This window comes from Streptomyces fulvorobeus, from assembly GCF_013167895.1.
In the GTDB taxonomy this organism is placed as follows: domain Bacteria; phylum Actinomycetota; class Actinomycetes; order Streptomycetales; family Streptomycetaceae; genus Streptomyces; species Streptomyces fulvorobeus.
This window is the reverse complement of sequence record NZ_BLWC01000001.1, coordinates 5710868-5766664: the sequence shown is the minus strand read 5'-3', so window position 1 is coordinate 5766664 and position 55797 is coordinate 5710868. Positions and strand designations below refer to the sequence as shown.

Annotated in this window: 54 protein-coding genes and 4 pseudogenes (2 of these 58 only partly in view); 23 read left to right on the top strand and 35 right to left on the bottom strand. The window is 72.2% G+C overall.

What is annotated here, in order from left to right:
• On the top strand, positions 1–1368 hold the 3' portion of the coding sequence (locus tag Sfulv_RS25925) for a type III PLP-dependent enzyme domain-containing protein (RefSeq protein ID WP_173316890.1). 12 nt of this gene lie to the left of the window's left edge; only the last 1368 of its 1380 coding nucleotides appear in the window; the start codon falls outside the window, past its left edge; it ends in the stop codon at positions 1366–1368.
• Between the two features lie 559 nt (positions 1369–1927).
• Here the strand turns inward: Sfulv_RS25925 and panD are convergent.
• The 8 genes and pseudogenes from panD to Sfulv_RS25890 all read right to left on the bottom strand — a co-directional run bounded on the left by panD (position 1928) and on the right by Sfulv_RS25890 (position 9785).
• Positions 1928–2356 carry an aspartate 1-decarboxylase gene (gene panD / locus Sfulv_RS25920; RefSeq protein WP_173316889.1) on the bottom strand — a complete coding sequence of 143 codons (429 nt, stop codon included), beginning with the start codon at positions 2354–2356 and terminating at the stop codon, positions 1928–1930.
• Between the two features lie 209 nt (positions 2357–2565).
• Positions 2566–2784, bottom strand: coding sequence for a hypothetical protein (locus Sfulv_RS29840; RefSeq protein WP_218578063.1), 219 nt, complete (start codon positions 2782–2784; stop codon positions 2566–2568).
• 77 nt (positions 2785–2861) lie between these two features.
• Positions 2862–4304, bottom strand: a complete 1443-nt coding sequence (locus Sfulv_RS25915; RefSeq protein WP_173316888.1) for an MFS transporter — start codon at positions 4302–4304, stop codon at positions 2862–2864.
• Between the two features lie 51 nt (positions 4305–4355).
• A complete protein-coding gene (locus Sfulv_RS25910) occupies positions 4356–5198 on the bottom strand; it encodes an SAM-dependent methyltransferase (RefSeq protein ID WP_173316887.1) in 843 nt (280 codons plus the stop codon).
• 61 nt (positions 5199–5259) lie between these two features.
• Entirely contained in the window at positions 5260–6882 is a 1623-nt protein-coding gene (locus tag Sfulv_RS25905) for a serine hydrolase domain-containing protein (RefSeq protein WP_173316886.1), read from the bottom strand.
• Between the two features lie 2 nt (positions 6883–6884).
• On the bottom strand, positions 6885–7910 hold the full coding sequence (locus Sfulv_RS25900) for an LLM class flavin-dependent oxidoreductase (protein ID WP_173316885.1): 1026 nt from the start codon (positions 7908–7910) through the stop codon (positions 6885–6887).
• A 94-nt stretch (positions 7911–8004) separates the two neighbouring features.
• A pseudogene (locus Sfulv_RS25895) lies at positions 8005–8490 on the bottom strand (HAD-IA family hydrolase); the annotation flags it as partial.
• Positions 8491–8618: 128 nt separating this feature from the next.
• Complete coding sequence (locus Sfulv_RS25890; RefSeq protein ID WP_173316884.1) at positions 8619–9785, bottom strand: aminotransferase class I/II-fold pyridoxal phosphate-dependent enzyme; 1167 nt, start codon at positions 9783–9785, stop codon at positions 8619–8621.
• A gap of 305 nt (positions 9786–10090) precedes the next feature.
• Here Sfulv_RS25890 and Sfulv_RS31285 point away from each other — a divergent pair, with 305 nt between their 5' ends.
• The 4 genes from Sfulv_RS31285 to Sfulv_RS25870 are packed head-to-tail and all read left to right on the top strand — an operon-like array spanning position 10091 to position 13984.
• Positions 10091–10714 (top strand): acyl carrier protein, encoded by a 624-nt coding sequence (locus Sfulv_RS31285; protein ID WP_305961387.1) that lies wholly within the window; start codon positions 10091–10093, stop codon positions 10712–10714.
• An 18-nt stretch (positions 10715–10732) separates the two neighbouring features.
• Positions 10733–12115, top strand: a complete 1383-nt coding sequence (locus tag Sfulv_RS25880) for an alkaline phosphatase family protein (RefSeq protein WP_173316882.1) — start codon at positions 10733–10735, stop codon at positions 12113–12115.
• A complete protein-coding gene (locus Sfulv_RS25875; protein ID WP_173316881.1) occupies positions 12112–12561 on the top strand; it encodes a type II 3-dehydroquinate dehydratase in 450 nt (149 codons plus the stop codon). Before Sfulv_RS25880 ends, Sfulv_RS25875 begins: the two co-directional genes overlap by 4 nt.
• 49 nt (positions 12562–12610) lie before the next feature.
• Entirely contained in the window at positions 12611–13984 is a 1374-nt protein-coding gene (locus tag Sfulv_RS25870; protein WP_173316880.1) for an alkaline phosphatase family protein, read from the top strand.
• A gap of 20 nt (positions 13985–14004) precedes the next feature.
• Here the strand turns inward: Sfulv_RS25870 and Sfulv_RS25865 are convergent, their stop codons facing one another.
• The 4 genes from Sfulv_RS25865 to Sfulv_RS25850 all read right to left on the bottom strand — a co-directional run bounded on the left by Sfulv_RS25865 (position 14005) and on the right by Sfulv_RS25850 (position 16533).
• A complete protein-coding gene (locus Sfulv_RS25865; protein WP_173316879.1) occupies positions 14005–14946 on the bottom strand; it encodes an ROK family protein in 942 nt (313 codons plus the stop codon).
• Positions 14947–14964: 18 nt separating this feature from the next.
• Positions 14965–15363, bottom strand: coding sequence for a VOC family protein (locus tag Sfulv_RS25860; protein ID WP_173316878.1), 399 nt, complete (start codon positions 15361–15363; stop codon positions 14965–14967).
• A 62-nt stretch (positions 15364–15425) separates the two neighbouring features.
• Positions 15426–15794 carry an MmcQ/YjbR family DNA-binding protein gene (locus Sfulv_RS25855; protein ID WP_173316877.1) on the bottom strand — a complete coding sequence of 123 codons (369 nt, stop codon included), beginning with the start codon at positions 15792–15794 and terminating at the stop codon, positions 15426–15428.
• Between the two features lie 205 nt (positions 15795–15999).
• The gene (locus tag Sfulv_RS25850; protein ID WP_173316876.1) at positions 16000–16533 is read right to left on the bottom strand and encodes a transglutaminase-like domain-containing protein; all 534 of its coding nucleotides are present in this window, start codon (positions 16531–16533) and stop codon (positions 16000–16002) included.
• Positions 16534–16676: 143 nt separating this feature from the next.
• On the opposite strand from Sfulv_RS25850, the gene Sfulv_RS25845 reads away from it, so the two are divergent.
• Positions 16677–16958: a hypothetical protein gene (locus Sfulv_RS25845; protein ID WP_173316875.1), complete on the top strand. Its 282-nt coding sequence runs from the start codon at positions 16677–16679 to the stop codon at positions 16956–16958.
• On the opposite strand, the gene Sfulv_RS25840 is transcribed toward Sfulv_RS25845, so the two are convergent.
• The 10 genes and pseudogenes from Sfulv_RS25840 to Sfulv_RS25795 all read right to left on the bottom strand — a co-directional run bounded on the left by Sfulv_RS25840 (position 16946) and on the right by Sfulv_RS25795 (position 25618).
• Entirely contained in the window at positions 16946–17317 is a 372-nt protein-coding gene (locus tag Sfulv_RS25840; protein WP_173316874.1) for a hypothetical protein, read from the bottom strand. The two genes, Sfulv_RS25845 and Sfulv_RS25840, sit on opposite strands and share 13 nt — an antisense overlap.
• A gap of 26 nt (positions 17318–17343) precedes the next feature.
• Positions 17344–17934, bottom strand: coding sequence for an LLM class flavin-dependent oxidoreductase (locus Sfulv_RS25835; RefSeq protein WP_173310103.1), 591 nt, complete (start codon positions 17932–17934; stop codon positions 17344–17346).
• On the bottom strand, positions 17859–18446 hold the full coding sequence (locus Sfulv_RS25830; RefSeq protein ID WP_173318225.1) for an LLM class flavin-dependent oxidoreductase: 588 nt from the start codon (positions 18444–18446) through the stop codon (positions 17859–17861). The genes Sfulv_RS25835 and Sfulv_RS25830 overlap by 76 nt, the downstream gene beginning before the upstream one ends.
• A 373-nt stretch (positions 18447–18819) precedes the next feature.
• Positions 18820–19638: pseudogene (locus tag Sfulv_RS31585) on the bottom strand (Gfo/Idh/MocA family protein); the annotation flags it as partial.
• Entirely contained in the window at positions 19638–20411 is a 774-nt protein-coding gene (locus Sfulv_RS25820) for an SDR family oxidoreductase (RefSeq protein WP_173316873.1), read from the bottom strand. The gene Sfulv_RS25820 and the pseudogene Sfulv_RS31585, both read right to left, overlap by 1 nt.
• Complete coding sequence (locus Sfulv_RS25815; protein WP_256669290.1) at positions 20411–22261, bottom strand: AMP-binding protein; 1851 nt, start codon at positions 22259–22261, stop codon at positions 20411–20413. Before Sfulv_RS25815 ends, Sfulv_RS25820 begins: the two co-directional genes overlap by 1 nt.
• Positions 22144–22725, bottom strand: coding sequence for an AMP-binding protein (locus Sfulv_RS25810; RefSeq protein ID WP_173316871.1), 582 nt, complete (start codon positions 22723–22725; stop codon positions 22144–22146). Before Sfulv_RS25810 ends, Sfulv_RS25815 begins: the two co-directional genes overlap by 118 nt.
• Positions 22718–23830 carry a radical SAM protein gene (locus tag Sfulv_RS25805; RefSeq protein ID WP_173316870.1) on the bottom strand — a complete coding sequence of 371 codons (1113 nt, stop codon included), beginning with the start codon at positions 23828–23830 and terminating at the stop codon, positions 22718–22720. Before Sfulv_RS25805 ends, Sfulv_RS25810 begins: the two co-directional genes overlap by 8 nt.
• A 92-nt stretch (positions 23831–23922) precedes the next feature.
• On the bottom strand, positions 23923–24606 hold the full coding sequence (locus tag Sfulv_RS25800) for a PIG-L deacetylase family protein (protein WP_173316869.1): 684 nt from the start codon (positions 24604–24606) through the stop codon (positions 23923–23925).
• Between the two features lie 85 nt (positions 24607–24691).
• Positions 24692–25618, bottom strand: coding sequence for a glycosyltransferase family 2 protein (locus Sfulv_RS25795; RefSeq protein ID WP_173316868.1), 927 nt, complete (start codon positions 25616–25618; stop codon positions 24692–24694).
• A 516-nt stretch (positions 25619–26134) separates the two neighbouring features.
• On the opposite strand from Sfulv_RS25795, the gene Sfulv_RS25790 reads away from it, so the two are divergent.
• Genes Sfulv_RS25790 through Sfulv_RS25770 form a run of 5 tightly spaced genes read left to right on the top strand, consistent with a single transcriptional unit; the run spans position 26135 to position 30941 of the window.
• Entirely contained in the window at positions 26135–27178 is a 1044-nt protein-coding gene (locus tag Sfulv_RS25790) for an alkaline phosphatase family protein (protein ID WP_173316867.1), read from the top strand.
• Complete coding sequence (locus tag Sfulv_RS25785; RefSeq protein ID WP_173316866.1) at positions 27175–27678, top strand: hypothetical protein; 504 nt, start codon at positions 27175–27177, stop codon at positions 27676–27678. The genes Sfulv_RS25790 and Sfulv_RS25785 overlap by 4 nt, the downstream gene beginning before the upstream one ends.
• 29 nt (positions 27679–27707) lie before the next feature.
• The gene (locus Sfulv_RS25780; RefSeq protein ID WP_173316865.1) at positions 27708–27986 is read left to right on the top strand and encodes an acyl carrier protein; all 279 of its coding nucleotides are present in this window, start codon (positions 27708–27710) and stop codon (positions 27984–27986) included.
• A gap of 31 nt (positions 27987–28017) precedes the next feature.
• Positions 28018–29859, top strand: coding sequence for a B12-binding domain-containing radical SAM protein (locus tag Sfulv_RS25775; RefSeq protein ID WP_173316864.1), 1842 nt, complete (start codon positions 28018–28020; stop codon positions 29857–29859).
• Positions 29853–30941: a DUF4346 domain-containing protein gene (locus tag Sfulv_RS25770; protein ID WP_173316863.1), complete on the top strand. Its 1089-nt coding sequence runs from the start codon at positions 29853–29855 to the stop codon at positions 30939–30941. The genes Sfulv_RS25775 and Sfulv_RS25770 overlap by 7 nt, the downstream gene beginning before the upstream one ends.
• Before the next feature lie 30 nt (positions 30942–30971).
• Here the strand turns inward: Sfulv_RS25770 and Sfulv_RS25765 are convergent, their stop codons facing one another.
• From Sfulv_RS25765 to Sfulv_RS25725, 9 genes are all read right to left on the bottom strand, one after another.
• Entirely contained in the window at positions 30972–31508 is a 537-nt protein-coding gene (locus Sfulv_RS25765; protein ID WP_179764309.1) for a hypothetical protein, read from the bottom strand.
• A gap of 11 nt (positions 31509–31519) precedes the next feature.
• Positions 31520–32284 carry a phytanoyl-CoA dioxygenase family protein gene (locus tag Sfulv_RS25760; RefSeq protein ID WP_173316861.1) on the bottom strand — a complete coding sequence of 255 codons (765 nt, stop codon included), beginning with the start codon at positions 32282–32284 and terminating at the stop codon, positions 31520–31522.
• Positions 32285–32335: 51 nt separating this feature from the next.
• On the bottom strand, positions 32336–33175 hold the full coding sequence (locus tag Sfulv_RS25755) for an LLM class flavin-dependent oxidoreductase (protein WP_173316860.1): 840 nt from the start codon (positions 33173–33175) through the stop codon (positions 32336–32338).
• The gene (locus Sfulv_RS25750; RefSeq protein ID WP_173316859.1) at positions 33172–34728 is read right to left on the bottom strand and encodes an aldehyde dehydrogenase family protein; all 1557 of its coding nucleotides are present in this window, start codon (positions 34726–34728) and stop codon (positions 33172–33174) included. The genes Sfulv_RS25755 and Sfulv_RS25750 overlap by 4 nt, the downstream gene beginning before the upstream one ends.
• A 42-nt stretch (positions 34729–34770) precedes the next feature.
• On the bottom strand, positions 34771–35436 hold the full coding sequence (locus Sfulv_RS25745) for a 4'-phosphopantetheinyl transferase family protein (RefSeq protein WP_173316858.1): 666 nt from the start codon (positions 35434–35436) through the stop codon (positions 34771–34773).
• Positions 35437–35498: 62 nt separating this feature from the next.
• A complete protein-coding gene (locus Sfulv_RS25740; protein WP_173316857.1) occupies positions 35499–36713 on the bottom strand; it encodes a cytochrome P450 in 1215 nt (404 codons plus the stop codon).
• Entirely contained in the window at positions 36710–38152 is a 1443-nt protein-coding gene (locus Sfulv_RS25735) for a M78 family metallopeptidase domain-containing protein (RefSeq protein WP_173316856.1), read from the bottom strand. Before Sfulv_RS25735 ends, Sfulv_RS25740 begins: the two co-directional genes overlap by 4 nt.
• Complete coding sequence (locus tag Sfulv_RS25730; RefSeq protein ID WP_173316855.1) at positions 38149–38499, bottom strand: hypothetical protein; 351 nt, start codon at positions 38497–38499, stop codon at positions 38149–38151. The genes Sfulv_RS25735 and Sfulv_RS25730 overlap by 4 nt, the downstream gene beginning before the upstream one ends.
• 75 nt (positions 38500–38574) lie before the next feature.
• Positions 38575–39915 carry an alkaline phosphatase family protein gene (locus Sfulv_RS25725; protein ID WP_173316854.1) on the bottom strand — a complete coding sequence of 447 codons (1341 nt, stop codon included), beginning with the start codon at positions 39913–39915 and terminating at the stop codon, positions 38575–38577.
• Between the two features lie 730 nt (positions 39916–40645).
• Between Sfulv_RS25725 and Sfulv_RS25720 the strand changes: the two genes are divergently transcribed.
• From Sfulv_RS25720 to Sfulv_RS25690, 7 genes are all read left to right on the top strand, one after another.
• Positions 40646–42193 (top strand): carbamoyltransferase family protein, encoded by a 1548-nt coding sequence (locus tag Sfulv_RS25720; protein WP_173316853.1) that lies wholly within the window; start codon positions 40646–40648, stop codon positions 42191–42193.
• Positions 42194–42210: 17 nt separating this feature from the next.
• Positions 42211–43872, top strand: a complete 1662-nt coding sequence (locus Sfulv_RS25715) for an FAD-dependent oxidoreductase (RefSeq protein ID WP_173316852.1) — start codon at positions 42211–42213, stop codon at positions 43870–43872.
• Positions 43869–44432, top strand: a complete 564-nt coding sequence (gene cysC / locus Sfulv_RS25710) for an adenylyl-sulfate kinase (protein ID WP_173316851.1) — start codon at positions 43869–43871, stop codon at positions 44430–44432. Before Sfulv_RS25715 ends, cysC begins: the two co-directional genes overlap by 4 nt.
• Positions 44429–45316 carry a sulfate adenylyltransferase subunit CysD gene (gene cysD / locus Sfulv_RS25705; protein ID WP_173316850.1) on the top strand — a complete coding sequence of 296 codons (888 nt, stop codon included), beginning with the start codon at positions 44429–44431 and terminating at the stop codon, positions 45314–45316. Before cysC ends, cysD begins: the two co-directional genes overlap by 4 nt.
• A 2-nt stretch (positions 45317–45318) precedes the next feature.
• Positions 45319–45852, top strand: a complete 534-nt coding sequence (locus Sfulv_RS25700; protein ID WP_173316849.1) for an elongation factor 1-alpha C-terminal domain-related protein — start codon at positions 45319–45321, stop codon at positions 45850–45852.
• Positions 45849–47261, top strand: a complete 1413-nt coding sequence (locus Sfulv_RS25695; RefSeq protein WP_256669112.1) for an FAD-binding oxidoreductase — start codon at positions 45849–45851, stop codon at positions 47259–47261. Before Sfulv_RS25700 ends, Sfulv_RS25695 begins: the two co-directional genes overlap by 4 nt.
• A 146-nt stretch (positions 47262–47407) precedes the next feature.
• Positions 47408–48436: a methyltransferase gene (locus Sfulv_RS25690; protein ID WP_173316848.1), complete on the top strand. Its 1029-nt coding sequence runs from the start codon at positions 47408–47410 to the stop codon at positions 48434–48436.
• Between the two features lie 56 nt (positions 48437–48492).
• On the opposite strand, the gene Sfulv_RS25685 is transcribed toward Sfulv_RS25690, so the two are convergent.
• From Sfulv_RS25685 to Sfulv_RS25675, 3 genes are all read right to left on the bottom strand, one after another.
• Positions 48493–49542: an aldo/keto reductase gene (locus Sfulv_RS25685; protein ID WP_173316847.1), complete on the bottom strand. Its 1050-nt coding sequence runs from the start codon at positions 49540–49542 to the stop codon at positions 48493–48495.
• Between the two features lie 47 nt (positions 49543–49589).
• The gene (locus tag Sfulv_RS25680; RefSeq protein WP_173316846.1) at positions 49590–50636 is read right to left on the bottom strand and encodes a 3-dehydroquinate synthase family protein; all 1047 of its coding nucleotides are present in this window, start codon (positions 50634–50636) and stop codon (positions 49590–49592) included.
• A gap of 82 nt (positions 50637–50718) precedes the next feature.
• Positions 50719–51408 (bottom strand): siderophore-interacting protein, encoded by a 690-nt coding sequence (locus tag Sfulv_RS25675; RefSeq protein WP_173316845.1) that lies wholly within the window; start codon positions 51406–51408, stop codon positions 50719–50721.
• A gap of 225 nt (positions 51409–51633) precedes the next feature.
• Between Sfulv_RS25675 and Sfulv_RS25670 the strand changes: the two genes are divergently transcribed.
• Complete coding sequence (locus tag Sfulv_RS25670; protein ID WP_256669110.1) at positions 51634–52443, top strand: shikimate dehydrogenase family protein; 810 nt, start codon at positions 51634–51636, stop codon at positions 52441–52443.
• A 512-nt stretch (positions 52444–52955) separates the two neighbouring features.
• On the top strand, positions 52956–53690 hold the full coding sequence (locus tag Sfulv_RS25665) for a phosphotransferase family protein (protein WP_173316844.1): 735 nt from the start codon (positions 52956–52958) through the stop codon (positions 53688–53690).
• Here Sfulv_RS25665 and Sfulv_RS25660 read toward each other — a convergent pair.
• A pseudogene (locus tag Sfulv_RS25660) lies at positions 53676–53980 on the bottom strand (transposase); the annotation flags it as partial. The gene Sfulv_RS25665 and the pseudogene Sfulv_RS25660 sit on opposite strands and share 15 nt — an antisense overlap.
• Before the next feature lie 217 nt (positions 53981–54197).
• On the opposite strand from Sfulv_RS25660, the gene Sfulv_RS25655 reads away from it, so the two are divergent.
• The 3 genes and pseudogenes from Sfulv_RS25655 to Sfulv_RS25645 all read left to right on the top strand — a co-directional run.
• Positions 54198–54722 carry a PadR family transcriptional regulator gene (locus Sfulv_RS25655; RefSeq protein ID WP_173316843.1) on the top strand — a complete coding sequence of 175 codons (525 nt, stop codon included), beginning with the start codon at positions 54198–54200 and terminating at the stop codon, positions 54720–54722.
• Entirely contained in the window at positions 54719–55408 is a 690-nt protein-coding gene (locus Sfulv_RS25650; protein WP_173316842.1) for an ABC transporter ATP-binding protein, read from the top strand. The genes Sfulv_RS25655 and Sfulv_RS25650 overlap by 4 nt, the downstream gene beginning before the upstream one ends.
• Before the next feature lie 92 nt (positions 55409–55500).
• Positions 55501–55797 (top strand): annotated as a pseudogene (locus Sfulv_RS25645) (ABC transporter permease); it runs 2012 nt beyond the window's last position.

The window sequence follows — 55797 nt, the reverse complement described above, 5'->3', positions numbered from 1 at the left end:
AACTCTCCGATCCCCGCTTCTCCGGCCGGTTCCCCGCAGTTCGCCGACGTGGTCCGCCAGGCCGTCGCGGACGGCCTGCTGGGCGAACGGCAGCCCGTCGCCGGATTCATCGACACCGACGGGGTACGCACGTCCGTGGCCGCGCTGCGGAACGCGTTCCCCGCCATGCCCCATACGCTCCACACCTTCGCCGCCAAGGCGTCCTCACTCGTGCCCGTCCTGCGGCTGCTCGCCGCCTGCGGCATGGGATGCGAGGTCGCGAGCCCCGGTGAACTGCGGCTGGCGCTCGACGCGGGATTCCCTCCCGCCGACATCGTGCTCGACTCCCCCGCCAAGACGCGCCAGGAGATCCGGCTGGCGCTGGCCCTCGGGGTCGCCGTGAACGCCGACAGCTTCGACGAACTGCGGCGGATCGACGAACTGCGCACCCGGGACTCGGTTTCCGTCCTCGGGCTCCGGGTCAATCCGCAGGTGGGCGGCGGTTCCATCGAAGCGATGAGCACCGCGACGGCGACCTCCAAGTTCGGAGTGGCGCTCCACGACGAGGGCGCGCGCGAAGCGGTCGTACGGGCTTTCACCGAGCGGCCGTGGCTGACCAGGCTGCACGCTCATGTCGGCTCGCAGGGCTGCCCCCTGGAGCTCATCGCCCGGGGTATCGCGCAGACGTACGAACTGGCCGAGGAGATCAACGGCTCGCTGCGCACCCAGCGCGTCACCAGCATCGACATCGGCGGCGGCCTGCCGGTCAATTTCGCCGACGACACGGTCCGGCCCTCGCACGCCGACTACGTGGCCGCGCTGCGGGAAGCGGCGCCCGGCCTCTTCGACGGCCGCTATGCGCTGGTCACCGAATTCGGCCGGTCGCTGCTCGCGAAGAACGGCTTCATCGGCGCGCTCGTGGAGTACACGAAGGACGCGGGCGGGCGCCGGATCGCGCTCACCCACGCGGGCGCGCAGACCGCCACCCGTACGGTCTTCATGCCCGACGCCTGGCCGCTGCGCGTCGGTGCGTTCGACGCGCAGGGACGCCCCGCCGCCGGGCCGCTCCTGGTGCAGGACATCGCGGGACCGTGCTGCTTCACCGGAGACGTCGTGGCACACGGCCGGGAACTGCCCGAACTGCGGGAGGGCGACTTCGTCGTGCTGTACGACACCGGGGCGTACTACTTCTCCACCCCGTGGGCGTACAACAGCCTGCCCAGGCCCGCGGTGTACGGCTTCAGCCGGGGGGCGGGAGGGAAAGGGGTGCGCTTCGCCCCGGTGCGCGACGCCCAGTCCCTGGACTCGATCGCGAGGGAGAGCGGACTGGCGCACGCCGACTCCCTCACACGGCTCGGAGCGGGGGCGCGGGCGGGAGGTGAGCAGTAGCCGGCACTGCCCGGCGGACCAGCAGAGGGCTCGGACCGCTCACGTCTCGAAGCCGACCCGGACCCCGGGGCCGGCCCGGGCCCTGGAGGCTGCCGGTCTCCCGGCGCGCGCTCCGGGCCCGCCCGGCAGCCGTGCGCGGACGCCGAACCGGCCGCGACCGTCCGATCGGCGCACCGCTCCGGCTCAGCCGGCCGGCTGGGGGGCGGGCTCGGGCTCCGGCGCCGGATCGGGATTCGGCGCGGGCGGCTGCGGAATCGGGTCGGGCGCCGGACCGGGCGGCACCGGGCCCGGCGGTACGGGGTCGGGGGCCGGCGGCCCGGGAGCGGGCGGCGTCGGCTGCGGATGCGGCAGCGGACCGGGCGGCCCGGGAACGGGGTTGGGCGTCGGCGGGGGCGGCAGCGGGTCGGGATACGGGTGGGTCATCTCGGTTCTCCAAGCCTCCGGGTCGTACGGTGCACAGCAGCTCCACCGTCTCCCGGAGCGGCTGCCCGCGCCTGCCGAGTCCACACACCCGAAGCCGTCTCACCTCGCCTGGAGCACTCCGCGCCGCCGCCCTCCCTCACTTCGCCGCGGCGGGGACGGCGTGCGGGCTGCGCTCGGTACGGCTGCCCGGGACCGGCGCCGAGGCGTCCGCGCCGAGCGCGACGATGCGGTTGTCCGCGTCGACGTGGACGATGCGCGGGGTCAGCGCACGGGTCTCGGCATCGTCGACCTGCGCGTAGCTGATGAGGATGACCAGGTCACCGGGGTGGACCAGGTGGGCGGCGGCCCCGTTGATGCCGATGACACCCGAGCCGCGCTCACCCTCGATGACGTACGTCTCCAGGCGGGCGCCGTTGTCTATGTCCACGATGTGCACGAGCTCACCGGGCAGCAGGTCGGCGGCTTCCATCAACGCGGCATCGACCGTCACGGAACCGACGTAATGCAGGTCGGCCTGGGTGACGGTGGCACGGTGAATCTTGGACTTGAACATCGTACGCAGCATCGTGGTACTCCTGGCGTTAGGCTCCCTGCCTGCGTTTTTGCAGGTCAAGTGCTGTTTACCTACCCTACAACGAGTCGCATGTTCGGGCAGCGTTCCCCAGGTCTCTCAGGACTCATGCTGACCACTTGCCGACTTTCCTGACGCTTCGTCAGGCGGGATCGGGAAGACCCACTCACCCTCCCCAGCTCCACCTCAACGACTCCTCAAGCCTACGCGGCGCGGCAACCCAGCAGCGAATCCCGGGTCAGCGAATCGCCGATTCTCACGACCATGGCCACGGCCCGCCCGACGACTCCTCGGAGCAGCACGGAGGGGGCGCCATGAACCTTCCCCGGCGAGACCCCTGCCGACTCGGCAACGTCCTTGCGTCGCCGCCCCTCGCCGGACCGCAGCACGATCCGCGCACGCAGTGCCACATCGGCCGTCACGTGACGAGCGAGCTCGCCAAGTCGCGGAGGTGTGGCCGAGTGTCACCGCCGCAGGCAGGCTTCGGAGGGCCGGGTGGTCACGGGGTCGCCGTGCTTCGTGGCGACCGAGGCAGCAGCACGATCAGCGCCATGCTCAGCACGATGGCCACCCCGGACCCGAAGAATGCGCTCGCATAGCCCGAGGTCAGCGCCTCCAGGCCGGTCTCGCCCCGATCGGTGCGGCCGGCGGCCAAGGACGACAGGACGGACAGCCCGAGTGCGCCGCCCATGGTGCGCGAGGTGTTGACGAGACCGGCCACAACGCCCGACTGCTCCAGGGGCACCCCCGCGGTGGCGAAGACCGACTGGACGGTCATCATCACACCGGCACCGAAGGAGAACGCGATGCCGGGGCCGAGCATGGTGGCCAGGAAGCTGCCGTCGGCCTCCATGGTCGCCTGCCAGAAGAAGCCCGCCGCCGTCAGCACACTGGCGAGCGCGAGGAGCGTGCGTCCGCCGACCCAGCGCATCATCCGGGGCGCGAGCTGTGCGGAGAGGATGACGGCGAAGGTGTGCGGCAGCAGCGCGAGCCCGGTCTCCACGGCCGAGTACTTCAGCACGTTCTGCATGTACAGCGACAGGAAGAACCACATCGCGTAGAAGGCCATGCCGCTGACGAGGGTGATGACGTTGGCCACGGACACCGACCGCACGCGGAAGATCCCGAGCGGGACCAGCGGCTCCGCCGCGCGGCGCTCCACGGCGCAGAACGCCGCCAGCGCGGCGAAGCCGAGGAACAGGAACGACAGGGCCTGGGCCGATCCCCAACCGTGCGACTCCGTCTGGGAGATGCCGTAGGCCACGCTGCCCGCGCCGAGCGTCGCCAGGACGGCTCCGGGAACGTCGAGCCGATGCCGGCCCGTCTTCCCGGGCCGGCTCTCCGCGAGCCACAGTGCCGACGCCACGATCACCAGCAGCCCCAGCGGAACGTTGATCAGGAGGACCCAGCGCCAGGAGAGGAAGTCGGTGAGTACACCCCCGATGAGTCCACCGGCCGCGCCGCCGCCCGTTCCCACAGCCGTCCAGATCGCGATCGCGCGGACGCGTCCGGTGCCCTCCGGGAAGGTCGTGGTGAGGATCGTGAGGGTGGCGGGCGACAGCACGGCCGCGCCAAGGCCCTGCAACGCGCGGGCCACGATCAACATCCACGACGAGGTCGCGAGACCGCCCATCAGGCTGGCCGCGGTGAAGATCCCGAGCCCGACGAGATACACGCTCTTGCGCCCGAACAGGTCGGAGGCCCGGCCGCCCAGCAACAGCAATCCGGCGAAGGTGATCACGTACGCGTTGACCACCCATTGCAGGCTTCCCGCACCGATGTCGAGCCCCGCGCGGATGGACGGCAGCGCGACGTTGATCACCGAGATGTCGAGGACGACGACAAACTGTCCCACGCACGCGGCGAACACGGTGATCCACGCAGGTCCGCCCCGACGTGAATCGGCCGGGACGGAGTTCACTTCAGAAGTCATGGGTGACATGACCCGTCATTGTGCCGGTGGTTCGCGGACCGACGGTCACATCGCGCCATCTCAGCGGCCGGGTCGCACGGCCACGACGAGGAGATGGCCGAACTCCTCGACGTCCGTCATGTCGGCCGGATCGAACTGTTCCACCAGTTCGCCACCGTAATCGGCCGCGAGCTGCTGCGCGGAGCCGTTGATGCGCGCGGACAGCTCGATGAAGGTACGGCGCAGGGTGGGTCCGCTGATGTCGGTCAGCTCGTCGAACCACAGTCCGGCCTGACGCAGCAGGGGCGGGTAGTCCTCCGCCTGGACCATCGTCATCATGAACTCGCGCAGATACCGCTCGACGGCGGGCCGTCCCGAGTCGGGGATCGGTGCGCGTTCGAAGAAGTCGGTGAGCACGAGCCGTCCGCCCGGCCGGAGCACCCGGGCCACCTGACGGAGGACGCGGGCCCGGTCGGGCATGTGGATGATGGACTCCAGGGCAATCACGGCGTCGAAGGAGCCGGCGGCGAACGGCAGGTCCATCGCGTCGGCCCGTTCGAACCGGACCCGGTCCGCCAGACCTCGGTCGGCGGCCAGCGCCGTGGCCCGCTCGACCTGCTTGTGGCTGATGGAGATGCCGGTGACGTCGGCGCCCGTGCGGTCGGCGATGCGGAGGGCGGGGCGGCCCGTGCCGCAGCCGAGGTCGAGCACCCGGGAGCCGGGGCCGATGTGCAGGCGGTCCGTCATCAGGTCGGTCAGCCGGTCGGTGGCCTCCGTCAAGGGCACGGGGCTGTCCGGGGTGTCCCAGTACCCGAAGTGCAGGTTCTCGCCCAGCGTGGCACTGCCGAGGTCGGTGTAGCGGTCGTAGAGCCGGCCGACCTCGTCGGGGACGGGCAGGGCGGGCGGAGCGGGCTGCTGTGCCATGGGACGCCTCTCTGTTCTGCGGAGTACGGGGAAGTCGGGGCTGGTCCGGAATTCCGGGGCCTCAGGTCAGTCGGAGGTCCTGGTAGACGGCATCGGCGATCCGGAGGATGCGCTCGCGGTGCCGTTCGTGCTCCACCTTGCCGTTCAGGTGGACGGCCACGGTGAGCCGGGCCTCCGGGTCGGCAAAGACGACTGCGGTCCACAGCCCGTCGTGACCGAAGGCGCGTGGCGAGGCATGGCGCGAGAAGCTCGTGTACGCGGAGCCGAGCGAGCGGCATTCGAGGCGGAATCCGAAACCCCAGTCGGCGTTTCCGTACCGGTCGGTCAATCCGGTGCGATGGCGGGCGGTGAGCGCGGCCGTGGTCGTCGGCGCCAGGACGCGTCCGCCGGGCGCGGTCCCGCCGCCCAGCATCATCTCGAACAGGCGGCCGAGATCGCTGAGGGGACCTCGGGTGTTCACTCCGGGGACGCAGCGCGTGGTGGCGCCGCGCGTCGACCAGAAGTAGGTGGGCTGCGGTACGTCACCGAGGTTGGACACGTGGATGAGCGGGAGCTGGTCGCCGTACGCCGCGTACTCCTCGGAGGTCAGACGCACCCGGGTGCGGTCCATGCCGCAGGGGCGCAGGATCTGCTGCTCGACGAAGTCGACGTAGTCACGGCCGTCGATGGCGGGCAGCAGGCGGGCCAGTACGAACCAGGCCCACCACTGGCTGTAGGCGATGCCCGGCCGGTCTCCGGGACTTCGGGCCGGGACCGGCACGTCGAGGGCGCGCCGCAGCCGTTCCGCGTCCGGGCCCGTCACGACCCCGTGCAGCGGGTCCAGGCCCGTGGCCAACGGACCGGTGTGGCAGAGCAGCTCCATCGCGGTGATGCGGGACTTGCCCTTGGTGCCGAACTCGGGCAGGTACTCGGCGACCGGTCGGTAGGGGTCGAAGTCACCGGCCTCCCACAGGCGGCCGAGAGCGACCGAAAGCAGCGGCTTGGCACAGCAGTACCACAGGGGTGCGGACCGCGCGGTCATGGCGACGCCGGGCCGGGCCAGACCGAGGCCGACGTCGGCCAGGACCTCGCCGTCCCGGGATACGTAGAACTGCGCTCCCGGCGTGGACGTGCCCACCTCACGGCTCAGCTCACGCAGGGTGTCGGGCAAGGCGTCACCGGCCCGGAGGAGGGCCTCCCGGTCGGCCTGGGCCGTGCCGGTCTCCTGGGCCGTGCCGGTCTCCTGGGCCGTGCCGGTCTCCGGCTGAGGCTCGGCCCACGACGGGTGCCCGGGCGGTACGGCGGTGGCTGCGCGCAGGGCGGCGACATGGCCGCTGCGGTCGCGCTGCAGCGCAGCGTCGATGAAGAACAGCAGGCTGAAGTTGCCGGTGATCGTGACGTCCCCTGTTTCCAGCAGCTCCGCGCGTGGCCGCGCGGCGCCGAGCAGGAGGGTGTGAGCGGCGGCGTACGGCAGAGCGATCAGCAAAGCGGGTGGCTCGCCGGCCGCCGGCGTGACCGCGAGCCGGCCGGCCTCCAGGTCGACGTGCGCGTCGACCGTGGCATGGACGCCGGGAGGCGGGTCGGTGACCGTCAGGCGGAGAGCGACGGTGCTGCGCCGGCCGGGGTCGGGTGCGGGATCCAGCCCGGCGGCCAGGCGGAGCCAGGCGTCCGACAGGTAGCCGGCGGTGGCTGTGGTCGTCGGCACGTCTACGCCTCCCCGGTGTCCGTGCCGCGGGCGGGCGCCTGCACCCGCGGGGCGATCTCTTCGGCGACCCGGCGCAGGCTCTCGGTCTCCGGGTAGTCGCGGAACCACAGGACGAACTCCGTCGCCCCGGCAGCGACGTAGCGCCCGGCGCGTTCGAGGAGCTGTTCGACGGTCCCGTACAGGCTGCGCCGGGCCAGCAGGTCGGGGTGGTGGCTCCAGAACGCCACCACGTGCGGGGTGGACAGCCATCGGTCCCGGCTCACCCGGTTCTCGAAGACCCGGCACTCGGCGAGGACCGCGTGGCACGTCCGGGCCGGGTCCAGGCCCAGCTTCTCCCGCCGGACGCCGAACGCTGCGACGGCGTGCGCCACTTCACCGGGTTCGCCCTGCCACTGCACGGCGGCGCACTCGCGGACCGCGGCCTCCGGCAGCAGGGCGGCGGCGTCGGGGAAGGCCGCGTTCGCCCGGACCACCAGGGGCAGCCGGGTCCGGACCGGGGCGGGTACGGCATGGGCTCCCGCGAGGGTGACGGTTTCCCCGTCGAGGGTGGTGCGGACGCCGGACCACAGGGCCCGCAGCGCCTCGATCGTCTCGGCGAGGGCGGACCCGGTGCCGCTTCCGGGGCGGGCGGTGCCCGCGGCGACGTGTTCCGGCAGTTGCGGGGCCGTGGACAGCCCCAGGGTGAGGCGGCCACCGGAGATGATGTCGGCGCCCGCCGCCCGCTTCGCGAGCAGGAGGGCGTTGCGGTGGGGCGGGGCCGGGCTGAGCAGGCCCAGGCCGATGTCGGGGACGGTCGCCGCGAGGGCGCCGAGTGCCGTCCAGCTCTCGGTCACCGGCTGTGGTTCCCGGCGCGGCAGCGTGTCCGTGCGGTCCTCCAGCCACAGCGTGTCGTATCCACATGCGCGGGCCAGCTCGGCGGTCTCCACCAGGGTGCGCCATGCCTCGGCTCCGGAGAGCCCGGCCAGTTCGAGATTGGTGCCCTGCGGGGCGACGAGGCTCCAGCGCGGGCGGGCGGCCCCCGTGCTCATCGGTCCGCCCCGCTGGGGACGAGCGCCAGCAGGTCGACGGGGCCCTCCAGCACGAAGTCGGGGCGCTCCGCGCGCAGGGGATCCGCTTCGGTCTCCCCCACAGCGCCGCGGCGGTAGCCGTTCCGGCTGCCCGGCCGCTCTGGATGTCGATGACGGCGTCCCCCACCATCACGGCGTCCTCGGGCCTGGCGCCGAGCCGGCGCAGCGCCTCGCGGACGATGTCGGGGGCGGGCTTGGGCCGCGGCACCTCGTCGCTGCCGACGACCGTGTCAAGGAGGGGAAGCAGACCCACCACCTCCAGGACGGCGCGCGCCCGCGCCCCGGACTTTCCGGTAGCGATGCCAGTACGGACGCCGGACTCCCGCAGCCGTTTCAACAGCAGGGGGACGTCCGGGTAGACCTCGACCTCGGCGATGAGCCGGTGGCTGGTCTCGACGAAGGGCCGCTCCATCCCCAAGGGCAGGCCCATCAGGCGCATGATGTCCGGAAAGTAACGTCCTTGATGGGTGCGGTACTCGTCGAAGGGCGGCTCTCCCTCGCCCACGGCCTCCCGGTAGGCGGTGGCGAATGCCTGGCGCATGACCGCGAAGCTGTTGATGAGCACCCCGTCCAGGTCGAAGACCACCGTGGCGAACTCACGCTGAACCGTCATCTGCTTTCCCCTGCCTGCCTGCCGGACTTGACTGGGTGTCCCCTGTGCGCGGCGGCTCAAGTGCGGGCCACGACCTCGGCGAACACCTCGGCGAGCCGGTCCACCGTGGCCGTGTCGGCGAGCAGCACCCGGTGGTGCAGCCACACGCAGTCGCCGCCGATCTCCTCGGCCACCGGGCAGCGCTTGCCGATCTCGTCGGCGTCGCCGGAGTACGGGCCCTGCCAGTAGCCGGACGTGCGGTAGACCGGAGGGAAACCGACGAACGCGGGGATGCCGTGCGCGTTCAGCGCGTCCACCACGGCGGTGCGGCGCTCGGGCTGCACCCCGGGGAGCCGCACCATGGCCATGTAGTGCGACTTCACGTCACAGCGGTCGTCCCGGCCCTGCGGCACCACACCGGGGATCCGCGCGAGCGCCGCCTCCAGTTGGCGGGAGCGCTGCTCGCGTACGGCGATCTGCTCCTCCAGGCGCGTCAGTTGTGCCCGCAGAACGGCGGCCGAGAACTCGTTCATGCGGTAGTTGGATCCCTGGGTGAGGTGGGCGTAGACGCGGTCGCCCGGCGGGCGCCCGCAGCCGTGCCGCAGGTACGCCTGCCGGTGGCTCTCCTCGTCCGGCAGCAGCAGGGCGCCGCCCTCCCCGGCCGTCATCAGCTTGCCGTTCTGGAAGCTGAACGCCGCCATCGAACCGAACTCGCCCATCCGGCGGCCGTGCCAGCGCGCCGCGTGCGCGTGCGCCGCGTCCTGGAGGACGGTGACGCCGGTCGCCTCGGCGAGCTCCGCCAGCGCGTCGAGGTCCGCGACCTGACCCGCCATGTGCACCGGCATGACGGCCTTGGTGCGCGGGGTGACGAGCCGGGCGGTGGCATCGACGTCGAGGCAGTAGGTCTCGGGGTGGACGTCGGCGGGCACCGGGACCGCGCCGAGCCGCTGGACGGCGAGCGAGGAGGCGATGAAGGTGAAGGCGGGCACGACGACCTCGTCACCGGGGCCCACGCCGAGGACGGACAGCGCCAGTTCGAGGGCGTGGGTGCCGTTGGTGGTGGCGATGGCGTACGGCGCCCCGTGCAGCTCGGCGAACTCGCGCTCGAAGCTGTCGACTTCACCGCCCCCGTTGCGCCACCAGCCCTCCTGGTCCAAGGCGCGTAACAGACCTTCGCGTTCCTCCTCACCGGCTTGCGGCCACGCGGGGAACGTCAAGGTGGGCTGGGCCGGAGCGGATGCCATGAACGGGCCTCTCATCGTCTCGGTCGGTGTGCGGCGCGCGGTACGGCGACGACTCCCTGGCCGCTGCCTTTCCGGCGGCGGAGTACGAAGCGCGGGCCGAAGAGCGAGTCCGTCGGTCGCGGCGACGAGGCGGGGCCTCGGGGCGGCGTTCTGACGAGGGATTCCGGGGCGAGTACGCCCCGGTCGAGCTGCGCTGACGAAAACGGGCAGACGGTGGAGGGCGAGCTGGGTCGCCCGGCGGTCCAAATCCTGCAAGCTCCACCGAACCGCGTCAACACCACGACGGAGAGGTCGCGTCCGCCGCGGTGCGCACGGTTGCTTTTCTGCCAGCCCCAAGCCGCCGGTACCCGGCCGGGACATCGGCATACGCCGTGCCGGGGCGGGTGTTCTCCGCCGTCCGGCCCGCGCCGGAGGAATGGCCAGAACACACGCCTCAACCGAAAGGTCATTCCGCCTATTGTGGTTCCCCGCCCACAAGTCCGACGGTGCCTCGGTCACATTCCCGTGCCGCCCGTTCGCGTTTCCTCGCAGGCCGGCGGTCTTTCCGGGCCGGTCCACGGTCCCCGCCGACGGCCCTGTCCGCGCGGGCTTCCCTGCCGCTGTCCGCCGGCCCCGCACCGCCGCCCGTACGGTTCACGTCTCCGCTGAAAGGACGCTCCGCCGTGGAAGAGATAAAGGCTCGGCTACGCAGGTTGCTCGTGGACTCACTGGAACTGTCCGTCGAACCGTCCGGCGTCCCCGACCACGGGCTCGTGCAGGCGCTGGGACTGGATTCGATCAACACGATCGAGTTCCTGATCTGGGTCGAGAGCGAATTCGGGGTGGAGATAGCCGACGAGGATCTCTCGATCAAACTGATCGACGACCTCGACCTGCTCGGCGCCTATGTCAAGGACCGCATGGACCGCACCGGCGCACCCACCGCCTGACGAACGGAGACAGCGGACATGGCCGAGCGCGCCCTGATCATCGGGATCGACGGAATGCCACGCACCCTGCTGACCGCGCTCGCGGCGGAAGGCGTCCTGCCCCGCGTCGGCGGGTTGCTCGCCGAGGGGTACTGCGCCGAGCTGCGGGCTCCGGTGCCGGAGATCAGCTCCACCTCCTGGGCCACCTTCCTCACCGGAACCAACCCCGGCCGGCACGGCGTCTTCGGATTCACCGACCTCATGCCCGACGCGGGCTACCGGATGCATTTCCCGAACCTGGCGCATCTGCGCCAACCCCCGCTGTGGGCGCTGACCGCCGCTGCGGGCTGGCGTACGGTGTGTCTCAACGTCCCCGGCACCTATCCCGCCCCGGCCGCCGACTGCGTCGTGGTCTCCGGATTCGTGGCGCCCCGGATGGAACAGGCGGTCACCCCGGCCAGGCTGCTTCCCGTGCTGCGCGGCTTCGGCTACGAGCTGGACGTCGAGGTCGGTGACGTGGCGAAGGACCCCGAAGGGTTCCTCGGACGGGCGGCGCGGGCCCTGCGGGCGCGCACCGACGCCATGGAACACCTGCTCACGCACGAGCCGTGGGACCTGGGCGTGGCGGTCATCACCGAGACCGACCGGGTGCACCACTTCCTGTGGCGGGCCGTGGCCGACCCCGCCGACCCGCTGCACGGGGCCGTACGGGACTTCTACCGGCTGGTCGACTCCTGTGTCGGCCGGCTCGTCGACCTGTGCCGGGACGACGATGAGCTGTTCTTCGTCAGCGACCACGGCTTCGGCCCGGTCGACCGGCAGTTCTACGTCAACTCCTGGCTGAGGGAGGCCGGGTACCTGGCCCCGCTGAGCGCCGCGCCCACCCTCGCCGCCGGCCTCGACGCCCGTACCCAGGCATTCGCTCTCGATCCCGCGCGGATCTACCTGCACCGCGAGAAGCGGTTCGCGGGCGGCGGGCTCACCGACTCCGAGGCGGAGGCACTGGCCGAGGAGATCGGCGCCGAACTGTCCGCGCTGCGCAGTGACGGCGAGCGGGTCGGTGCCGAGGTGGACGGTCCCCTGCTCATCTCGCGGGTGTACCGGTCCGATGAGCTGTACGACGGTCCGCTGGTGGATCAGTCGGCGGACCTGCTGGCGCTGCCCGCGCCGGGCGTACAGCTGCGCGGCGGCTGGGAGGGCACGGCCCTGCTGCGCTCCGACACGCTGACCGGCACCCACACCAGGGAGGACGCCGTGTTCTACCGGCGGGGCGCCCAGGCCCCGCCGGAGGCCGCCGGGGTGTCCCCGGAGCCGTTCGACATGGTGGACGTGGCGCCGACCGTGCTCGCCTCGATCGGTATCCGGCCGCTGGGGCTCGACGGCAGGGCCGTCCTCGGAACCGGTGAGGTGGGACCCGAATGAGCCATGTTCTGTTGCTCAACGGTCCCAACCTCGGCACGCTCGGCACCCGCCAACCGGAGATCTACGGCACCACCACGCCGGCCATGATCGAGGCCGATGTGGCCGAGGAGATCTCCGCCCGGGGCTGGCGACTGGTCGCCGAACAGCGGAACGGTGAAGGCGAGTTGATCGATCTGCTCCAACGGCACGGTGACGCGGTCGGCGCGCTGGTGAACCCCGGGGCGCTGATGATCGCCGGCTGGGGCCTGCGGGACGCGCTGGCCGACTTCGCGCCGCCCTGGATCGAGGTCCACCTGTCCAACGTCTGGGCGCGCGAGAGCTTCCGGCACACGTCCGTCACCGCCCCGCTCGCCGCGGGCGTGGTCATGGGCATGGGCGCCCTCGGCTACCGCATCGCCGCCCGGGCCCTCACCCGGCTCGTGCCCCCGGCGGACGAGCCGGACTGACCTCCGGAGAGCCCACCCCGACCCCCGTCCCCAGAGAGAGGGAGGAATCATGCCCCAGCCCGGCAGGGTGGCCGTCATCGGACTCGACTCGGCGACACCACAGTTCATGTTCGACCGGTTCGCCGAGGACATGCCCGTTCTCAGTGCCTTGCGGCAGCGCTCGCTGTGGGGCCCGATGCGCAGCGTCGACCCGCCCATCACCATGCCGGCCTGGTCGTGCATGATGTCCGGCCGGACGCCGGGCGAGCTCGGGGTGTACGGCTTCCGGGACCGTGCGGCCCACGACTACGGCCCGCTCGCCTTCGCCACCTCCCGCAGTATCAAGGCGCCGCGGATCTGGGACGAGATGACGGCCGCGGGCCGGGACAGCGTGGTTCTGGGCGTGCCCGGCACCTATCCGACGACCCCGATCCGCGGCGCGATGGTCTCCTGCTTCCTGGCCCCCTCGACCCGCGCCGAGTACACCTCGCCGCCCGCGCTGCGCGACGAGCTGGAGAAGCTGACCGGCGGCTACTCGCTCGACGTGGAGAACTTCCGCTCGCCCGAGCTGGAGCGGGTCTCCCAGCAGATCTTCGACCTCACCGAGCAGCGCTTCAAGGTGGCCCGGCATCTGGCCGCCCGCCAGGACTGGGAGTTCTTCTCCTTCGTCGACATGGGCCCGGACCGGTTGCACCACGGCTTCTGGAAGTACTGCGACCCGGAGCATCCCCGCCACGAACCGGGCAACCCCTACCAGAACCTGTTCCGCGACTACTACCGCGCGTTGGACCGGCACATCGGCGACTTCCTGGAGTGTCTGCCGGAGAACACCTCCGTCCTGGTGGTCTCCGATCACGGGGCGCAGCCCATGGTCGGAGGGCTTTTCATCAACGAGTGGCTGCGGCGGGAGGGGCTGCTCGTCCTGGCGAAGGAACCGGACGGGCCGACGCCGATGGCTCAGGCACACGTCGACTGGAAACGGACCACGGCGTGGGCGGAGGGCGGCTACTACGGCCGGATCTTTCTCAACGTGGAGGGCCGCGAACCCGAGGGCATCGTGCCGGCGCGGGAGTACGACGACACCCTGGCCCGGATCGCCGGCGCGCTGGAGCGGCTGCCCGACGACCGGGGCGAGCCGATGGGCACCCGGGCCCTGCGCCCCGAGCAGCTCTACCCGGAGGTCAACGGCATCGCCCCCGACCTGCTGGTCTACGTGGGCAACCTGCGCTGGCGCGCGCTGGCCACCCTGGGCATGGGCCAGGGGCTTTACACCACCGAGAACGACACCGGCCCCGACCACGCCAACCACGGTGACACCGGCATCTTCCTGCTCGACTCGCCCGGCGTCACCCCGGGTCCGGCCGATGGCCTGTCGCTGTACGACGTGGCCCCCACGCTACGGGAGCTGCTGGGGTTGCCGGGAGGCGGACAGCTGCCCGGGTGAGCCGGGGAGGACCGGGCACGTCATGACGACGGCCGGCCGGCCCGGGTGCCGGCCGGCCGTGCCGTGCCTCCCGTGCGGGCCAGCAGAACGGCTCCGTGCAGCGAGGCGTCGGCGCCGTGGGCGGCGCGGCGGATCGCGGGAGGGACGACGCCGGGACGGGTGAGCCGCCGGGTCTCCGCACGGATCCGGCCGATCAGGCCCGGTGTTCCGTGACCGAATCCACCGCCTACGCGGATCTCGCGACACTGAAGGAGTTCACCGAGGTTGACGGCCGTGACCGCCAGGGCCGCCGCCGTCTGCCACAGTGGCCCTGTGGCCCAGGGGCGGCCCTCGGCGAGACCGGTGCGGAAGGCTGCCGCGTCCACCGGGGCGCCGCGCAGGACGGCGGCCCGGAGCAGGGTCGCGGTACCGGAGGCCACGGCCTGGAGGCAGCCGGTGCGCCCGCAGACACAAGCGGCGCCGCCGGGATCGATCAGCATGTGACCGATCTCGGCGGCGCCGCCGGACGGACCGGTGTGCAGCCGCCCACCGAGGACGATGCCGCCGCCCACGCCGGTGCCCAGGCCCAGATAGGCCAGGTCGGGCACGCCGGAACGGGCGGCTTCCGCGAGGGCTGCCAGGTTTCCGTCGTCCTCCCGGACCACAGGGACCCCTGGCAGCACCCGTTCCAGCACCGCGTCGAGGCGCAGCGCGGTCCAGCTGGGCCGGGAGGGCCAGGCGGTGATCCTGCCCTCCCGTACGGTGGCCGGCAGTGCGAGGCCGGCCGCCCGTATGCCGGTGAGCCCGTCGAGGTGGGCGTCCGCCGCGATCCGGGTCACGGCCGAGGCGAGCGCGTCGAGATCGGCGTCGGCGTCGCCGTCCCGGGGCCAGGAGAACCGGAGCCGGACCGGGTGCGCGTAGTCGGGCCGCTCCAGGAGCAGCGCGACCTTCGTGCCACCGATGTCGATTCCGAGGTACGGCACGGACCGGCTCCCGCGGTGTCAGACGGCCAGCGGTGCGAACAGGTCGATCGCGGTGCCGTCGGGGTCGAGGACGAGGGCGTAGCGCTGCTGCCAGACGGCGTCCCAGGGCGCGATGTGGCCCACATAGCCCGCGTCGACCAGTTCGGCGTACTTCGCGTCGACGGCCTGCGGGTCGGGGAACTCGAAGGCGACAGCGAACCGGTGGCTGCCGGTGGGCGGCTGCCAGTCGGGGTCGTAGCTGCGCACCGTTTCCACGGTGTCCCAGGCGAGCCGCACCCCGCCGGGCAGTACAACTTCCACGTGCGGCTGCGAGTCGGCCTCGGCGGGGATGTCCAGTCCGAGGCGGCGGTAGAACGCCAGGGCCTTGGCCATGTCGTCGACGACGATTCCGAAGAGGGACAGCTGAGGGACTGCCATGAGGTGTGCTCTTTCCTTTTGTTGTCGGACGGGCCGGGAGTACGCGCGGGCTGTTCGGTGGGTCAGCCGCGCTGGAGCCGCAGGCGCTCGCGCACCGCCTTCGGCAGACCGGCCACCACGCGCTCGTAGGAGTGCTCCACCATCTCGCGCAGTTCGGGCGCCGGGACGGTGGAGTCGAGCAGGACCGTGTTCCAGTGCCGCTTGTTGACGTGGTAGCCGGGTCCCACCGCCGGATACTGGTCGCGCAGGTGGAGTGCGAGGTCGGGCTCGCACTTCAGAGTGATCTGCGCGGTGCCCCCGTGCGTGGCGTCCTGAAGGATCGCGAACACCTTGCCCTCGACCTTGAACACCGTCGCGCCGGGGCCGAAAGCCTCGTCGTCCGTGGTGCTCGGCAGCTCGAGCGCGAAGTCGGACAGTTCTTCAGGGGTCATGCCCGTCCTCTCGTCGTGGAGGGGGCGGTGACGTGCCGGGACGCACGCAGCCGGCGGAGTCCCGCGCTCCGGTGGTGTCCGCCAGCCTAGGCCGTCCCTCCGGCAGCCGCGGTCAACCTGCCCGCTATCGGCACACGATGGCCGAAAAGGGTCGCCGTAGTACGGAAACGTCCCGCGCCGCCGGGTGGCGCCGTACCCGGTCCGCTCAGTCGGCCCGTTCCGTCGGCAGCGACACCTGGGCCCAGATGCCGTCGTGGCTCACCACCTTGGTGAAGCGGTCGGTGAGGCGGTGGAAGAGGGCGCCGGGGGTGTTGTCGGGCGGGAAGGCCCCGGGGTCAAGTCCCCCCCACTGGTTCAGCGCCCGGGCCAGCAGCGGGTCGACCGGCACCCAGACCCCGTCGACGAGGAACTCCGCCCAGCAGTGCGGGGTGGAGTACGGAGCGGCCACCAGCAGACCGAAGGAGAACCGGCTCCGCAGGCCGCGCCGGCCGCCCTCGTGGACCAGCCAGGCCGCGGCGCCCCCGCAGTCGGACATCCGGGTGCGCCACATGAACTCCGGGTCCCAGCGCACAGCCTCGGGCAGCAGGAAGAACCCGACGCCCTCCACCTCCTGGAGCAACTCCCGTAGATCCGAAGGGAGCTCGGGCCAGTCGCGGGTGACGGGGGCCGGACGCAGCTCGCCCAGACGGGCCTCTGTCGCGGGTCCCTCGACCCGGCGCCGCCGGCCGCCGAGCAGCACCCCGTACCGGCACGTGCCGGGGTGGCCGGGGCAGGGCAGGCGGAGAGCACCTGCACGCGGTGGCCCGGCGCCTGGTCGAGTGCGGTCTGCCAGGCTTTGGCCCACGAGCGCATGGAGCGGCTCTGCACCGAGAGCCGGCCCAGATGCAGGGCCGCGTTGCCGAGGTCGTAGGCGTCGTAGAGCCGTGCGTCGCCGACGCCGAGGTGCGGGACGCCGGCGGCGGTGAGCGCGGCCAGCAGTTCCGGTCGGATGCCGTGCACGCGGCGGGCCTGGGCCGGCGTGACCGAGAAGCGGCGCTGCCGGTCGGGCACCTGGCGCAGGCGCCGCACCAGGTCGTCGATCCGCTCCGGCTCGGGGAGGCGCCGCTCGCGCGGCTCGCTGCTGACGGGTGTCACCATGGGCCGGCCCCGGTTCAGTCGATGTAGCCGAGGGCTTCGAGGCGACGGGCCACCTCGTCCTCCTCGGCGGGGCTGTAGGGCGCGGCGGGTTCCGGTGGCAGCCCGTGCCGCTCCAGCTCCCGCAGGAGGCGGTCCAGCGGATCGGCCTCGCCGGGAGGGACGACGATCGGTTCGGCATCGCGTGACCCGCCTGCCAGGTCGATGGCGAGGGCGGTGGCGTCGGGGCCGAGGGCGGCGCGCAGTTCGGCGGGCACCGCCGGGCCGGTCAGCATGGTCGCGCGGGCGCCGCGCCGCGCGACGGCGTCGGCGAGGCGCCGGCCGAGTGCCTGGCGGGCGGCGGTGTCGCCGTCGGCGAATCCGATCAGGACGCCGTCGTGTTCGGTCATGGAACTCAAGGCTGGATCCCTGGGGTTCAGGAGACGACAACGGTGGGCTCGGCCGTCTCGAGCGGCTGGTACGGGGAGAACGCGGCCAACTGCGGGACGACGTCCCGGGCGAACAGCTCCATGGAGCCGATCGCCTCGTCACCGGTGATGTCACCGAAGACGAACTCGCCGAAGAGGGTGTTGAAGTGGCCTTCGCGGGCGGCCGCCGCGATGCGGTCGGCGACGGTGCGCGGTGATCCGACGAAGATCAGGTTGTGGTCCATGAGGAACCGGAAGTCGTGGCAGCCCGCGAGGATGTCGTTGGTGTTCAGGCCGCTCGCCGGGGCGGGCCGGTCGGCGGAGCGGCGCACCGAGCCGTAGCGCAGGGTCTCGACGAAGGTGCGGGTCGCCTGCTCCGCCGCCCGCGCCTCGGCCTCGGCGTCCGTCTCCGCCACGTGTACGAGGCTCCAGTAGCCGATGTTCGGCACGTCCGGCCGGCCCTCCTTGCGCCACCAGTCGACGTAGTGGCGGTAGACGACACCCATGGCCGCCCGCGGCACGATCATGGTCGAGCAGGTGTGGCCACCGGTCTTCGCGAGGTGGCGCAGGGTCGCGCGGTCCGTGGTGGGGATCCACACCGGCGGGTGGGGCTCTGCGCGGCGCCGAACGACAGGGTGACGTCGCGCAGCTGGTGCACGGGCCCGTCGAAGTCGAAGGCACCCTTGCTCGTGAACGCGGTGCGCAGCAGGTCGGCGCACTCCCGGGTGCGCTCCTTGCGGCGGGCGAAATCGGCGCCGAAGGGCCTGAAGGGCTGGTCGCTGACCCCGGAGGCGAGACCTACCTCCAGTCGGCCGCCGAGGAGCTGGTCGAGCGTGGCGGCTTCCTCCACGATGTGCAGCGGGTGGTGCAGCGGCGGCACCCATCCCATCGGGCCGACCCGGATGCGCTCGGTGCGCAGCGCCGCTCCGGTGCAGAACACCGCGGGCGAGGACATCCAGCTCTCCTCGGGGGTGCAGTGGTGCTCGACCGAGAAGGCGTAGTCGAAGCCGAGCCGGTCCGCCGCCTCGACCTCCTGCCACAGTTCCTCGTACCGCTGGCGGACGGTGAGGTTCCCTCGTCCCCACACATGGGTGAAGTACGCGAATTTCATGGGGCACTCCGGGTCTGGGAGCGGACAGGTTCCGGGGATTCCCGGGGTTCCGGGGAAGGGGCGGGCCGGCGGCCGCCCCGTAGATCCGGTCGACGCAGGAGGCGATGACGCCGATCTCGGCGAGCGAGCCTCCGTCCGCGCCGGTCGCCGCCCCGGCGCCGGTGAGCCGCCGGGCCAGGTGCTCGACGAGGCGTTCGTACTCGATGCCGACGGGTTCGTCGGGCAGCGGTACCTCGGTGCGCTCACCGCGCCGCAGCACGGTCAGCGAGGAGCGCGGGACGCGGTGCGGGCTGAAGCCGAAGGTACCGCGCAGAACGGCGACGCCCTTGGTGCCCTCGACGGTGAGCGTGGTGCTGTCCACCGCCTGGTGCGAGGCCCAGCGCGCCTCGACGGAGACGGCGACGCCGGTGTCGGTGAGCAGGAATCCGCGCGCGCTGTCCTCCACCAGGTCGGCTGCCGTGCGGGTGGGGGTGGCGCCCTCGCGACCGCGACGGCTCCAGTCGGCGGTGGCGCCGGCGTCCCCGAGCCAGTCGCCGGAGACGGCACCCAGGGCGGCCGTCACCCCGGGCCGCCCGAGCAGGTCGAGACCGACGTCCAGCAGGTGCCAGCCGAGGTCGAGCAGGGCGCCGCCGCCGGCCAGCCGGCGATCGGTGAACCAGCCGTCACGCTGCGGGATCCCGGACGCCCGGGTCCAGTCGAGGCCCAGTGCGCGCAGGTCGCCGAGTGAGGGCAGCAGTTCGGCGAGGGCCCGCACGTCGGCGCGGTGACGGGCCGCGCTGCCCGCGTATACACCAGCGCCGCTCCGGGCGGCCTCGGCCAGGTCACGGGCCTCGGCTGCGGTGCGGCAGACCGGTTTCTCCACGTACACCGGGACGCCGCGGGCGAGCAGGGCGCGGGCCACGGGCACATGGAGGTCGTTGGGCAGGGCGACGACCGCGAGGTCCAGGGGCAGACCGGCGAGCTCGTCCGGGCTCGCGCCGACGAAGACCTCGCGTCCGGGCGGCGCCAGAGCCCGGGCGGCGGCCGGGTCGGCGTCCACGAGCGCCGTCACCTCGAACGCGGGGTGTGCCTCCAGCAGGGGCACCCAGATCGTGCGGGAGACCCAGCCCGCGCCGAGGACGGCCGTGCGCAGGGGCCGCGCAGGCGTGGTGATCGCGCCGGGGTCGGGGGGTGTGCAGGCCGCGCCGGACATCAGAAGCGTGCACCGCCGTCCACGACCAGCGTGTTGCCGTTCACGTACGAGGCCGCCGGGGAGAGCAGGAACGAGACCGCCGCGGCGACCTCCTCCGGTTCGCCGAGCCGTCCGGCGCCGATGAACTTCAGTACGAGGTCGCGCTCCTCGGGCGAGAAGTCCATGACCTCGGCCCGGATGGCCCCCGGTGCCACCACGTTGACCGTGATGCCGTGTTTGCCGACCTCTCCGGCCAGCGAGGCGGCCCACGGCTGCAGGGCGCCCTTGGTCGCCGCGTACGCGCTGTGGCCGGGCAGGCCGCTGGTGCCGGCCCGGGAGCCGAACAGCACGATGCGACCGTACCGGGCCCGCATCATCGGCTTCAGGCATGCCTTGGCGAGGTTGACCGAGCCGGCCAGGTTGACGTCGATCAGTTCGGCGAGAGTGTCGGCGTCGGTGGCCATGGCGAGGCGCCGGGTGCGCAGGCCGGCCGCGGCGACCAGGCCGTCGATCCGGCCGAACCGTTCGAGGGCGGCCGAGACGAGCCGGGCCGGGCCGTCCGGCGCCGACAGGTCGGCCCGGACGGGGACGAGTGTGCCACCGGCCTCTTCGACCTGGGCGGCGAGCTTGCCCATCCGGTCCTCGCCGCTGTGGTATCCCGCGACCACGTCGGCGCCGAGTTCGGCCAGGTGGCGGGCGCAGGCGCCGCCGATGGTCCCGGACGCTCCGGAGACCACCACGACGCGGTCGCGCTGGCCCATGGTTTCGGCGATACGGACGAGGGATTCGCCCATCAGTCGGCCTCCTTGGCTAGGACGAGATGGCAGGGGGAGCCTTCGAAGGGCAGGTCACGGACGAGGTCCGCGCCCGCCTCGGTCAGACCGGCGGTGAGCGCCGCGAGGGTGGGCCAGTGGGTACCGCCGTGCGTGAGCCAGTCCAGCGCCAGTTCGGCGCCTTCGCCCGGCTCGCCGTCCGGGGTGCCGGAGGGCAGGAAGAGGTCGTCCACCAGCAGTCGGCCACCGGGCTTCAGGGTCCGCAGCAGTGGCGCGAGGCGGGCTCCGCCGGTGGGATCGTGGATGCCGTTGGCGACGACGCAGGCGTCCGCGTCACCGGACGGCAGCTCCGGTCCGGTGGTGATCAGGCCCGCGGCGACGGCCGCGCGCACCGGTTCGCTCACCGGACCCGCGAGCCGGCCGGTCTGCCACAGATGGCCGGTGGCGGTGGGATCGGCGGCAAGGAGCCGTTCCAGGTACCGGCCGGGTCCGGCGGTGATCTCCACCAGCCGGGTGCCGGGACGCGGCCGGAGCAGCCGCAGCCCGAGGGCGGAGCGGGCGCGGGCGGACGGGCCGCCCATGGCGCCCTGGTACAGCCGCACCAGTTCGGCGTCCAGCGACCACTGTTCGAACGGCCGGTGCCGTACGCCGGTACGCGCCACTGCGGCCAGCGCCTCCCGGCTCACCAGGTCGCGGGAGAGCCGCTTCTCCAGCTCCACGAAGGCGGCGAGTTCATCGATGGGAACCGCGGGACCGCCGGGCTCCAGCCCGGTCGAGACCAGGCCGAGGGCCGCCGCCGTGTCCAGCAGCAGCTCCAGCGCACGGGTGTCGCAGCCGGTCTCCGCGCTGATGTCGGCCAGTTCCGAGCCCTCGGCCAGGGCGGTCAGGGCACCGAGGTCGTGGAGCGCGAAGAGCAGTTCGGACGCCTTGTAGGCGCGGGCGGCCCGCAGTGCGCGCGGGGTGAGGCGGTAGCGGGCCGGAGCGGCGGCCTTGCCGACGGCGGTTCTCGGCAGGGCGGCGCGCAGCACGAAGGTGTCGGGGACCTTGTGGGGGGCGAGGTGCCGGGCCGCGTGAGCGCGCAACTCGTCCGTGTCGGTTCCGTCGTCGGCGACGACTTCGGCGACGAGTCCGTCCTCGCCGTCGTGGGCCCGGCGCCGGGCGGCAACCCGTACGTCCCGCACGCCGGCGTGGGCGCGCAGCACCGACTCGATCTCCAGCGGTGCCACCCAGCGGGCGCCCCGCCGCACGGCGGTGCCCTCGCGGCCGAGGACGCGCAGGTGGCCGTGCTCGCGCACGGCCAGGTCGCCGGTGTCGTGCCAGCCGGGCAGCGCGTCGCTGCGGATCTGGAGGATTCCGGGGCCGTCCGCCGTCTCCGCGTGGGTGGTGCGGTCCAGGAGGCGGATGTCGACCCCAGGCAGCGGGGTGCCCGCGCACAGTGGAGGCAGCCCGGCCGGGCCTGAGAGGACCGCGCCGAGTGCGGTGGATCCGTAGTTGCGGGCGAGCCCCACCCCGTATGCCTCGCCGAACAGCGCGTCGAGCGGGCCGTCCACCGGTCCCGCGCCGGTCATGGCGATCCTCAGCCGGGGCGCGGGCGGGGCCGCTCCGGGCCCGGCGCGGCGGGCACGCAGCCGTTGCCGGGTGGCCAGCAGCCGCGCGGTGGTGGGCACCAGGGCGACGACGGTGGCCCCGGCGGCGAGTTCGCGGGCGGCCTCGCCGAGTGCGGTGGGCGGTACGGGCCTGATGGCGGCCCCGGTCAGCAGCGCGCCGCACAACCAGCCGAGGGCGTACGCGTGCGAGAGCGGTATGGGCAGTAGCAGGACGTCCTCGGTGGTGAGGCCGACGCCGTCGCGGTAGCGGCGGGCCTCGGACAGCCAGCCGGCCTCGGGGCGCCAGACCAGTTGGGGGCGCCCGTGGAGCCCGAGGTCGGCAGCAGGACGCCGGGTCCTTCGCTCGCGGGAGTGCCCGGGGTGCCGTCGAGCAGGGGTGGGCCGCCGGGCCGGGCCGCGGGTGTCAGGATCCGTCCGCCGCCGGCCTGCCCCAGCAGTCTGCGTACCTCGGCGTCGGGGGTGTCGGGTGCCACGGGCAGCGGCCGGGCGCCCGCGGCGAGCAGGCCCAGGAAGTGCGTGACCCAGTCGGGCCCGTTGGGCAGGCGGAGCACCACCGCTTCGCCCTCGGGGCCCTGGTCCTTGAGGGTCTCGGCGATCCGGTGCGCCTCGGCCGACAGCTCGGCCGCGGTGCGGCCGGGCAGGATCCCGGTGTCCGGGGCCAGCCGCCCGACGGCGTTCAGGAGGGTGTCCGGAAGTCCGCCCGGGGCGCGTGCGCGGTCCTCAGACATCGCCGCTCGCCAGGTAGTCGGCCTTGGCGCGCTGGATCATGCCGCGGATCCGGGGTGGTGCGTAGGTGGGGGCGGCGCACAGTTCGTCGAGGGTGATCTCGTCCTCGAAGTACATGGAGAGCGTGTCCCAGGGGGTGAAGCAGCCGTGGCAGGCACTCAGCCGCGGCTTGGGCGCGAGGAGGGCCTGGTAGAGGCCGCTGGTACCGAGCCGGTCCAGGAGGTTCTCGGCCTCGTCGCCGAGGACGTTGCCCATGTCGGAGAACCAGATGTTGGGGCAGGGGGTGACGACGCCGTCACTGAAGCTGGAGACGACCAGTCGGGGCAGATGACAGCGGAAGGTGCGCTTGCCGACGTGGTAGAAGCTGAGCAGCCGGTCGAAGTAGGCGCGCGGCGGCAGTACGCGGCTGAACTCCTCGTACCGTTCGGTGAGTTCCTCGATGTGGGCGATCTGGTCGCGCCGGACCGCGAACTTTTCGACGTCCGGGCCGCGGACCGGGAAGGGGAAGAAGGTGGGCGGGGCGTCGAAGGCGGCGAGCCAGCCGGCGAAGTCGGAGAGCTCGCCGACGCTGCGGTCGTTGAGGACACCGTAGATCTCCACCGGCAGGCCGGAGTCGAGGATCCGGCTGACGGCCCCGACGACCTTGGTGTGCAGCGACTCCGACTGCACGCGGTAGCTGTTGCCCGGGTAGAGGTGGCTGTCCAGGGAGACCTGGAGGACGACGTTGCCCCAGGACCGCATGCGCGCGAGGTGGTCCTCGGTGACGAGCACGCCGTTGGTCTGGATGACGAGGACCTCGTACCGGGAGGACTGTTCCTCCAGGAAGTCCATGATGCCGCGGACCAGGAAGATCTCCCCGCCGGTGACCTTGAGCAACGGCAGGTCGAACCGCTCGCCGAGCCGGTCGGCGACGGTGTTGATGCGCTGGCCCAGTCCCGAGGCCGGTGAGTAGTCGTCGCGCTTCGGCGGGTCGAAGATGAGCTTGAGGGAGTGGCCCTCCTTGAGGTTGCTCTGCCCGGTCAGGCAGTAGGTGCAACCGAGGTTGCAGGAGTCCTCGTTGATGACCAGATCGTTGCCGATCAGCGGGAGCGGGCCGAGGGGAGACATTTGCGGGTCCTTTCACGGTCGTCCGACGGGGCACGCGTGGCGCGTGGTCGTACGCGGGGCCGGGAGTACCCGGACCGGTGAGGGCTGCGCTGCTAGGGGATGTCCGGATCGACGCGCAGCCAGTACCGGTCGGCATACGGCGTCCCCGCCTCGGCCCCGTGGGCACGGACCCGGGCGAGGAGAGCCCGGCGCAGTCCGTCCGCGCCGCCGAACAGGACCTCGGCCTGGCTGGTGTAGTGCAGGGCCGCGGCCAGCCAGCGTTCGACCTCGGTATCGGTGAGGGGCGAGCGGCGGACGGCGAGCCCGTCGTGGTCCCGTCCGCGCAGCGGGTAGGGGAAGTCCTCGTACCAGGTGGTGCCGGGCGCGGCCAGCTGCGCCACGGCGGCCCGGGACACCACGTGGTCGACGTGCCGGCCGGCGGCCAGCGGGCCGTGCACCCGGGCGCCGGGCGGGCACAGCGGACGCAGGGCGTCCCGGATCGCCCGGGGCAGATCGCCGTCGTCCGGGTGGGGGGCGGCGAAGACCCGGGGCGCCGAGCGGTAGCGGTGGCGGCCGTCCGTGGTGCGCAGCGCGGCGTCGGTGAAGCCGAGCGAGATGTGTCCGACACCGAGTTCGCCGAGCGCGGCACGGTCCTCACGGCGACGGACCGCGGGGTGGGCGACCCGCCGCCAGCCGTCGGGCGCGCCGGGTGCGGACGGGCCGGGTGCGGACGGGCCGGGTGCGGACGGGCCGTCGAAGACCGTGACCACCGTGACCGGTGCCCCCGCGAGACCCACCGGGCGAGCCGGCCGCCGAGGGACCACACCGCGTCGTCCGGGTGCGGGGAGACCACCACGTGGGCGCGGGCCGTTCGTCGCGTGCTCATCGGGTGCCGGTCGGCCGGGTCCGGGCCGCCTCGGCCCGGACGGCGGTCACATAGCGTTCGGGGGTCCCGTCGGGGCCGAGCAGGGCGGTCAGCGCGCGCACGGCGGGCAGCGGATGCAGCAGCGCCAACCGTTCCATGTTCCGTCCGTGCTGGTGCCAGCGGCCCGGCCGGGCGTGGCTGAGGTGGATGCCGTACGCCTCGGGCACCAGGACGCGCCGCAGCCCCGCGGTGTGCAGCCGCACTCCGAACTCGATGTCCTCGCAGCCCCAGTCGCGCCCGAATCCCTCGTCGAAACCGCCTACGGATCGCCAAGCCTCCTTTTGCACCGCCGAGTTGGCTCCGACGAAGCCGAGCCAGCCGGCGACGTCGGGCAGCGTTCCCGCGTCCATCGCCTCGACGGCGCGTTCCAGGGCGTTCGCCATGGTGCGACGCAGCGGATCCCGGCTGCGGGCGTCCGCCGGGGCCACGGTCAGTTCGGCGGTGATCCGCTGGATCTCGGCCGGACGCGCTTCCTCCAGCGCGGTCAGCAGTCGTTCCGCGGTGGGGAGTTCGCGCATGCGGCCGTGGAGGAAGACGCCAGGTCGGGCGGCGTCGGCGTATGCCCGCAGGAAACGGGGGCCGACAACGACGTCGGCGTCGAGGAAGACCACCCAGGCGGCCTCGGCCGCATCGGCACCGGCGTTGCGGACGGCCGCCCGGCCCCGTCCGGGGCCGGGTACCGAGCGCAGGGGCAACCGGTCGCGTGCGTCGGCCAGGATCCCGGCGAGTGCCGCGCGGCCGTCGGACTCGTTGTCGTCGACCACGATCACCTCGTGGGGCGGGGCGTCGGTCTGGGCCGCGAGACAGGCGAGCGTGACGCGCAGCCGCCTGTGGTCGCCCCGGGTGGGGACCACCACGGCCAGGGTGATCGGAGGGGATGGCACGGGCGGGGACATGCATCGGCCTTTCCGTCGACGGGCAATCGGCATCGCTCGGCAACGTTCCGGTGTGCTTCGGAGCGCGGGAGATCACGCGGGTGCGCTGGGGAAATCCGGCGTGAACGGGAGAAGAGGCGGGACGGCACCGGACCATCCGCGAATGGCCCCCTCGGAAGGCTCCACCGACGACGCCGGGGAAGTCAACCGGTCAGGACCTGATTTCGGAAAGACCGCCTGATCGGAAAAGTACGCGCGGACGCCGGTCCGATCATGCCGGGCGATTCGTTTTGGTCACAACGGGGCGGCTGTTGATCCGGTTCCGGGATGTCCGGGCGGAGCTCGCCACGCAGGTCTGTGGTGGAACAGAACCGAATGACGGAGCACGGGCCGATCGGTGCGCGTGGCCGTCTGATCCTCGATTTTCGGTCAAGGTTCCCCGGGCGGGGCCTTTCACATAATGACGGATTGCTTCAGTGTTACGGTCAAGTCCAATCACCCAGCGCCACAGCTGGAGGAAATTCCGTGCCTCCCTCACCGCTCGCCCTCGTCATCGGAATCGACGGGGGCACATTCGATCTCATCGACCCCCTGGTGGAGCGCGGGCTGCTCCCCCACATCGGACGTCTCCTGACCGCCTCGGCCAGCAGCAGGACCACCTGCACCTGGCCGGCTCACACCGCTCCCGGCTGGTCCACCTTCGTCAGTGCGGCGGACCCCGGCAACCATGGCATCTACCAGTTCTACGACACCCAGGACCCCGGATACGGCGCCCAAATCACCCAGGCCGGCGACCTGGGGCGGTCCTCGGCCTGGGACTGGCTGGCGGCACAGTCGTACACCCTCGGGCTGGTCAACATCCCGATGTCCCACCCGCCGGCCGACCTGCCCGGCTACCAGATCACCTGGCCGTTGGAGCGCACCCTGCGGCACTGCCGCCCCGACTCGCTGCTGCGCGAACTCGCCAAGGCCAGAGCGCACTTCCAGTCCGACCTCGCCACGATGTTCCACGGCGACATGGGCTATCTGGACCAGGCCGAGCGCAATGTCGAGGCCCGGATCCGGTCCGTCCGGCATCTGATGACCACCCGACCCACGGACGTCGTCATGGTCGTCCTCACCGAGGCCGACCGGGTGGGGCACCACTACTGGCACTACGAGGACGAGGCGCATCCCCGGCACGAGGGCGCCCCCGCGGACAGTGGCTGGGAACGGGCCCTCACCCGGGTCCACCGGGCGCTGGACAACGCCGTGGGCGAGCTGCTGGACATGGTGGACGAGGACACCGTGGTGACGCTCGTCTCCGACCACGGTCTGGGCCGCGGCCGGTACGCGTTCTCCGTGCACCAGGTACTGGAGGAGGCGGGCCTGCTCGCCACCGAGCCCGGCGACGGGCCCGCCGAGGCGACCGCGAGCTGGTTCGCGGACGGCGGGCGGCGGGTGGACTTCGCCCGGACGGCCGTCTACATGCCGGTCCCCGGCTCCTACGGCCTCAATCTCAACCTGAGGGCCCGGCAGACACGGGGTACGGTCGCCCCCGGGACCGGGACCGGGTCACGGCGGAGGTGACCGACCTGCTCGGCGGAGTGAAGGGCCCCACCGGGGAACCGGTGTTCCGGGCGGTCCTGCCCCGGCAGGAGGCGTACCCGGGCGGCAACGTCGAGCGCGCCCCCGACCTGCTGCTGGTCCCGGCGGACGAGTCCGTGCTTCCGGTCACCTCGCTGACCGGCACGCTGTGGACTCCCAGCGCCCAGACCGGACTCCACCGGCACGAGGGCATCTGGGCACAGCGCTCGCCGCGTGTCCGACCGGGCCGGCTACCCGGCACGATCCCGCTGGCCGACGCGATGCCGACGCTCCTGACGGACCTCGGGGCCGCCTGGCCGTCGGACGTGGACGGCCGCCCGCGCACCGAGGTGTTCACCGAGGACGTGCCCGTCCCCGGACCGCACCGGCGCCTGGTCCTGCCGGACGCCGTCGCGTCCGCGCCCGGACCGGCGGACCCGACCGAGGGCCCTGGCGAGGACGACTACACCAGCAGCCGACTGCGGGAGATGGGCTACCTGTGACCGATCACCGACACGAAGGGATCCGCGACATGGCGGCAGAGGAGACGAAGGTCCGGCTGCGCAAGGTGCTCGTCGAGTCGCTCGAACTGTCCATCGGGCCGTCCGAGGTCCCGGACAAGGGGCTCGTGCAGACGCTGGGACTGGATTCGATCAACACCATCGAGTTCCTGATCTGGGTCGAGAGCGAGTTCGGCGTGGAGATCGCCGACGAGGACCTCTCGATCAAGCTGATCGACGACCTCGACCTGCTCGCCGAGTACGTCAACAGCCGGATACCGAAGGGCGAGCCCGCCGGCGATCCGGCCTGAGCGCCCGGACCCCCGCCTCCTTGGAGAGCCGATGATTCAGGACGTCACCCTCGAAACGCGCAGCCCCCGCCGGAAGCCGGGAGAGTTCGAGCTCTCCCTGGACCCCCGCATCACCGATCCGGCCTCGTTCAAGGTCAGTTTCCTCATCCTGCTGGACGGCGACCTCGTGATGTCGCCGGAGCACCTGGGCGTCGCCTACATGGTCAGCGCCCTGCGGCACGTCGGCTTCTCCGCCGAGATCCGGGAGGTGGAGCACGGCGACGAGCACCACGCGGCGGTCGTCGACCATATGCGGGAGTACCAGCCGGATCTGGTGTGCTTCACGCTGATGAGCCTCAACATGACCAGCTGCGTCAATCTGTGCCGACAGCTGCGCGAGGCCCTGCCGGACACCCCGATCGCCTGCGGCGGCCCGGCCGGTACGTTCGCCGGCCGGGACGTGCTGCGTAACAACCCGTACGCGGACATCGTCGCCGTCGGCGAGGGCGAGCCCACCGTCCTCGACCTCGCCCAGCGGCTGTACCTGAAGGAGCCGCTGACCGACTGCCCCGGCGTCTGCTATCGGGACGAGGAGGGCGGCATCCGCCAGAATCCGGCCCGGCCCCTCATCCACGACCTGGAGGTACTGCCGTTCCCGGCCCGGGACCAGCTCAGCCAGCACGGGGACAAGCTGGAGTACATACGGGTCAGCACCAGTCGTGGCTGCGTCGCCAACTGCGCCTTCTGCTCGGCGCCCCATCTGAAGAACCGGGTGCAGGCCGGCAAGGCGTGGCGCGGGCGCGGGCCCGAGCAGATCGTCGAGGAGGTCGCGCAGATCGTCGAGCGGCACAACTTCCGCACCTTCGACTTCGTGGACTCCACCTTCGAGGACCCCGACGGCGGCCGGGTCGGCAAGAAGCGGGTCGCCGCCATCGCCCAGGGCATCCTGGACCGGGGCCTGGACATCTACTACAACGTCTGCATGCGGGCCGAGAACTGGCACGACACCCCGGAGGACCACGCACTGCTCGACCTGCTCACCGCCTCCGGTCTGGAGAAGGTGAACGTCGGCATCGAGGCGGGTACGGCCGAGGAGCTCCTGCTGTGGGAGAAGCGCGCCACCGTCGAGGACAACGTCACCATCATCCGCATGCTGCGCGAGCACGGCATCTACCTGGCGATGGGCTTCATCCCGTTCCATCCGTACACCACCGTGGACTCCCTGACGGCCAACGCCCGGTTCCTCCGGGACAACTCCGGGCACAACCTGCGCCGGATGACCGAGCGGCTGGAGATCTACCCGGGGACGGCGATCGTGAGCCGCCTGGACTCCGACGGCCTGCTCGACCACAGCTACCGCGACAGCCTCGACCCGTACGGCTACTCGTTCGCGGACGAGAAGGTCGGGATGCTGGCCAAGCACTTCGCCCGGCTCTACAACAACGAGGACTACCACCGGCGCGGGGTCATCACGGAGCAGTCCGCGGTCTTCGAGTTCGAGACGTACAACGTGGTCATGCAGACCTTCATCTCCCGGCTGCAGCGCCGCTTCCGGGAGCTGCCCGGCGTGGAAGAGGTGATGGAGGCGTTCAAGGAGTACGTGCACGCCGTCCGCCAGGAGATGGGGCAGTTCAACTACGCCTTCTTCATGGCGAACCTCGACGCGGTGCTGAACGACTCGCTGGACTCCGACAAGCAGGAGCGCCAGATCGTGGAGGTCGAGCAGTACTTCCGCGACCGCCTCGGCCAACTGCGCTCGGAGCAGCTGCGGGTGGGCAAGCGGCTCACCCGGCTCGGGGCCCGGGTGGCCGAGATCAGCTCCACGCTGCCGCCGGTACGTCCGGGCGGCCTCCCGCGCACGTACACCGGCGAGGGCACGGGCGCCACATGGTGAACGGCCCCGGAGGGGTCGAGGTCGCGGTCTGCAGCCTGAGCAGCCGGGAACTGGTGGAACCCCTCTCCAGGCTGCCCGGCGTGGCGCTGGCGGGCACGCTGATGACGGCCAACCTCGGGATCGAGGAGCTGGTGCGCACCCTCGCGCGCCGGCCCGCGATCCGGGGGTTGGTCGTCTGTGGCCGGGACTCGCCGCGCTTCCTCGCCGGGCAGAGCCTGCTCGCCCTGTTCCGGAACGGGGTCGACCCCGAGCTCCGGAGGATCGTCGGAGCAGCGGGCCACCTGCCGCTGCTCCGTTCCGTCCCGCTGCACGAGGTCGAGCGGCTGCGGTCCCGGCTGGAGGTCGTGGACGCGCGCGGGGAGGGTGACCCGCTGGCGCTCGGCGAGATCGTGCGGCAGCTCTGGGGGCGTATCCGCGCCGCACCACCACCGGCCCCGAGCGGCCGGGCCAGCGCGGACGGGGCGCACGGCCCCGAGCTGGGCTTTCGCCGGCTGCGGGCGGGCGGCAGGCGCGTCGGGCTCAGCCAGGTGCTGGAAGGCTTCGTGGTCATCAGCCTGGACCGGCGGGCCCGGCGCATCGTCCTGCGGCACTACGACAACGTTCTGACCCCCCGGCACGAGATGACCGGTGTCCGGGCGGAGTCCATGCTGCTGGGGCTGTTGCAGGCCGGGGTGATCACCGACGCGTCCCACGCCGGATACCTGGGCGGCGAGCTGACCAAGGCCGAGACCGCCCTGCGCCTCGGCCTTCCCTACGTGCAGGACATCCCGCTGCGCGCACCCGGCCGTCCCGGGGACGTCATGTCGCCGGCTCACGAGCGAGAGGAGAATCCGGCCGTGACCGACGAATCGACCGGCCTGCCGAGCATGACCGAATTCGTGACCGCCGTCGTGACGGGGCTCGGGCTGGAGGACACCGACCTCGCCCCGGACGTCCCCCTGGGCACCCAGGTCTCCGTGGAGTCCGTGCGCATGATCGAACTGGCCATCCTCCTGGAGGAGGAACTGGGCCTGGACCTCCCGCCCGACCTCGACCTCCGCACGTGCAGCCCGCAGGAGCTGTACGGGATCCTGACGGCGTGACGGGGGTCCGGCCGGAGAGCCGGACCCCCGTCACGCCGGCCAGACGCGCAGTTCCTCCTTGATGAGCCGGGCCGTGACCGGCAGGCCCCGGTCCGGGGCCCAGGCGTCCGGGCCGAGCAGACGGACGGTGAAGCCGTCCGGCGAGAGCCGCTGCCAGGCTTCCACGGCCCGCGGGTCCGGCTCGGCCGACAGCAGGGTGACCGGACACGGCAACGGGTCGCCGCCCGGCACCCCCGCGTCCCCGGCGAGGTGCGCCCGCCCCGAGCCGAACAGCACCCGGGCCGGTGGCGTCCCGGCCGCCCGCGCCGCCCGCACCGCGTCGACCACGGCGGCCGGCAGGGTCTCGTCCTCCGGGTCGCCGGCCGCCAGGGCGAGCAGCGCCCAGGGCAGGCCACCGGCCGTCCCGGACGGGGGCGGGAGCCGTTCTCCCGGGACGGCCGACAGCACCGCGGCCTCCGGCAGCAGCACCGGCCGCAGCACCGGTACGAGGGCGCCGCCCCGTTCCAGCACCACCAGCCGCAGCACCGGGCCAGGGCCGGGTGTCCGGAGGAACCGGCTGACGTCCATGGCCTCCGTGCTCATTCGAGACCGTCGGCGAGTCCGAGGGCGAAGTAGTTCTCGAAGCCCAGCAGCCGCCGCATCCGCTCGTCAGCGCGCTCGACGACCTCCGGCTTCAGTCCGGCGAAGAAGTTCTGCTGCTGCCGCACGTAGCCGCGGCAGTAGTAGTTCAGGATGCCGTGCCGGGGCCGGTCGGTGACGTTCGCGCCGGTCTGGTGCCACAGGCGCCCGTCGAAGATCATGACGCTGCCCGCCGGGGCGTGGACCGCGATCGTCCGCGCGTCCCCCTCGCCGCGGTCGTAGTCCGGCTGCCGGCAGAGCAGATGGCTGCCCGGGACCAGCCGGGTGGCACCGTTGTCCTCGGTGAAGTCGTCCAGCATCCACATGCTGTTGGCGACGAGCGCGTACGGCGGCCAGGGGGGCCGGGCGAACGTCTGGTCCGCGTGGATGTTCATGGACGCGCCGCCGGGGCCGGCGATGTTCGCGTGGGTGCTGGACAACAGGAAGTTGAAGCCCAGCACCTCCTCCATCAGCTCCAGGACCACGGGGTCCCGGACGCTGCGCTCGAATTCCTCGCCCTTGTTGAGCAGGCTGAAAACCCGTTGGTTCCCGCCGTCGTAGAGAAAGGCGCCGCCGTCTTCCCGTTCCTTTTTCGCCACATCGAGGAGGCGTTTTCTGAGTTGCGTGAACTCCGACTTGGAAACGGGGCATTCAAGGAGGCAGTAGCCGAATTCCTGAAGGTCTTGCGCAGCCTTGAGCTTATTGCTCGTCAGATTGGCAGACATGGACAGAATTTATCAGCGGGACGGCATTCACGGAAGGGACCCGGGCGGAATTCAGGACAGCAGGACCTCGGCGAGCCGGTCCACCTGCGTGATCCGTGCCGCGGTCGGATGGAAGACGACCTCGTCGAACCCCGCGGCGGCCAGCCGGTCCACCTGGTCCCGGATGTCCTCCGGAACGCGCGGGGTTTTCGCGACAAAGGATTCAGCTTCGTGCCCGAGCACCCCGAAGTACTGCCGGACGAATGCGGCGGCCTCCTCGGCCACGTCTTCACCGAGCCAGAACCGGGAGAGCGCGACGAGCCGGGGCCGTCCCGCGCGTCCCGCGCGGCCCCAAGCGGTGCGGACCTCCTCGGCCCAGGGCGCCACCCGCTCGGGCTCCAGACCTGGTGCCGTCCATCCGTCGGCCCAGCGCACCGTCCGTCGTACGGCGGCCCGGCTTACCCCGCCGACGAGCAATGCCGGTAGCGCACCCGGGAGTTCACCGGTGTCGCCCTTCGCGCGGAGCCGGGACAGTTCGGCGAGCTGGGAGTCGAACACAGCGGCCCGGCTCGCGAAGTCCCGTCCGGCCGCCTGGAAGTCGTCGGCGCGCACGCCGGGCCCGAGACCGAGCGTGAGCCGGTTCCCGGAGAGGGAGGCGACAGTGGCGGCCTCCTTGGCGAGCACCGCGGCGGTGGTCAGCGGGGCGACGAGGATGTTGGTGGACAGCCCGATACGCGAGGTGGCCCCGGCCGCCGCGGCCAGCACGGCGAGCGGTTCGTGGCCGGCGTAGCACAGCCGGTGGGTCGCGGCGACGGACGAGAAGCCGCACTCCTCGGCCCGGACCGCCCACTGGATCTGGAGTGCGCCGGTGGCGCCGGGGACGGTGTTGGGCAACGCGATGGCGATCTTCATGGGGTGCTCCGCGGGAGGGAAGCGGCCTGCAGCCGTTCGGAACCGAGCAGGTGGTAGGGGGTCGGGGCGAGGCCGGGCGGCCCGTCGGTGCTGTCGACGACGACCTGGCGGCGGCGGTACGCGTCGAGTTCGTTGGTCACCCGGTCCCAGGCGGTCTCGGCCGGGACGCTCTCCCCGGGCGGCAGGTCTACCTCGACCAGCCGGTAGTCGTTCACCCACACCCGCTCGGCCCGCAAGGCGTCGGCGACCGTACGGGCGTGTCCGGCGTCCGCCGACCAGACGCCGGCGCTCAGCCCGTACCGGGAGGCGTTGGCGATGCGGACGGCGTCGGCATCGTCGCGGGCGCGCAGCACGGACAGCACGGGGCCGAAGATCTCCTCCTGCGCCACGGTGTCCCCGGGTGATACGTCCGCGAGCACGGTCGGCAGGAAGTAGGCACCCGGGTCCAGCCCATCAGCCAGTTCCCCGGGCTCGGGCATCCGGCCGCCGCACACCAGCCGGGCGCCCTCGGCGAGGCCGCGTCCGGTGAAGTGCAGGGCGGTGCGGGCCTGGTTGCGGGAGACCAGCGGGCCGAGGTCGGTCTCCGGGTCCAGCGGGTTGCCGAGGCACAGGGCACCGGCCCGTTTCGCTACCCGGCCGAGGAACTCGTCATACACGTCGGTGTGCACCACGGCACGCGAACCGGCCATGCACACCTGGCCGTTGTGCAGGAAGCCGCCCCAGGTCACACCGGCGGCGGCCAGGTCGAGGTCGGCGTCGGCGAGCACCACGTTGGGTGACTTGCCGCCGAGGTCCAGCCGGGTGCCGACCCCACTCCCGGCGGCCCCGTCGCGCACGCGCTCCCCCACGGCGTCCGAACCGGTGAACGCCACCAGGTCGACGCCGGGGGCCCGTACCAGGCTGTCCCCTGTGGTGCCGCCGGGACCGGTGACGACGTTGACGACCCCCTGCGGCAGACCGCACTCGTGCATCAGCCGGACCAGTTCCAGGGTCGTGACCGAGGTGAACGACGCCGGTTTGACCACACAGGTGTTGCCCGCGGCGATGGCCGGGGCGATGCGCCAGGCGGCCAGCAGCAGCGGCAGGTTCCAGGGAACGATCGCGGCGACCACGCCCAGCGGGTGCCAGCGCAGGTAGTGCGGCGATCGGTCATCGGCGCTGCCGGGACGGCCGAGGCGCCCGGGCAGCCGCTCGGCCCACCAGGCGCTCCAGGCGAACGCCGCGCGGGCCCCCGGGACGTCGGCTCCGAGAGCCTTGCGCAGGGTGGTGCCGTTGTCGCGGACCTCCAGTTCGGCGAGGCGGCCGGACTCGGCGGTGATCCGGTCGGCGATCCGGCGGAGCACCAAGGCGCGTTCGCCGGGCGTCATGCGCGGCCAGGGGCCGTGGTCGAAAGCGCGGCGGGCCGCCGCCACCGCCGTCTCGACGTCCGCCGGACCGCACCGCGGCACGTCGGCGAGGTGCCGGCGAGTGGCCGGTTCGAACGTGCGGAAGACCGCGCCGTCCCGGGCCGGGGCGGGGGCACCGTCCACGTACCTCGGGAAGTGCTCTGCCATCTGTCTCCTCCTCCGTCTGATCGGTCCACGCGTCCCGTGCGGTCAGGGAGCGGCCGGGCGGCCTTCGAGCAGTTCGGCGACGCTCGTCCGCCGAACCTTCAGTGCGCCGGGACGGGTGTCCCGGGGCAGGGCGACAGCGGCCCGGTAGGGGGCGGGCACGCCGGCCGGCTCCCACACCCGCCACTCGCGCCCGTCCGGGCCGCGTACGGCCGCCGGACCGGGGTCCTCCAGGCACACGGGGGTCCGCATGCCCTCCCGCAGCCGCCCGCCCCATGCCTTGACGCAGGCTTCCTTGCGCACCCACAGCCGGAAGAACAGATCCCAGGCTTCCCGGCCGGCGCGCGCCTCGACGGCGGCGGCCTCGTCGGCGGGGAAGTACCGGGCGGCGATCCGCGCGGCGGCGACCCGCCGTACCCGTTCGACGTCGGTGCCGACCGGTCCGCCCCCGGTCACCGCGAGCAGGACGAGACCCGCTGTGTGCGAGAGGTTGAAGGCCAGACCCGAGGCCCGCGCGGCACCGGCCAGCTCGGGCTTGCCGTTCTCCTGTCGGGTGAACCGCAGTGCCCGGGGGGCCTCGCCGGTGAGATCGCCCAGGCACCGGCGCAGCACGGCCTGGCCGAGGGCGAACGCGTCCCTGTCCACCGGGGACCTGAGCTGTGCCATCCGCGCCCGCTCAGCCGCCGACAGCAGCAGCCGGGCGGTCCTCACCGCTCTGTCCGGGGCCCGGGCGGTGCGGACGCACCACAGCGACACGGGCGCGGCCTGCCCGGTCACAGGGTCGTGCCGAGCCGCACCGGGAGGGCGGCGACCCCGAGTGGCAGCAGCTCGGACGTGTGCGTCACGTCGCCGGGCTCCACCGCAAGGCCGACGCGGGGGTGGGCGGCAAGCAACCCGCCGATGCCGGCGGCGTGCTGGATCAGGACCAGGTCTGTGGCGGGGCACCGGTGGGGCCCGGCGCCGAAGGCGAGCGTGTGCGTCTCCGGCCGCTCGATGTCGAGTTCGTCGGGCAGGTCGAGCACGCGCGGATCCCGACAAGCGGCCGAGACGAGGGGCAGCACCGCCGCTCCGGCCGGGATGCGTACACCGGAGAGCTCAACGTCCTCGGTCGCCGTCCGCAGCAGGCCGTCGTTGCTGGACGGGTAGAACCGCAGCAGCTCGGCCACTGCGCCCGGGATCAGCTCCGGCCGCCGCACCAGCCGGTCCCGGATGCCGGGGGCGGCCAGCACGGCGTACAGGTGGCGGGCGAGTAGGTCGCGCACTCCGATGAAACCGGAGATGACCAGCCCGTGGAGCAGGAGGACCCGCTCCTGGTCGGTCAGTTTCCCGCCCTCGGCATCCGGTTCGTCAAGGCCCAGCAGCACACCCGCCACATCGTCGCCGTCGCCGTCACGCCCCCGACGCTCGTCGAGGAGGCCGGTGAACGCCGCCGCCAGACGGGTCCGGCTCGCATTCTGCTCCGGTCCGTCGGCGCCGCCGGACAGCAGCAGGGTCTGGACGTCACCGGTGATCTCCGGCCACCGGTCGCCGTCGAACCCCAGCAGCTCGCAGACGACCCGGCCGGCGAAGGGAGCGGTGTAGGAGGCCACCAGGTCGACGGGGCCCGGGCCGTCCCGGAGGGACTCGGCCAGGTGCCCGGCGATCTCTTCGACGCGCGGCCGCCACCGGGCCGCGCGCTCGGCGGAGAAGGCGGCGGCGACCGGGGTGCGGAAAGCGGTGTGCCGGGGCGGGTCGAGGTCCACGATCCCGGTGCCCTGACTCCGCCCGAAGCCGATCCCCGGCAGGGCCGCGGCCCCGGCCCGGCTGAACACGGAGTCGGTCAGGACCGTCCGTACGTCGGCGTCCCGGGTGACGAGCCAGATGGCGGTTCCGTCGGCGAGCTGGACCCGGGAGACCGGCTCCTGGTCGAGCAGCTGTGCGTACTGCGGCGGCACGGTGCCGCCGGGACCCGCGGGATAGGGGAAGACCTCGTCCGTCGCGCCGCTCATCGAACCGTCTCCAGCGGATAGCGGGGTGCCGCGCGCACCACGGTCGGTTCCACCGGTGTGAAGGGGAAGTCCTGGGCCAGCACCTGGTTGTCCAGCTGGTGCTCCACCACGATGGTGCCGGCGCCGTAGTCCTCCGCTATCTGCTCGACGTCCTCCGCCGTGACGAGCCCGTCCGGCCGGCCCAGCAGCTCGGCCACGCCACGGGCGGGCGCGAGTAGTTCGAGGGCGAAGCCGCGGGCCAGGTGCTGGCGGTGGGTGTGCGCGGCGACGATGAGGAAGTCGGGGTCGTTGTCGCAGATGAAGTGGCAGATGGCGCGGGCCTGGAGGAAGCGCCGGGGCCGCTCGGTGTAGCGCCGGCTGGAGACGAGCGTCGGCCCGTGCGCTGCCTCGCGGCGGCCGAAGGCGACCAGTCCCCGGTCGACGTACGGCGTCGGCTCGGTGACGTAGGCGAGCAGCGCGTCGGTCTCGAACCGCTCGGTATCGGCCACCCCGGACCAGGCGCGGACCCGGCGGGCGAGTTCGTAGCCGAGGTGCCAGGCGTTGTCGAGGCGCCCCGGGTGGAAGAACTTCTCGCGGACGTCGGCACACACCTCGCGGAGTTCGGCGACGGCGGGGTCGGCCGGGCGCCCGGCCGGTGCGGTGCCCGCCACCTCGCGGGCGCGTTCGAGCCAGGCGAGCTGGTCGGTCACGCGCTCGGGGCGCACGCCGTTGAGGAAGTCGAAGGCATGGAGCTCGGGCAGCTCGCGCACCACCCGCCGGATGCCGTCGACGTAGGGTCCCGCCTCCGTGTAGGGGTCCAGGCCGAGTCTGGCCGCGGCGCGGCAGAAGGCGGCCTCGTTTTCGGCGGTGCCGCGCAGCGCGGTCCACTCCTGCTGGAGCGGGGTGTCCCTGACGCCCCACTCGGTCAGCCGGGCGACCACGGCGTCGACCAGGCCGCGCAGGGTCTCGGCGAGCGCCTCGGAGCCGACGACGACGTTGCCGCGCGCGACGTGGCGGGGGCCGGGCCGGGGGTCGGGGCCGCCGTCCGGCATCCACACGATCCGGGTCTGCCGTCCCTCGGGTACGAACAGCGCGTCCGGCCAGCGGAATCCGTCGCAGGCGGCGCGCATGACGTGCCGTCGTGACCGCTGCCACCAGGAGCCGCGCTGGTCGCCGACGCCGTTCTTGTAGGCGAAGCGCAGCTGGGATATCTGGGTGCCGGGGCGGGCGTCGGCCGTCAGGGACCACCAGTTGAAGGCGATCCACTCGGCGAGCGGGTACAGCGAGCCGGTCGTGTAAGGCCGTACGGTGCCGGTGGCCGGGTCTTCCACGGTGGTCATCGGGGTCTGGTCGCCGACGCTCATCTCGACGTCGGCCCAGGTCACGGTCCGCTCGTCATGGGCGCCCGCGGGGGGATCCTGCCATTTCCAGACGAGCGAGAACTCGGGCAGCGCGCTCATGTGAGTCCCTCCGGCCATTCGCTCGGGTGCAGGGTGTAGCCGGTGTAGCGGCCCGGGTCCTGGCCCGCGAGCCGGAACTCCCGGACGACGTCACCGACGCGGTACCAGGCGTACCGCGGGAAGTCGCGCTCCCAGGGGCCGCCGAGCAGCCCCTCGGTGAGCGCGTCGCGCAGCAGTTCCTGCGGGGTGCGGTCGGTGGGCGCCGCAGGGGGGAGGGTGTCGGCCGAGTGCGGGTCCCACGCGACGTACGCCGCCCCGTCGGCCAGCGCCTCCCGGTCGACTCCGGCCGGGGGTTCGGTCACGGTCCTGCGGCGTTCGCGCCGTTCGGGTGGTCGTATGTCGCGCATGTTCGGACCTCCAGGGGAAGGAGACGAAACGGAGGGGACGACGGTCGGCCGGGCGGGCGAAGGTGCCTCGGACGGTCAGTCGGAGGCACCCAGCGGGCGTCCCGGCCAGCCGGCCGGGACGGCGCGGCCGTGGAGGGTGGCGAGGGTGGCCGGGATGTCGACCGGGGCGGCGGGGGTGTCGTCGGTGTACCCCGGGGCGAAGCCGGGGCCGAGGCCGGCCCAGTAGGACTCCCTGCGGTGCCAGCCGCTCTGCCAGGTCCGGTGAACGTGGCCGGCCCAATGAGGGTCGCCCAGCGGGAGGTAGCGCCAGTCGGCGGGTTCGAGGATCAGGTCGGGCGCCCCCGCGGTCGCCGTGCCGGGGTACACCTCCTCACGGGTCCGCACCGCGGCGAAGTACGGCCGCCCGGTCCGGGGGTTGACGGTGTCCAGCAACAGACCGCTGACCTCGTCGCGGACCCGCTCGTACTCGTCCTGGCCGACCGTGCCGTTCTTGTACCGGTCACGGACGTTGATGTTGATGCCGTGGGTGCCCTGGACGGCCTCGAACGCGCGGGTGCCGGACCAGTCGACGCGGCCTTCCGCACCGGTGGCGATGAGGCCGGCCTCGGCCAGGTGGTCGTTGATCGAGCAGTAGGCGCGCAGCGGCCCGAAGCCGATCTCGGAGAAGGCCAGCACGTCGGTGTGGTCGTCCGCGGCGGCGAGGGCGTCCTGGATCACCTGGTCGCAGGTGCGGTACGCGGCGAACACTGCGCTGTCATGGTCGTGTTCGGGGCCGTGGTCCAGTTCCTGCCAGTAGATGTGCGAGGTGCGATCGATGCTGGTCAGGTTGACGATGACGACGTCCGACTCGGGCAGCAGCGCGAGGGCGGCCTTGCCGCGCTGACGGTCGGCCTCAAGGAGTCGCGGCAGCAGCTGCTCGCGCGGCTGGCCGGTCCAGAAGATGGAGACGTCGTGCACGGGCCGGATGCCCTGCTTCGCCAGTCGGCGCTGCAGATCGCGCGGGTGACAGGCGTGCAGAGTCGCGTGCATCGGATAGCTGATCAGCGCGCCGTCCATCGGTTCGATCGGATGGGTGCCGAACAGCCCGATGGCGGCGAACCGAATCCCGGCGAACGCCTCGTGCTGCCAGAGCAGCGGATGGCGGCGGTCCCCGGAGCCGAGGACCCGCGGGGAGTATTCGGGGTCGTGGCAGCTCCAGTACGAGAAGAAACCGTGATCGGCGGCGTGCCTGCCGGTCAACACGCTGAGCAGCCCGGGTGGCTCGTAGGGGGTGCCCTCGGCGGAGAGGGGGCCGTGCGCCCCCTCGCGGCGCAGCCGGGCGAAGCCGGGGAGCGCGCCCGCCTCGCACCAGCGGTCCAGAAGGGCGGGAGCCGCGCCCTCCGTGATGATCACTATCGTTCGATGCTGCTTCGTCACCCAGTGCTCCCTCGTCCATCCGTACAGGGGATCGCCGCTTGCGAAGTGGGAACGGTGCCGGACCGTGGTTCGGGCGTCTGGCGGGCCTGGGGTGTGTCCGGCGGATCGAGGTCGTGCCGCACCGGCCAGATGCCGTGTCGCAGCTCTGCACGCTACATGCAGATTCGTGGGGCGTATGCCCCGCGGATGACGATGGCCGAAAGGGAATGCCTCTTACCAGCGCTTTCTGCCGCCGGTACCAGGGAGCGACCGGGTGGCGCGGGTACAGGGTGGCTCTCAACTGCTGCTCGATAATGTTGGTTTCAGTCAACTACCGATGGCGGGGCGGACGTCTCCTTGACAGTGCTCGCCGCCGGTTGACTACAGTGCGACTGTCCGTTTGCGTTCCCGTTTTCCCATGCGCCGCCGTTGCCGCGGCACGGTCTCGCAGCCATCCGCTGCTGTCCGCACGTAGCTCACACTCTTCACGGTCTCGGCCAGGTCTGTGCACGTGTCGCGGACCGGCGATGTCGAAATCCTTCTCGGCGCGAGGCGAACCGTTCGGCCACCGCCAAACCGTCCATGGCCGCTTCCCCGGCCGGGCCGCCTGCCCGTCGCATGTCCCGATCGATGTCCCTCACACCGGAAAGGACACGAAATGACCGTGTTAGGACTAGGTGGATCCGGGCATGACTGGGCCTCCTGCGCCACCGACGGCAGTCGGCTGGTCGCGGTGGACGAGGAACGCCTCATGCGCAGCAAGTACGGCCTGGGCACGGATCTGCTGGCGGGTGTCAGCCGACAGGCGTGCCTGGGGCAGCTGGGCTCCACCGCGGCCGAGGTGGAGCACGTGGTCGCCTGCGAGCTGGTGCCCCGGCCCTTCTACCACTCCTTCCGGCGGCGGGTGACGGTGATCAACCATCACCTGGCCCACGCCTACAGCGCGTTCGGCGCCTCCGGCATGTCCCAGGCCGCGGTACTGGTGTGCGACAACTCCGGCAGTCTCACCCTCGGTGCCAAGTCGGGGTCCGCTGCCCGGGAGGCGGAGACCATCAGCTCCTTCGTCGCGGACGCGCGGGGCATACGGCTGCTCGACCGGGTCAGCGGCGCGCACGTGGTCGACGCCGGCTCGGAGAGCGCCTACTACCAGCCCGGCGAGACCGACAACTCGCTCGGGCACCTGTACCGCACCGCGAGCCTCGCCATCGGACTCGCCTACACCGGGCCGAAGACCCGCTTCCCGGTCAGCGAGGACGGCAAGACCATGGGCCTCGCGCCGTACGGCGACGAACGGTTCGTGGACGACCTGGCGGAGCTGGTCACCCTGCTGCCCGGGGGCGGTGTCAGCATCTCCGCGAGCAAGGTCGCGCATCTGCTGGGACGGCTGGCGCAGGATGCCGGCTTCGACGTCAAGGCGGCCATCGCGCGCGCCGCCCAGGAGGTGCTGGAGCGGGCCCTGGTGCACTGCGCCCGCGCCCTGCACGCGCGGACCGGGCTGACCGATCTCTGCATCGCGGGCGGTGTCGGCCTCAACAGCGTCGCCAACGGCCGGATCCTGAAGGAGACCCCGTTCGAGCGGCTCTTCGTGGTGCCCGCCGCCGGGGACGACGGCATCAGTCTCGGCTGCGCCTACTACGGGCTGCACGAGCTGGAGGGCGTACCGATGGCGGAGCTGCCCGCCCTGGAGAACGCCTACCTGGGTCCCGAGTACCCGCGCTCGCGGGCCCGCGCGGCCGTCGCCGCATCGGGGCTGCCCGCCCGCACCCCCGAGGACCTGCCGGGGGAGGTCGCCGCGCTGCTGGCCGAGGGCCGGATCGTGGGCTGGTGGGACGGGCGCAGCGAGTTCGGTCCGCGGGCGCTCGGCCACCGCAGCATCTTCGCCGCCCCGTTCCCCGCCTCCGTGCGCGACCATCTCAATGAGAACGTCAAGTTCCGTGAGGGGTTCCGGCCGTACGCGCCGGTCATCCGCGCCGAGCGCAGTGACGAGTTCTTCGACCTCGGTCAGCCCTCGCCGTACATGCTGATCGTCACGCGGGTCACCCGTCCCGATGTCATCCCGGCGGCGGCCCATGTGGACGGCACGGCCCGGCACCAGACGCTGGAGGAGCGCCAGAACCCGGCGGTGCACCGGCTGCTGGGCGAGTTCGAGCGGCTGACCGGCTGCCCGGTGCTGCTCAACACCTCCTTCAACGTGGCCGGTCAGCCCATCGTGGAGACCCCGGAGGAGGCCGTCGATGCCTTCGCGGCCATGAACCTCGATCATCTCGTCGTCGGTGACCAGTTGGTGAGCAAGGTCTGAGGGGAGTGGCTGCGGTCATGACCGTACTGGTCGTCGGGGGCGGGCCCACTGGATTGGCGACCGCGCTCTTCCTGGCCCGCGCCGGGGTCGCGGTACTGCTCGTGGAACGCCGCCCCCACACCTCCACTCTTCCACGCGCCACCCACGTCAGCAGGCGGACCATGGAGCTGCTGCGGGAGGCCGGGCTCCAGGAGGCTATGGCGGCGGCCGGGTTCGAGGTCGTCGGCGGTGACGATCCGCGCGTGTTCACCGAACCGGACCGGGTGCTGCCCCGAACCGTCGTCGGCGTCCCCTCACTGTCCGCTCTCGACGCCGCCGAGGTGCTGGAGACCGGGGAGGAGGAACTCTCCGTACCCGGGCCGTGCCCGCCGTTCTGGTGCGGACAGCACCGCACGGAACCGCTCCTGCGCGAGGCCGCGGGGCGGGCGGGCGCGGACGTCCGCTTCGGGGAGGAATTGACCGGGCTGTCGGTGGGCCCCGAAGGTGTGGTGGCGCGCATCCGTCGCGCGGACGGCCGTTCGGTGACCGTGACCGCGCGGTACCTGGTCGCGGCGGACGGCGCGCACGGATGGATACCCGAGGCCGTCGGCATCGCGCGGGCCGGCCTGGGCACGATCGCCTGCCGCACCACCATCCTGTTCCGGGCCGACCTCACCCCGCTGCTGAAGGGTCGCCGGTTCTTCATGAGCATGATCGAGAACCCGGGGTTCTCCGGTGCGGTCATGCAGCTCGACGCGGACCACTGGTGGGCGGCGGCCGTGGAGAGCGAGGCCGTCGGCGGCCCCGGCCGGGAGCCCGACCCCGTGCGCTGCCTGGAGCTGGTACGGGCCGCGCTCGGGACCGACGACATCCCGGTGGAGCTGACGGCGACCTTCCACTGGCAGGCCCGGCACCGCATCGCGGAGCGCTATCGCGAGGGGCCCGTCTTCCTCGTCGGCGACGCCGCCCACCTGCATCCACCGGCCGGCGGCTACGGATCCAACGCGGGCATCCAGGACGCGCACAACCTGGCCTGGAAACTTGCCGCGGTGGTACACGGCTGGGCGGGTGCCGCGCTGCTCGACAGCTACGACGCCGAACGCCGCCCGGTGGGCGTCGCGACCGCCGAGCAGGCCCTGCTGCTCGACGGCGTCCCGGGTGAGCGGCTCGGCGCCGAGGCGCGCGATCCCCGCACCATCATCATGGGCTACCGCTACCGTTCGAGCGCGGTCATCGGCGCCGCCGGGCCCGGCAGCTCCTTTCCCGACACCTTCGAACTGTCCGGCGCGCCCGGCACGCGGCTGCCGCACCTGCCGCTCGCTCCCGGGCCGGACGGGGGTCCTGGGCAGGGCTCCGTCCTCGATCTGTGCGCACCGGGCGTCTTTGGCCCGCGGTTCCTGCTGCTCGGCGGCGACGAGGGCTGGTCCCGGACGGCAGCCGAGGTCGCCGGGGAGCTGGCGGTCCCGGTCACCGCCCGGGTCCTGCGTCCCCCGGTGCCCTTCGACCAGGTCTGCGGCACCGGCCCGGCCGGCGCCCTGCTGGTGCGGCCGGACGGGTTCGTGGCCTGGCGCTGCACCGCCGCCGAGCCCCTGACCGGTGCCCGGCGACACCACGTGCTGGCCACTGCCCTGCGGGAGATCCTCCGTCCGGTCGCCGCACGCACCGACACCCATCCCCTGACCTCGCGGAGTGGCCGATGAGACACCCGACCGCGTACTGCACCTGCTGGCCCGGTGCGACCGTGTGGCTCACCGGGCTGCCGAGCTCCGGCAAGTCGACCATCGCCAGGGCGCTGGTCCACCGGCTGGCGCCGCAGGGCCGCAGGGTGGAGGTCCTGGACGGCGACGAGAACCGGGCCCGGCTCACCGCGGACCTCGGGTTCAGCCGGGAGGACCGGATCGCCAACGTCCGGCGAATCGGCCTGGTCGCGGAGGTCCTGGCCCGCAACGGCATCCTCACCCTGGTCCCGGTGATCGCTCCCTACGCCGACGCCCGGGCGGCTGTCCGGGGGAACCACGAGCGGTCCGGCACCCCCTACCTGGAGATCCACGTCGCCACTCCGGTCGAGGTGTGCGCCGAGCGGGACGTGAAGGGGTTGTACGCACGTCAGGCCGCGGGCGACCTGGTCGGGCTGACCGGCGTCGACGACCCTTACGAGGCGCCGCGCGCACCCGATCTCGCCGTCCCGGCCCACCGGCAGCGACCGGAGGAGTCGGCCGCCCTGTTGTTCGACCTGCTCAGCGCACGGGGGCTCGCGTGAACCACACGGTCCAACTGGAGTCGGAGGCCGTCCACATCATCCGGGAGGCGGTCGGCGAGTGCGAGCGGCCGGTGCTGCTGTTCTCCGGCGGTAAGGACTCCGCCGTCGTCCTGCATCTCGCGCTGAAGGCATTCACCCCCGCGCCGCTGCCGTTCCCCCTGCTGCACGTGGACACCGGGCACAACTTCCCCGAGGTCATCGCCTACCGCGACCGGACGGTGGCCCGTCACGGACTGCGGCTGCACGTCGCCTCGGTACAGGAGCGCATCGACAGCGGGGAACTGAAAGAGCGGCCGGACGGCAGCCGGAACGCCCTGCAGAGCCCGTGCCTGCTGCGCGCCATCGGGGCCGGCCGTTTCCGCGCGGTGTTCGGCGGCGCCCGGCGAGACGAGGAGATGTCCCGGGCGAAGGAACGGGTGTTCAGCCTGCGTGACGAGTGGGGCGGCTGGGATCCCCGGCGGCAGCGCCCCGAGCTGTGGGAGCTGTACAACAGCCGGCACGGGCCGGGCGAGCACGTCCGGGTGTTCCCGTTGTCGAACTGGACGGAGCTCGACGTCTGGCAGTACATCGGCGCCGAGCGGATCGGACTGCCCGAGCTCTACTTCGCCCAGCACCGGGAGGTCTTCCGGCGCGACGGCATGTGGTTCAGCGCCGGAGACTGGGGCGGGCCCGGGGAGGGCGAACGCGTGGAGAAGCGGCGGGTGCGCTACCGCACGGTCGGTGACATGTCCTGCACCGGGGCCGTCGACTCCGATGCGACCACGGCGGCGGAGGTCGTCCGGGAGGTCGCGGCGTCCGCACTGACCGAACGTGGCGCCTCCCGTGCCGACGACAGGGCCTCCGAGGCCGCCATGGAGGACCGCAAGCGGGAGGGGTACTTCTAGCAGTGCCGATCACGACCCCCACGAATCCGCTCGCGGACGGACCACGACTCCCCACGGACACCACGTTGCTGCGGTTCGCCCTGCTGCTCGCCGACAGCGTCACCGTGGCGCGTGGCGACCTCATCGTGGCGGCGGGCCAGGCACCGCCGCTGACCCGTACGGTCGAGGCCACGGTCTGCCGTCTCCACGAACGGCCGCTGCGCCGGGGCGACCCGGTGCTGCTCAAGCACACCACCAGGACGGTGCGCGCCCTGGTGGTGGACGTCCCCTCCCGGCTCGGCCCCGGTCCGCTGGACGAGGAACCGGCACCGGACCGACTCGCCGTCGACGACATCGGCAGCATGGTGCTGAGCACGGCCGAACCACTCACTCTGGACGCCTACCGGAACTCCCGGCGCACTGGCTCGTTTCTGCTCATCGACCCCGGGGACGGAAGTACGCTCGCCGCCGGCATGGCGGGTCCCGGGCCGGTGCCCGGCACGGGTGCCCCCAGCGCTCTCACAGCGCCAGACGACCAGGAAGAGGAAGGCCAGTGAGCAAGTTGAACCCGGTGAACGGACCTGCACTGCCCCCGGGGGCGGTGCGGCGACTCGCGGAGGATGTCAGGGGCCCCGTGCTCCTGCCAGGCGATCCCGAGTACGCCGAGCACGTGGACGGCTTCGACCGTGCCGTGGAACACCGGCCCGCGCTGGTCGTCGCCGTCGCGAACGCGGACGACGTGGTGGCCTCGGTCCGTTTCGCGCGCGACCACGGACTGGGCGTCGCCGTCCAGGCCACCGGGCACGGCGCCTGCCTGCCCGCCGACGAACGCGCGATCTTCCTCGACTCCCGCGCGATGGACGGCGTGCGCGTGGACCCGGAGCGGCGCACCGCGCGGCTGGAGGCCGGCGTGCTGTGGCAGGACGTCATCCCGCTCGCCGCCGAGTACGGACTCGCCCCGTTGAACGGCTCGGCCCCCTTCGTCGGCGCCGTCTCCTACACCTTGGGCGGTGGCATCGGTGTCCTCTCCCGCCGCTACGGCTATGCCGCCGACCACGTCCGGCGCATCGAGGTGGTCACCGCCGACGGCGAACTGCGCGTCGCCGACGAGGAGGAGAACCCGGACCTGTTCTGGGCGCTGCGTGGCGGCAAGGGCAACTTCGGTGTGGTGACCGCGATCGAGGTCGAGCTGATGGAGGTGTCCCGCCTGTACGGCGGGGGCCTGTGGTTCCCGGCCGAGTCGGTGCGGGACGTGCTCCATCTGTACCGCACATGGGCCGCCAGGGTGCCGGAGGAGATGAGTTCCTCCTTCTTCATGCTGGACTGGCCGGACGTGGACGGCGTCCCCGATGAGCTGCGCGGCCGCTTCGCCCTGCACCTGCGCCTGTGCTACCTCGGCGCCCCGGAGGAGGGCGAGCGTCTGATCAGGCCACTGCGGGAGGTCGCCCCCACCCTGCTCGACACGGTCGCCGACATCCCGTACACGCGGGTGGGCAGCATCCACAACGATCCGCCCACGCCCGGCTCCTACTACATCAACAACTTCCAGCTCACCACGTTGGACGAGGGCACGGTCGAGGCGGTCCTGGCACTGGTCGGACCCGGCACGAAGAGCGCGGTGAGCCTGGAGGTCCGCCATCTCGGCGGTGCCCTGTCCCGCCCGCCGCGGGTGCCCAACGCGGTCGCGCACGGGCCCGCGCAGTTCCAGGTGTACTCGGCCGGAGTCCTCGGCATCGGCGAGGACGAGCTGGTGTACGAAGGACACGACCGGGTTCTGGCGACCCTCGCGCCGTGGTCGACCGGCACCCGGATGCTGAACTTCATGGCGGGCATCGCCCACACCGATCCCGCGGACGTGCGCGAGGCGTACACGGCCGAGGCGTACGACCGTCTCCTCAGCCTCAAGAAGACCTGGGACCCGGGCAACACGTTCCGGTTCAACCACAACATCCCGCCGGCGGCCTAGGCCATGCCCGGCGGATCGTGCCAGGCGTCGCGACCCCTGCCATGATCCGCCGGGCACGCCCCAGGGCCGCCAGACAGGACCCGGGGGGCCGCACACCGCCCCGCTCTGCTCAGCCGATCCCACCCGACGACGATTGCGGAGACCTCATGACCGAGCCCATCGAGACCGTGGACCAGAGCGCCAACCGGCAGATGATGGCAGTGCTCCAAGGGGCGTGGCGGGCGAGGGCCGTTCATGTCGCCGCCGAACTGGGCGTCCCCGACCTGCTGGCCGAGAGCGAGCTGACGGTGACCGAACTCGCCGAGCGCACCGGGGCACACGCTCCCACCCTGGGCCGGCTGCTGCGTGCCCTGAGCACGTTCGGGGTGTTCCGGCGGCTGCCGGACGGACGGACCTACGCCCAGACGCCGCTGTCGGCGGTGCTGCTGAGCGAGCCGCGCAATCCGGAGTCGGCCGACGCCCGCTTCATGGCGGCCAACTGGCACTGGGCGGCCTGGGGCGACCTGCTTCACACGGTACGCACCGGCGAGTCGTCCTTCGAGAAGGCCAACGGCACCTCGTTCTGGGAGCTGACGAAGAACGACCCGGACGCCAAGCAGCGGTTCAACGCGGCGATGAGCACGGTCTCGGAGGCCGAGAGCGCCGACATCGCGAGCGCCTACGACTTCTCGGCGTCGGGGCACGTGGTCGATGTCGCCGGTGGGCTCGGCAGCCTCCTGGCCGCGATCCTCACCGCGCACCCGACGGTCCGCGGCACGATCCTGGAGCGCCAGGAGATCGTGCCGCTGGCCGAGGAGCTCCTGGCCAAGGCGGGCGTCGACGGACGCTACGAGACCGTCGCCGGGGACTTCTTCGAGGCGATACCGGCCGGGGCGGACCTGTACACGATCAAGCGCGCGCTGCACGACTGGGACGACGACACCATCGTGCGCATACTGGGCCGGATCCGGGAGGCCATGCGCCCCGGCGTGCCGCTGTTGATCATCGAGAGCGTGGTGGACGAGGAATCCGACCAGGAGGCGCTGTTCCGGGGGCTGCTGCTGACGGTGCTGGTCGGTGGCCAGGACCGGCCGGAGTCGGACTACCGGGCCCTGGCCGAGCGGGCGGGCCTGCGGGTACGGCGGAGCATCCCGGTCGGCGGCGATCTGCGCATCCTGGAGACCGTCCGTACCTGAGCCCCCGCGGACACGGGAGCCCGGCGCGGCCCCTCCGGCCCGAACGGCCGAGGGGGTCAGTGCCGGGCTTCTTGCCGTGCGCTCCGCCGGGGGGTGGGACGGCGGCGCCGTGCGGTGTCGGCCAGCAGCCCCCGGACGGAGTGGTTGTCGGCCGGGTTGAGGTCGCTGCCGGGCGGCACGATCTCGTCGATCTGGTCGAGGACCTCGTCGTCCAGCACCTTCCCGGCGCCGGCCAGCAGGTCGGAGAGCTGGTCCGCGGTCCGCGGTCCGATGATCACCGAGGTGACGGCCGGGTGGGCCTGGACGAAGGCCAGGGCCAGGTGGGTCAGCGGCATCCCGGCTTCGGCGGCGAGCTCGCGGAGCCGGGCCACCACCCGGGCCTTGGCGGCGTTCGCGGGCACGCCGGGATCGAACCGCCGCGGTTCGAGCACCGCACGGCCCTTTCCGGGTGTGGCGTCGGCGTCCGAGAGCCAGCCGGCGCTCAGCGGTCCCCAGACCAGGACGCCCATGCCGTGCCGCTGCGCGGTCGGCAGCACGTGCATCTCCACGCTCCGGCTGAGGATGGAGTACGCGGGCTGCTCGGAGCGGAGGTGGACATGGCCCCGGCGCTCGGCGGTCCAGCGTGCTTCGACCAGCTGGTCGGCCGGGAAATTCGACGTGCCGATCGCCCGTACCTTCCCCGCCCTCACCAGGTCCGACAGGGCGGAGAGCATCTCGTCGATGTCGGTGTCGGGGTCGACCCCGTGCACCTGGTAGAGGTCGATGTGTTCGGTGCCGAGCCGCCGCAGGCTGTTCTCCACGGCCCGCATGATCCATCGCCGGGAGTTTCCGCGGTGGTTGGGGTCCGGCCCCATCGGCCCGTGGAACTTGGTGGCCAGGACCACGTCGTCGCGACGGCCTCTCAGCGCCTCGCCGACGATCTCCTCGGTGCCGCCCTCGCCGTAGATGTCGGCCGTGTCGACCAGGTTGACTCCGGCGTCCAGGGCCATTCCGATGACCTTCCGTGCCTCCTGTCGGTCCGGGTTGCCCCACGACCCGAACATCATGGAGCCCAGCGCCAGTTCACTGACCGATATCCCGGTCCCGCCGAGGATGCGCCGTTCCATACTGGTCCGCCCTCCGATCGTCCGACTGTCGTTCACGCCTGACGGCGTCAGTGCCGCCCTTCTCGGGGCATGCCGGCGAGGGTGCGGCGGACCTCGGCCTCCGGGACGTCCTGCACCAGCTCCACACCGTCCTTCCCGTCGAGGACGAAGCTCAGTCCCCGCGTCGCCTTCTTATCGAGCCGCAGGAGCGGGAGCAGGTCGGCGGCGTCCACCTCCGCGGGCAGCGCGCAGGGCAACCCGTAGGCACGCACGACCTCTTCGTGCTCCGCGACCCGGTCGGCGCCGATTCGCCCGAGGGCACCGGAGAGCCGCCCCGCGAAGACGGTGCCGATCGCCACGCACTCGCCGTGCCGCAGCCCGTAGTGCGTGGCCCGCTCCAGCGCGTGGCCCAGCGTGTGGCCGTAGTTCAGGATGTGTCGCAGGCCCTCGTCGTGTTCGTCGGCGGCCACTACCGAGGACTTGAGCCGTACGCCGGCGGCGATCTGCTCGGCGACCGGCAGCCCGCGCAGGTCTCCGGCCCCGATGAAGTGGGAGCGGGCGATCTCACCGTAGCCGTTGCGCCACTCGCGCTCGGGCAGGGTCCGCAGGTAGTCGGTGTCGCAGAGTACCGCTGCGGGCTGCCAGTAGGCACCGACGAGGTTCTTGCCCTGCGGCAGGTTCACCGCGGTCTTGCCTCCGACGCTCGCGTCGACTTGGGCGAGCAGAGTGGTGGGCAGATGGATCACGGGTACGCCTCGGTGGTAGAGCGCGGCCGCGAGACCGACGACGTCGGTGGTGGTGCCGCCGCCACAGGAGACGACCACGTCACCGCGGGTGAGCCCGAAGTCGGCGAACGCGCCGCACAGCCGTTCCACGGCGGCGAACGTCTTGTTGTCCTCTCCGTCCGCCAACGGCACCCGGAGCGCCAGAACCCCCGGGTCCGGTGTCTCGTCCGGCGGCCGGGCGGAGACCACGGCGGCCCGCCGCGCGCCGAGGTCCCGGACCAGTCCGGCGAGCAGGCCGCTGACACCCGGGCCGATGTGGACGGAGTAGGAGCGAGCTCCCAGCGCGACGGGGATGCGCCACACCGCCCCTGACTGCCGTGTACGCGTCATGCGTTGTTTATAACGCTTCCCGCCGATCCCACGCGAGAGGGCCTTGCGCGGCCTGGCCGAGAACGTCGCCCCGCCACGGGCGTCAGATGATGCCGGTGCGGCCGGCCGCCCAGTGCACCTGGGTCCGTACCGCGTAGCGGGGCCAGGCCCGTACGCCGCACAGATGACGCACCACGGCCCGGCAGGTCGTCGCCTCACCAGCGACGTAGGCGACTCCCGGCCCGGGTGGCAACTCCAGCCGCCGTACGGCCTCCAGCAGCACCCGCGACCCCACGGCGGAGGCGCGGCCCCGGTGTACCCAGGGAAGACCGCGCGGACCGTACGGGGCCGGGAACTCGCCATCGGGTCCGGCCGTCTCCAGTACCCCGCGGGCCGCCGCGCCGGCGGGCAGCGCGGCCAGCATGGTCAGCAGCGGGACGGCTCCGGTCTCCTCGCCGATGAAGACGTGGTGGCGGGCCCTGGGATCCAGCGTGATCCGGTTGCGCGGCATCCCTACTCGGGTCCGGTCCCCTGTCACCGCGGAACTTGCCCACCGGCTGCCGGGCCCGCCCGGCCGGTGCAGTGAGATCCGCAGCGTCAGCGTGGCGCGCGACGGGTTGTGCGCCCACACGGAGTACGTCCGAAGCAGGGGCACGCCGTCCACGTCCGGCACCTCAAGCGGCAGATGGGCGCCCGGTTTGCTGTGCAGGACCGCGAGCGTCGGGCCCGTGAGGGTCAGCTCCCGTATGCCCGGGACGACGTCGCGCACCTCGGAGACCCGCACGTCCAGCATCCGGGTGTCATGGAATCGCCGCCCCGGCCCGGCACCGCGCCGGGATCCGTCAGAGAAACTCAACCTGTCTCGCCTCTCCCTGGTTCCCCCGACTGGTCGGACTCGCCTCTGCCGATCACCATACCCGTGGCACACGGGGCCCGTTGCTCCCTTGGCCGCTCATGGCTATGGTTCCCGAAGCTCGGGGCACACGCGATCTGACCTGAAGATGTCGGAGGGTTCGGCGTGACGACGGAACACCAGCGCATCACTGGCCGTACCCGGCTGTTCGCCGTGATCGGAGACCCGGTCGAGCAGGTGCAGGCCCCCACGATGATGAATCCGCTGTTCGCCCGGCTCGGCATCGATGCGGTGCTGGTGCCGGTGCACGCGACACCGGCGGGACTCGCCTCCGTGGTCCGGGGGCTGCAGAGCAGCGGGAACGTCGACGGACTGCTCGTCACCGTGCCGCACAAGAGGGCCGCCCTGGACCTGGCCGACGAGGTGAGTGCCGCGGCGGCGCTCAGCGATGGCACGAACGCCATGCGCCGGACCCCGGACGGCCGATGGCTGGCCGACAACTTCGACGGCGAGGGCTTCGTCCGCGGATTGCGCTCCGCAGGGCACGAACCGGAGGGCCGGCACGTCTGGCTCCTGGGCGCGGGAGGGGCGGGCAGTGCCATCGCCGTCTCCCTGTTGTCGGCCGGTGCCGAAGTCACCGTCACCGACCGGGACGAGCACCGGGTACACACCCTTGTCGAACGGCTGTCACCGCACTTCCCCGGGCGCCTCCACAGCGCCGCGGGCCCCGTGGCGGCCGATCTCGCGGTGAACGCGACCCCGCTGGGCATGCGCCCCGAGGATCCCCTGCCCTTCGAGCCGGCCCTCCTGCCCGACAGCACGGTGGTGGTCGACATCGTGATGAAGCCCCGCCGCACCGCGCTCTTGCGAACTGCCGAGACGCGCGGCCTCAGGGTCCACTATGGTGCCGCGATGTTGGCCCAGCAGCTGGACCTGTACGTGGACTTCTTCAGCCTCGGCAGACGGCTTGCCTGACCCGAGCCCCGGCATCGAAGGCCAGACCACGAATCTGCCCACCAGCAGGACGCCGCCGGATTCAAGGAAAGGCGCCTCAGCCAGCTGGCGGACCATCATGCAGGATCGAGGTGTCAATTGCTCGGCCACAAAGGCCCGTACGTACACAATCAGCCTCTGCGGCCGAAATGAACCCGGCAGAGCCTCTACCAACCGGATCGCTTCACGAGGATCGCGTCACCCACATCAGTAGCATGAAGGCATGGCATCCTTACGTCGTGCGGCTAGGCAGGCCGTTGATCCGATAGCCCGGATATGTCGGTCCATAGCTGGGGCCAGCACTGGGAAACCACCCACTCCTGTGCAACAGTTCGCTGCCCGCCGCCCCGCTCTCCTGGCTCTTTGCTGCGCCGCGACGCCGAGCGGGCCAAGGACTCTTAAACGGCCGGCGGGTAGCGGGATGCGGTCAACTGCGTAAGGGCATGCGACAAATCCGGCGACGTCGGCGATCACCTCGGGGATACTGGCCGCCCATGGACAAGGTCGAAGTCGTCGTCGCCCATTCCGAACGTGCGACCCTGCGCGGCGGCGACGTGTTCCTGAAGGTGGACGCCGATCAGGAGCGTATCGACGTCGAGGTCGAGGCGATGTCCCTGGCGCCGGTCCCCACCCCGGAGGTCCTGTGGCGCATGCCGCCCGTGCTCGCGATCGCCGCGCTCCCGGGGACGACGCTTGGGCGCCTCGGTGAGCCGTCGGCGGCGTGGGCCGCGGCGGGCGCCGCCATCCGGAAGCTGCACAACGCGCCGCTGCCGCCCCGCCCCGGCCGCGCCGGCCGGAGCATCGTCGCGCTGGCGGCGGAACTCGACGACGAGTGCGAGCTGCTCGTGACGAACGGCCTTCTGCCCGCCGACCTGGTCACCCGTAACCGTCGGGTCGCCGAGGCCGCGCTCCGGCCGTGGACTCCGGCGTTCACACACGGCGACCTGCAGATCGCGCACGTCTTCATCGACGGTGACGAGGTCACCGGCATCATCGACTGGTCCGAGGCGGGCCAGGGTGATGCCCTGTACGACCTCGCCACCTTCACACTCGGGCACGAGGAGCACCTCGACGACGTCCTTGCCGGGTACGGCACAGACGTTGACCTCGACGTGATCCACGCGTGGTGGTCGTTGCGAAGCCTGCTGGCAGTTCGCTGGCTGTCCGAGCACGGCTTCGACCCGTTCGCGCCGGGCTGTGAGGTCGACGTGCTGAGATCCCGGATGTGAGGCTACGCGGGCCCGCCTGCTACGAATGCCTCGGGCGATCGCCCGCCCCCACTCGGCCTCGTGTTCATAGCCGCGGTCGGCGTACAGGTGCCTGGGGCGGCGCAGTGGCCGGCCGCGCTTGCCGCGGATCGGCGGGACGGCCTGGATCAGCGGGATCAGTTGGGATACGTCGTTCCGGTTGCCTCCGGTAGCGATCGCGGCGACCGGGATGCCGTGCACCTCGACGACAGATGGTGCTTGCAGCCGGCCTTACCCCGGTCCACCGGGGACGGACCGGGGGTCCCCCCCCTTCATCGCCCGCCGAAGGAGCGTTCCCGTTCCCGCTCGGCGGAGTCGTCGGCGAATGCGTTGCTCGCGCAGCCGCGGCACCGCACGCTTACGGAGACGCGGCTTCCGTCGTAGCGAAACCGTGACCATCGCCTCCGACCTGGGCTTTCGCACGAGCGGTCACACTCTCTACACACGGTGTATACACGGCACGTATACACCGTGTGTAGAGTCCTCTGCATGTCAATCGGTCACACCCTCCTGGGACTCCTGGAGTCCGGGCCGCGCCACGGCTACGACCTCAAGCGCGCCTTCGACGAGAAGTTCGGTCTCGACCGGCCGCTCCACTACGGCCAGGTCTATTCGACGATGTCCCGCCTGCTGAAGAACGGCCTCGTCGTCGTCGACGGCATCGAGGCCGGCGGCGGTCCCGAGCGCAAGCGGTACGCGATCACCGACGCCGGGATCACCGACGTACAGCGGTGGCTCGCCACGCCGGAGAAGCCCGAGCCGTACCTCCAGTCGACGCTGTACACGAAGGTCGTCCTCGCGCTGCTCACCCATCGCGACGCCGCCGACGTCCTCGACATCCAGCGTTCGGAGCACCTGCTCAGCATGCGCGTCCTCACCGACCGCAAGCGCAAGGGCGACCTCGCCGACCAGCTGATCTGCGACCACGCCCTGTTCCACCTGGAGGCCGACCTGCGCTGGCTGGAGCTCACCACGGCGCGCCTCGACAAGCTCCGTGAGGCGGTGGCCCGATGACTCCTCCCGCAGGTTCGCTGCTCTCGGCCGAGCAGCTCCGCAAGGCATACGGCCCGACCCTCGCCCTCGACGGCGCGGAGTTCTCGATCCATCCGGGCGAGGTCGTCGCCGTGATGGGGCCCTCCGGGTCGGGCAAGTCGACGCTGCTGCACTGCCTCGCCGGGATCGTCACGCCCGACTCGGGGACGATCATGTACGGCGGGCGGGAGCTGTCCGCCATGAGCGACGCCGAACGCAGTGCGCTCCGGCGCTCCGAGTTCGGTTTCGTGTTCCAGTTCGGGCAGCTGGTGCCGGAGCTGACGTGCGTCGAGAACGTCGCCTTGCCGCTACGGCTGAACGGCACCTCCCGCAAGGAGGCCGAGCGCGCCGCGCTGACCTGGATGGAGCGGCTGGAGGTCGACGACCTACGGAAGAAGCGGCCGGGGGAGGTCTCAGGCGGCCAGGGGCAGCGGGTCGCGGTGGCACGGTCGCTGGTCACGAACCCGCGCGTGCTCTTCGCCGACGAGCCGACCGGCGCCCTGGACTCCCTCAACGGCGAACGCGTGATGGAACTCCTCACGGACGCCGCCAGCTCCACCAACGCCGCCGTCGTGCTGGTCACGCACGAGGCACGGGTGGCCGCCTACTCCGACCGCGAGATCGTGGTGCGGGACGGCAGGTCCAGGGACATGGAGCGCGTCGTATGAGCCTGTCCACGGGAGAACGGCCGCGGACCTTGCCGACGGGCCCCGCCCCGGGCGGACGGAGCTGGACGCGGCGTGTGGCCGCGGACCTGGCCATGGGCGTCCGGTTCGCCTTCACCGGCGGGCGCGAGGGATGGACGCGGGCGGTGCTGACGGCGGTCGGCGTCGGGCTCGGCGTGGCGCTGCTTCTGCTGACGACGGCGTTGCCCAACGCGCTCGACGTACGCCACGAGCGGGAGGCCGCCCGCACCGACATCACCTTCATCGATGAGCGGCTGCCGAAGGCCGACGACACGCTCGTGGTCGCCAACGTCGGTTCGGACTTCCGCGACGACAGCATCCGGGGCCGGGCCCTGGAACCCGAGGGACCGCGGGCGCCGCTGCCTCCGGGG

Coding starts and splice junctions, on each gene's coding strand:
- panD (WP_173316889.1), bottom strand. CDS start 2,356: ATGCTGCGTACGATGTTCAAGTCCAAGATTCACCGTGCCACCGTCACC.
- Sfulv_RS25915 (WP_173316888.1), bottom strand. CDS start 4,304: ATGTCACCCATGACTTCTGAAGTGAACTCCGTCCCGGCCGATTCACGT.
- Sfulv_RS25910 (WP_173316887.1), bottom strand. CDS start 5,198: ATGGCACAGCAGCCCGCTCCGCCCGCCCTGCCCGTCCCCGACGAGGTC.
- Sfulv_RS25900 (WP_173316885.1), bottom strand. CDS start 7,910: ATGAGCACGGGGGCCGCCCGCCCGCGCTGGAGCCTCGTCGCCCCGCAG.
- Sfulv_RS25890 (WP_173316884.1), bottom strand. CDS start 9,785: ATGGCATCCGCTCCGGCCCAGCCCACCTTGACGTTCCCCGCGTGGCCG.
- Sfulv_RS25880 (WP_173316882.1), top strand. CDS start 10,733: ATGGCCGAGCGCGCCCTGATCATCGGGATCGACGGAATGCCACGCACC.
- Sfulv_RS25875 (WP_173316881.1), top strand. CDS start 12,112: ATGAGCCATGTTCTGTTGCTCAACGGTCCCAACCTCGGCACGCTCGGC.
- Sfulv_RS25870 (WP_173316880.1), top strand. CDS start 12,611: ATGCCCCAGCCCGGCAGGGTGGCCGTCATCGGACTCGACTCGGCGACA.
- Sfulv_RS25860 (WP_173316878.1), bottom strand. CDS start 15,363: ATGGCAGTCCCTCAGCTGTCCCTCTTCGGAATCGTCGTCGACGACATG.
- Sfulv_RS25855 (WP_173316877.1), bottom strand. CDS start 15,794: ATGACCCCTGAAGAACTGTCCGACTTCGCGCTCGAGCTGCCGAGCACC.
- Sfulv_RS25845 (WP_173316875.1), top strand. CDS start 16,677: ATGCAGGGCCGCGTTGCCGAGGTCGTAGGCGTCGTAGAGCCGTGCGTC.
- Sfulv_RS25840 (WP_173316874.1), bottom strand. CDS start 17,317: ATGACCGAACACGACGGCGTCCTGATCGGATTCGCCGACGGCGACACC.
- Sfulv_RS25830 (WP_173318225.1), bottom strand. CDS start 18,446: ATGAAATTCGCGTACTTCACCCATGTGTGGGGACGAGGGAACCTCACC.
- Sfulv_RS25820 (WP_173316873.1), bottom strand. CDS start 20,411: ATGGGCGAATCCCTCGTCCGTATCGCCGAAACCATGGGCCAGCGCGAC.
- Sfulv_RS25810 (WP_173316871.1), bottom strand. CDS start 22,725: ATGTCTGAGGACCGCGCACGCGCCCCGGGCGGACTTCCGGACACCCTC.
- Sfulv_RS25805 (WP_173316870.1), bottom strand. CDS start 23,830: ATGTCTCCCCTCGGCCCGCTCCCGCTGATCGGCAACGATCTGGTCATC.
- Sfulv_RS25780 (WP_173316865.1), top strand. CDS start 27,708: ATGGCGGCAGAGGAGACGAAGGTCCGGCTGCGCAAGGTGCTCGTCGAG.
- Sfulv_RS25775 (WP_173316864.1), top strand. CDS start 28,018: ATGATTCAGGACGTCACCCTCGAAACGCGCAGCCCCCGCCGGAAGCCG.
- Sfulv_RS25770 (WP_173316863.1), top strand. CDS start 29,853: ATGGTGAACGGCCCCGGAGGGGTCGAGGTCGCGGTCTGCAGCCTGAGC.
- Sfulv_RS25765 (WP_179764309.1), bottom strand. CDS start 31,508: ATGGACGTCAGCCGGTTCCTCCGGACACCCGGCCCTGGCCCGGTGCTG.
- Sfulv_RS25760 (WP_173316861.1), bottom strand. CDS start 32,284: ATGTCTGCCAATCTGACGAGCAATAAGCTCAAGGCTGCGCAAGACCTT.
- Sfulv_RS25755 (WP_173316860.1), bottom strand. CDS start 33,175: ATGAAGATCGCCATCGCGTTGCCCAACACCGTCCCCGGCGCCACCGGC.
- Sfulv_RS25750 (WP_173316859.1), bottom strand. CDS start 34,728: ATGGCAGAGCACTTCCCGAGGTACGTGGACGGTGCCCCCGCCCCGGCC.
- Sfulv_RS25740 (WP_173316857.1), bottom strand. CDS start 36,713: ATGAGCGGCGCGACGGACGAGGTCTTCCCCTATCCCGCGGGTCCCGGC.
- Sfulv_RS25735 (WP_173316856.1), bottom strand. CDS start 38,152: ATGAGCGCGCTGCCCGAGTTCTCGCTCGTCTGGAAATGGCAGGATCCC.
- Sfulv_RS25730 (WP_173316855.1), bottom strand. CDS start 38,499: ATGCGCGACATACGACCACCCGAACGGCGCGAACGCCGCAGGACCGTG.
- Sfulv_RS25720 (WP_173316853.1), top strand. CDS start 40,646: ATGCGCAGCAAGTACGGCCTGGGCACGGATCTGCTGGCGGGTGTCAGC.
- Sfulv_RS25715 (WP_173316852.1), top strand. CDS start 42,211: ATGACCGTACTGGTCGTCGGGGGCGGGCCCACTGGATTGGCGACCGCG.
- cysC (WP_173316851.1), top strand. CDS start 43,869: ATGAGACACCCGACCGCGTACTGCACCTGCTGGCCCGGTGCGACCGTG.
- Sfulv_RS25690 (WP_173316848.1), top strand. CDS start 47,408: ATGACCGAGCCCATCGAGACCGTGGACCAGAGCGCCAACCGGCAGATG.
- Sfulv_RS25685 (WP_173316847.1), bottom strand. CDS start 49,542: ATGGAACGGCGCATCCTCGGCGGGACCGGGATATCGGTCAGTGAACTG.
- Sfulv_RS25680 (WP_173316846.1), bottom strand. CDS start 50,636: ATGACGCGTACACGGCAGTCAGGGGCGGTGTGGCGCATCCCCGTCGCG.
- Sfulv_RS25675 (WP_173316845.1), bottom strand. CDS start 51,408: ATGCTGGACGTGCGGGTCTCCGAGGTGCGCGACGTCGTCCCGGGCATA.
- Sfulv_RS25665 (WP_173316844.1), top strand. CDS start 52,956: ATGGACAAGGTCGAAGTCGTCGTCGCCCATTCCGAACGTGCGACCCTG.
- Sfulv_RS25655 (WP_173316843.1), top strand. CDS start 54,198: ATGTCAATCGGTCACACCCTCCTGGGACTCCTGGAGTCCGGGCCGCGC.
- Sfulv_RS25650 (WP_173316842.1), top strand. CDS start 54,719: ATGACTCCTCCCGCAGGTTCGCTGCTCTCGGCCGAGCAGCTCCGCAAG.